Annotated in this window: 74 protein-coding genes (2 of these 74 cut by a window edge); 14 read left to right on the top strand and 60 right to left on the bottom strand. The window is 35.0% G+C overall.

Annotated elements, in window-relative coordinates:
- Positions 1 to 195, bottom strand: the 5' portion of a protein-coding gene (locus R2Q59_RS18715; protein WP_316786870.1) for a type II toxin-antitoxin system RelE/ParE family toxin. The gene continues 99 nt to the left of window position 1, outside the view; only the first 195 of its 294 coding nucleotides appear in the window; it begins with the start codon at positions 193 to 195; its stop codon lies beyond the left edge, outside the window.
- Entirely contained in the window at positions 195 to 431 is a 237-nt protein-coding gene (locus R2Q59_RS18710; RefSeq protein ID WP_316771645.1) for a hypothetical protein, read from the bottom strand. The genes R2Q59_RS18715 and R2Q59_RS18710 overlap by 1 nt, the downstream gene beginning before the upstream one ends.
- A 117-nt stretch (positions 432 to 548) precedes the next feature.
- Here R2Q59_RS18710 and pruA point away from each other — a divergent pair, with 117 nt between their 5' ends.
- On the top strand, positions 549 to 2,180 hold the full coding sequence (pruA, locus tag R2Q59_RS18705) for an L-glutamate gamma-semialdehyde dehydrogenase (protein ID WP_316786868.1): 1,632 nt from the start codon (positions 549 to 551) through the stop codon (positions 2,178 to 2,180).
- A 450-nt stretch (positions 2,181 to 2,630) separates the two neighbouring features.
- On the opposite strand, the gene R2Q59_RS18700 is transcribed toward pruA, so the two are convergent.
- The 4 genes from R2Q59_RS18700 to R2Q59_RS18685 form a co-directional block, all read right to left on the bottom strand.
- Complete coding sequence (locus tag R2Q59_RS18700) at positions 2,631 to 3,290, bottom strand: carbonic anhydrase (RefSeq protein ID WP_316771641.1); 660 nt, start codon at positions 3,288 to 3,290, stop codon at positions 2,631 to 2,633.
- 109 nt (positions 3,291 to 3,399) lie between these two features.
- A complete protein-coding gene (locus R2Q59_RS18695) occupies positions 3,400 to 4,035 on the bottom strand; it encodes a carbonic anhydrase (protein ID WP_316786867.1) in 636 nt (211 codons plus the stop codon).
- Positions 4,036 to 4,039: 4 nt separating this feature from the next.
- Entirely contained in the window at positions 4,040 to 5,644 is a 1,605-nt protein-coding gene (locus tag R2Q59_RS18690; protein ID WP_316786865.1) for a SulP family inorganic anion transporter, read from the bottom strand.
- Positions 5,645 to 5,734: 90 nt separating this feature from the next.
- Positions 5,735 to 6,073, bottom strand: a complete 339-nt coding sequence (locus tag R2Q59_RS18685; protein WP_131555100.1) for a hypothetical protein — start codon at positions 6,071 to 6,073, stop codon at positions 5,735 to 5,737.
- Between the two features lie 294 nt (positions 6,074 to 6,367).
- Here R2Q59_RS18685 and R2Q59_RS18680 point away from each other — a divergent pair, with 294 nt between their 5' ends.
- The 9 genes from R2Q59_RS18680 to R2Q59_RS18640 all read left to right on the top strand — a co-directional run bounded on the left by R2Q59_RS18680 (position 6,368) and on the right by R2Q59_RS18640 (position 15,403).
- On the top strand, positions 6,368 to 7,909 hold the full coding sequence (locus R2Q59_RS18680) for an acyl-CoA carboxylase subunit beta (protein ID WP_316786861.1): 1,542 nt from the start codon (positions 6,368 to 6,370) through the stop codon (positions 7,907 to 7,909).
- 82 nt (positions 7,910 to 7,991) lie between these two features.
- Positions 7,992 to 8,411 (top strand): GNAT family N-acetyltransferase, encoded by a 420-nt coding sequence (locus R2Q59_RS18675; RefSeq protein ID WP_316771630.1) that lies wholly within the window; start codon positions 7,992 to 7,994, stop codon positions 8,409 to 8,411.
- 25 nt (positions 8,412 to 8,436) lie between these two features.
- The gene (locus R2Q59_RS18670) at positions 8,437 to 9,555 is read left to right on the top strand and encodes a M42 family metallopeptidase (RefSeq protein ID WP_316786859.1); all 1,119 of its coding nucleotides are present in this window, start codon (positions 8,437 to 8,439) and stop codon (positions 9,553 to 9,555) included.
- 250 nt (positions 9,556 to 9,805) lie between these two features.
- A complete protein-coding gene (locus tag R2Q59_RS18665; protein ID WP_316771626.1) occupies positions 9,806 to 10,222 on the top strand; it encodes a hypothetical protein in 417 nt (138 codons plus the stop codon).
- 235 nt (positions 10,223 to 10,457) lie between these two features.
- Positions 10,458 to 11,150 (top strand): HAD family hydrolase, encoded by a 693-nt coding sequence (locus R2Q59_RS18660; protein ID WP_316771623.1) that lies wholly within the window; start codon positions 10,458 to 10,460, stop codon positions 11,148 to 11,150.
- Positions 11,147 to 11,773, top strand: coding sequence for a chloramphenicol acetyltransferase (locus R2Q59_RS18655; protein ID WP_316786858.1), 627 nt, complete (start codon positions 11,147 to 11,149; stop codon positions 11,771 to 11,773). The genes R2Q59_RS18660 and R2Q59_RS18655 overlap by 4 nt, the downstream gene beginning before the upstream one ends.
- Before the next feature lie 56 nt (positions 11,774 to 11,829).
- A complete protein-coding gene (locus tag R2Q59_RS18650) occupies positions 11,830 to 13,401 on the top strand; it encodes a helicase HerA-like domain-containing protein (RefSeq protein ID WP_316786856.1) in 1,572 nt (523 codons plus the stop codon).
- A gap of 41 nt (positions 13,402 to 13,442) precedes the next feature.
- Entirely contained in the window at positions 13,443 to 14,342 is a 900-nt protein-coding gene (locus R2Q59_RS18645; RefSeq protein ID WP_316786854.1) for an NDP-sugar synthase, read from the top strand.
- The gene (locus tag R2Q59_RS18640; protein ID WP_316771617.1) at positions 14,333 to 15,403 is read left to right on the top strand and encodes a phosphotransferase enzyme family protein; all 1,071 of its coding nucleotides are present in this window, start codon (positions 14,333 to 14,335) and stop codon (positions 15,401 to 15,403) included. The genes R2Q59_RS18645 and R2Q59_RS18640 overlap by 10 nt, the downstream gene beginning before the upstream one ends.
- A 197-nt stretch (positions 15,404 to 15,600) precedes the next feature.
- On the opposite strand, the gene dnaK is transcribed toward R2Q59_RS18640, so the two are convergent.
- Positions 15,601 to 17,502 (bottom strand): molecular chaperone DnaK, encoded by a 1,902-nt coding sequence (dnaK, locus tag R2Q59_RS18635; RefSeq protein WP_316771615.1) that lies wholly within the window; start codon positions 17,500 to 17,502, stop codon positions 15,601 to 15,603.
- A gap of 472 nt (positions 17,503 to 17,974) precedes the next feature.
- Positions 17,975 to 19,177 (bottom strand): SAM-dependent methyltransferase, encoded by a 1,203-nt coding sequence (locus tag R2Q59_RS18630; protein WP_316786852.1) that lies wholly within the window; start codon positions 19,175 to 19,177, stop codon positions 17,975 to 17,977.
- Positions 19,178 to 19,293: 116 nt separating this feature from the next.
- Here R2Q59_RS18630 and R2Q59_RS18625 point away from each other — a divergent pair, with 116 nt between their 5' ends.
- Both R2Q59_RS18625 and R2Q59_RS18620 read left to right on the top strand, forming a co-directional pair.
- Positions 19,294 to 21,030 (top strand): GMC family oxidoreductase, encoded by a 1,737-nt coding sequence (locus R2Q59_RS18625; protein WP_316786849.1) that lies wholly within the window; start codon positions 19,294 to 19,296, stop codon positions 21,028 to 21,030.
- A 2-nt stretch (positions 21,031 to 21,032) separates the two neighbouring features.
- The gene (locus R2Q59_RS18620) at positions 21,033 to 21,656 is read left to right on the top strand and encodes a gluconate 2-dehydrogenase subunit 3 family protein (RefSeq protein WP_316771608.1); all 624 of its coding nucleotides are present in this window, start codon (positions 21,033 to 21,035) and stop codon (positions 21,654 to 21,656) included.
- 84 nt (positions 21,657 to 21,740) lie between these two features.
- Here R2Q59_RS18620 and rplQ read toward each other — a convergent pair whose 3' ends face one another.
- The 31 genes from rplQ to R2Q59_RS18465 all read right to left on the bottom strand — a co-directional run bounded on the left by rplQ (position 21,741) and on the right by R2Q59_RS18465 (position 38,338).
- Complete coding sequence (gene rplQ, locus R2Q59_RS18615) at positions 21,741 to 22,325, bottom strand: 50S ribosomal protein L17 (RefSeq protein ID WP_316771606.1); 585 nt, start codon at positions 22,323 to 22,325, stop codon at positions 21,741 to 21,743.
- Between the two features lie 136 nt (positions 22,326 to 22,461).
- The gene (locus R2Q59_RS18610) at positions 22,462 to 23,454 is read right to left on the bottom strand and encodes a DNA-directed RNA polymerase subunit alpha (protein ID WP_090992908.1); all 993 of its coding nucleotides are present in this window, start codon (positions 23,452 to 23,454) and stop codon (positions 22,462 to 22,464) included.
- Between the two features lie 78 nt (positions 23,455 to 23,532).
- Entirely contained in the window at positions 23,533 to 24,141 is a 609-nt protein-coding gene (gene rpsD, locus R2Q59_RS18605; protein ID WP_316771603.1) for a 30S ribosomal protein S4, read from the bottom strand.
- A gap of 68 nt (positions 24,142 to 24,209) precedes the next feature.
- Entirely contained in the window at positions 24,210 to 24,599 is a 390-nt protein-coding gene (rpsK, locus tag R2Q59_RS18600) for a 30S ribosomal protein S11 (RefSeq protein ID WP_055910073.1), read from the bottom strand.
- Positions 24,600 to 24,751: 152 nt separating this feature from the next.
- Entirely contained in the window at positions 24,752 to 25,129 is a 378-nt protein-coding gene (gene rpsM, locus R2Q59_RS18595) for a 30S ribosomal protein S13 (RefSeq protein ID WP_131555085.1), read from the bottom strand.
- 70 nt (positions 25,130 to 25,199) lie between these two features.
- Positions 25,200 to 25,316: a type B 50S ribosomal protein L36 gene (gene ykgO, locus R2Q59_RS18590; RefSeq protein WP_082434884.1), complete on the bottom strand. Its 117-nt coding sequence runs from the start codon at positions 25,314 to 25,316 to the stop codon at positions 25,200 to 25,202.
- A 1-nt stretch (position 25,317) separates the two neighbouring features.
- Entirely contained in the window at positions 25,318 to 25,536 is a 219-nt protein-coding gene (gene infA / locus R2Q59_RS18585) for a translation initiation factor IF-1 (protein ID WP_008244555.1), read from the bottom strand.
- 71 nt (positions 25,537 to 25,607) lie between these two features.
- Positions 25,608 to 26,393, bottom strand: a complete 786-nt coding sequence (map, locus tag R2Q59_RS18580) for a type I methionyl aminopeptidase (protein WP_316786847.1) — start codon at positions 26,391 to 26,393, stop codon at positions 25,608 to 25,610.
- A gap of 8 nt (positions 26,394 to 26,401) precedes the next feature.
- A complete protein-coding gene (gene secY, locus R2Q59_RS18575) occupies positions 26,402 to 27,736 on the bottom strand; it encodes a preprotein translocase subunit SecY (protein WP_316771597.1) in 1,335 nt (444 codons plus the stop codon).
- A gap of 3 nt (positions 27,737 to 27,739) precedes the next feature.
- Positions 27,740 to 28,186 carry a 50S ribosomal protein L15 gene (rplO, locus tag R2Q59_RS18570; RefSeq protein WP_131555082.1) on the bottom strand — a complete coding sequence of 149 codons (447 nt, stop codon included), beginning with the start codon at positions 28,184 to 28,186 and terminating at the stop codon, positions 27,740 to 27,742.
- A gap of 103 nt (positions 28,187 to 28,289) precedes the next feature.
- The gene (rpmD, locus tag R2Q59_RS18565) at positions 28,290 to 28,469 is read right to left on the bottom strand and encodes a 50S ribosomal protein L30 (protein ID WP_316771594.1); all 180 of its coding nucleotides are present in this window, start codon (positions 28,467 to 28,469) and stop codon (positions 28,290 to 28,292) included.
- 4 nt (positions 28,470 to 28,473) lie between these two features.
- On the bottom strand, positions 28,474 to 28,992 hold the full coding sequence (gene rpsE / locus R2Q59_RS18560; RefSeq protein WP_055130468.1) for a 30S ribosomal protein S5: 519 nt from the start codon (positions 28,990 to 28,992) through the stop codon (positions 28,474 to 28,476).
- A gap of 18 nt (positions 28,993 to 29,010) precedes the next feature.
- Positions 29,011 to 29,364, bottom strand: coding sequence for a 50S ribosomal protein L18 (gene rplR, locus R2Q59_RS18555; protein WP_131555080.1), 354 nt, complete (start codon positions 29,362 to 29,364; stop codon positions 29,011 to 29,013).
- Positions 29,365 to 29,369: 5 nt separating this feature from the next.
- On the bottom strand, positions 29,370 to 29,927 hold the full coding sequence (gene rplF, locus R2Q59_RS18550) for a 50S ribosomal protein L6 (RefSeq protein WP_316786845.1): 558 nt from the start codon (positions 29,925 to 29,927) through the stop codon (positions 29,370 to 29,372).
- Positions 29,928 to 29,943: 16 nt separating this feature from the next.
- Positions 29,944 to 30,345 carry a 30S ribosomal protein S8 gene (gene rpsH / locus R2Q59_RS18545; RefSeq protein WP_225871112.1) on the bottom strand — a complete coding sequence of 134 codons (402 nt, stop codon included), beginning with the start codon at positions 30,343 to 30,345 and terminating at the stop codon, positions 29,944 to 29,946.
- A 156-nt stretch (positions 30,346 to 30,501) separates the two neighbouring features.
- Positions 30,502 to 30,771, bottom strand: a complete 270-nt coding sequence (gene rpsN, locus R2Q59_RS18540) for a 30S ribosomal protein S14 (RefSeq protein WP_055130472.1) — start codon at positions 30,769 to 30,771, stop codon at positions 30,502 to 30,504.
- On the bottom strand, positions 30,771 to 31,337 hold the full coding sequence (gene rplE / locus R2Q59_RS18535) for a 50S ribosomal protein L5 (RefSeq protein WP_136843384.1): 567 nt from the start codon (positions 31,335 to 31,337) through the stop codon (positions 30,771 to 30,773). Before rplE ends, rpsN begins: the two co-directional genes overlap by 1 nt.
- Positions 31,337 to 31,675 carry a 50S ribosomal protein L24 gene (gene rplX, locus R2Q59_RS18530; RefSeq protein ID WP_131555076.1) on the bottom strand — a complete coding sequence of 113 codons (339 nt, stop codon included), beginning with the start codon at positions 31,673 to 31,675 and terminating at the stop codon, positions 31,337 to 31,339. Before rplX ends, rplE begins: the two co-directional genes overlap by 1 nt.
- Position 31,676: 1 nt before the next feature.
- A complete protein-coding gene (gene rplN, locus R2Q59_RS18525) occupies positions 31,677 to 32,045 on the bottom strand; it encodes a 50S ribosomal protein L14 (RefSeq protein ID WP_199120978.1) in 369 nt (122 codons plus the stop codon).
- Position 32,046: 1 nt separating this feature from the next.
- Positions 32,047 to 32,301, bottom strand: coding sequence for a 30S ribosomal protein S17 (gene rpsQ / locus R2Q59_RS18520; RefSeq protein ID WP_131555075.1), 255 nt, complete (start codon positions 32,299 to 32,301; stop codon positions 32,047 to 32,049).
- Between the two features lie 13 nt (positions 32,302 to 32,314).
- On the bottom strand, positions 32,315 to 32,524 hold the full coding sequence (rpmC, locus tag R2Q59_RS18515) for a 50S ribosomal protein L29 (protein ID WP_131555074.1): 210 nt from the start codon (positions 32,522 to 32,524) through the stop codon (positions 32,315 to 32,317).
- Between the two features lie 72 nt (positions 32,525 to 32,596).
- On the bottom strand, positions 32,597 to 33,019 hold the full coding sequence (gene rplP / locus R2Q59_RS18510) for a 50S ribosomal protein L16 (RefSeq protein ID WP_131555073.1): 423 nt from the start codon (positions 33,017 to 33,019) through the stop codon (positions 32,597 to 32,599).
- A gap of 35 nt (positions 33,020 to 33,054) precedes the next feature.
- Positions 33,055 to 33,894 carry a 30S ribosomal protein S3 gene (gene rpsC, locus R2Q59_RS18505; protein WP_131555072.1) on the bottom strand — a complete coding sequence of 280 codons (840 nt, stop codon included), beginning with the start codon at positions 33,892 to 33,894 and terminating at the stop codon, positions 33,055 to 33,057.
- Positions 33,895 to 33,899: 5 nt separating this feature from the next.
- On the bottom strand, positions 33,900 to 34,262 hold the full coding sequence (gene rplV, locus R2Q59_RS18500; RefSeq protein ID WP_316771573.1) for a 50S ribosomal protein L22: 363 nt from the start codon (positions 34,260 to 34,262) through the stop codon (positions 33,900 to 33,902).
- 7 nt (positions 34,263 to 34,269) lie between these two features.
- Positions 34,270 to 34,536 carry a 30S ribosomal protein S19 gene (rpsS, locus tag R2Q59_RS18495; RefSeq protein WP_131555070.1) on the bottom strand — a complete coding sequence of 89 codons (267 nt, stop codon included), beginning with the start codon at positions 34,534 to 34,536 and terminating at the stop codon, positions 34,270 to 34,272.
- The gene (rplB, locus tag R2Q59_RS18490) at positions 34,536 to 35,360 is read right to left on the bottom strand and encodes a 50S ribosomal protein L2 (protein ID WP_316771570.1); all 825 of its coding nucleotides are present in this window, start codon (positions 35,358 to 35,360) and stop codon (positions 34,536 to 34,538) included. Before rplB ends, rpsS begins: the two co-directional genes overlap by 1 nt.
- A 23-nt stretch (positions 35,361 to 35,383) precedes the next feature.
- Positions 35,384 to 35,674 carry a 50S ribosomal protein L23 gene (gene rplW, locus R2Q59_RS18485; protein ID WP_131555068.1) on the bottom strand — a complete coding sequence of 97 codons (291 nt, stop codon included), beginning with the start codon at positions 35,672 to 35,674 and terminating at the stop codon, positions 35,384 to 35,386.
- Between the two features lies 1 nt (position 35,675).
- A complete protein-coding gene (gene rplD, locus R2Q59_RS18480) occupies positions 35,676 to 36,305 on the bottom strand; it encodes a 50S ribosomal protein L4 (protein ID WP_316786843.1) in 630 nt (209 codons plus the stop codon).
- Positions 36,306 to 36,309: 4 nt separating this feature from the next.
- A complete protein-coding gene (gene rplC, locus R2Q59_RS18475) occupies positions 36,310 to 36,927 on the bottom strand; it encodes a 50S ribosomal protein L3 (protein WP_316771566.1) in 618 nt (205 codons plus the stop codon).
- 182 nt (positions 36,928 to 37,109) lie between these two features.
- Positions 37,110 to 37,505, bottom strand: coding sequence for a DUF1634 domain-containing protein (locus R2Q59_RS18470; protein WP_316771564.1), 396 nt, complete (start codon positions 37,503 to 37,505; stop codon positions 37,110 to 37,112).
- Entirely contained in the window at positions 37,502 to 38,338 is an 837-nt protein-coding gene (locus R2Q59_RS18465) for a sulfite exporter TauE/SafE family protein (RefSeq protein WP_316786841.1), read from the bottom strand. Before R2Q59_RS18465 ends, R2Q59_RS18470 begins: the two co-directional genes overlap by 4 nt.
- Before the next feature lie 189 nt (positions 38,339 to 38,527).
- Here R2Q59_RS18465 and R2Q59_RS18460 point away from each other — a divergent pair, with 189 nt between their 5' ends.
- Entirely contained in the window at positions 38,528 to 39,220 is a 693-nt protein-coding gene (locus R2Q59_RS18460) for a hypothetical protein (RefSeq protein ID WP_316771561.1), read from the top strand.
- Between the two features lie 88 nt (positions 39,221 to 39,308).
- Here the strand turns inward: R2Q59_RS18460 and rpsJ are convergent, their stop codons facing one another.
- The 6 genes from rpsJ to R2Q59_RS18430 all read right to left on the bottom strand — a co-directional run bounded on the left by rpsJ (position 39,309) and on the right by R2Q59_RS18430 (position 45,240).
- Positions 39,309 to 39,614 carry a 30S ribosomal protein S10 gene (gene rpsJ, locus R2Q59_RS18455; protein ID WP_008244591.1) on the bottom strand — a complete coding sequence of 102 codons (306 nt, stop codon included), beginning with the start codon at positions 39,612 to 39,614 and terminating at the stop codon, positions 39,309 to 39,311.
- Between the two features lie 133 nt (positions 39,615 to 39,747).
- Complete coding sequence (gene fusA / locus R2Q59_RS18450; RefSeq protein WP_316771560.1) at positions 39,748 to 41,862, bottom strand: elongation factor G; 2,115 nt, start codon at positions 41,860 to 41,862, stop codon at positions 39,748 to 39,750.
- A 93-nt stretch (positions 41,863 to 41,955) separates the two neighbouring features.
- Positions 41,956 to 42,423 carry a 30S ribosomal protein S7 gene (rpsG, locus tag R2Q59_RS18445; protein WP_182923598.1) on the bottom strand — a complete coding sequence of 156 codons (468 nt, stop codon included), beginning with the start codon at positions 42,421 to 42,423 and terminating at the stop codon, positions 41,956 to 41,958.
- Between the two features lie 16 nt (positions 42,424 to 42,439).
- Positions 42,440 to 42,853 carry a 30S ribosomal protein S12 gene (rpsL, locus tag R2Q59_RS18440; protein ID WP_008244597.1) on the bottom strand — a complete coding sequence of 138 codons (414 nt, stop codon included), beginning with the start codon at positions 42,851 to 42,853 and terminating at the stop codon, positions 42,440 to 42,442.
- A 521-nt stretch (positions 42,854 to 43,374) separates the two neighbouring features.
- Positions 43,375 to 44,976 (bottom strand): DUF4139 domain-containing protein, encoded by a 1,602-nt coding sequence (locus tag R2Q59_RS18435; RefSeq protein WP_316786839.1) that lies wholly within the window; start codon positions 44,974 to 44,976, stop codon positions 43,375 to 43,377.
- Positions 44,977 to 45,057: 81 nt separating this feature from the next.
- Complete coding sequence (locus R2Q59_RS18430; RefSeq protein ID WP_316786838.1) at positions 45,058 to 45,240, bottom strand: hypothetical protein; 183 nt, start codon at positions 45,238 to 45,240, stop codon at positions 45,058 to 45,060.
- 173 nt (positions 45,241 to 45,413) lie between these two features.
- On the opposite strand from R2Q59_RS18430, the gene R2Q59_RS18425 reads away from it, so the two are divergent.
- Entirely contained in the window at positions 45,414 to 45,728 is a 315-nt protein-coding gene (locus tag R2Q59_RS18425; RefSeq protein WP_316786836.1) for an MmcQ/YjbR family DNA-binding protein, read from the top strand.
- 58 nt (positions 45,729 to 45,786) lie between these two features.
- Here the strand turns inward: R2Q59_RS18425 and R2Q59_RS18420 are convergent, their stop codons facing one another.
- The 15 genes from R2Q59_RS18420 to R2Q59_RS18350 all read right to left on the bottom strand — a co-directional run.
- Positions 45,787 to 45,978: a hypothetical protein gene (locus tag R2Q59_RS18420; RefSeq protein ID WP_316786834.1), complete on the bottom strand. Its 192-nt coding sequence runs from the start codon at positions 45,976 to 45,978 to the stop codon at positions 45,787 to 45,789.
- A 123-nt stretch (positions 45,979 to 46,101) separates the two neighbouring features.
- Complete coding sequence (locus tag R2Q59_RS18415) at positions 46,102 to 46,836, bottom strand: ThuA domain-containing protein (protein ID WP_316786832.1); 735 nt, start codon at positions 46,834 to 46,836, stop codon at positions 46,102 to 46,104.
- A gap of 125 nt (positions 46,837 to 46,961) precedes the next feature.
- Positions 46,962 to 47,717 carry a hypothetical protein gene (locus R2Q59_RS18410; protein ID WP_316771552.1) on the bottom strand — a complete coding sequence of 252 codons (756 nt, stop codon included), beginning with the start codon at positions 47,715 to 47,717 and terminating at the stop codon, positions 46,962 to 46,964.
- Between the two features lie 4 nt (positions 47,718 to 47,721).
- Positions 47,722 to 47,943 carry a VF530 family protein gene (locus R2Q59_RS18405; RefSeq protein WP_316771551.1) on the bottom strand — a complete coding sequence of 74 codons (222 nt, stop codon included), beginning with the start codon at positions 47,941 to 47,943 and terminating at the stop codon, positions 47,722 to 47,724.
- A 65-nt stretch (positions 47,944 to 48,008) separates the two neighbouring features.
- The gene (locus R2Q59_RS18400; protein WP_316771550.1) at positions 48,009 to 48,377 is read right to left on the bottom strand and encodes a response regulator transcription factor; all 369 of its coding nucleotides are present in this window, start codon (positions 48,375 to 48,377) and stop codon (positions 48,009 to 48,011) included.
- Between the two features lie 120 nt (positions 48,378 to 48,497).
- Positions 48,498 to 49,139 (bottom strand): OmpA family protein, encoded by a 642-nt coding sequence (locus R2Q59_RS18395; RefSeq protein ID WP_316786831.1) that lies wholly within the window; start codon positions 49,137 to 49,139, stop codon positions 48,498 to 48,500.
- 412 nt (positions 49,140 to 49,551) lie between these two features.
- A complete protein-coding gene (locus R2Q59_RS18390; protein WP_316786830.1) occupies positions 49,552 to 49,896 on the bottom strand; it encodes a hypothetical protein in 345 nt (114 codons plus the stop codon).
- Between the two features lie 127 nt (positions 49,897 to 50,023).
- Positions 50,024 to 50,503, bottom strand: coding sequence for a hypothetical protein (locus R2Q59_RS18385; RefSeq protein WP_316771544.1), 480 nt, complete (start codon positions 50,501 to 50,503; stop codon positions 50,024 to 50,026).
- A gap of 10 nt (positions 50,504 to 50,513) precedes the next feature.
- On the bottom strand, positions 50,514 to 50,978 hold the full coding sequence (locus R2Q59_RS18380; RefSeq protein ID WP_316786829.1) for a hypothetical protein: 465 nt from the start codon (positions 50,976 to 50,978) through the stop codon (positions 50,514 to 50,516).
- A gap of 98 nt (positions 50,979 to 51,076) precedes the next feature.
- Positions 51,077 to 51,727, bottom strand: coding sequence for an Imm26 family immunity protein (locus R2Q59_RS18375; protein WP_316786827.1), 651 nt, complete (start codon positions 51,725 to 51,727; stop codon positions 51,077 to 51,079).
- A 14-nt stretch (positions 51,728 to 51,741) separates the two neighbouring features.
- Entirely contained in the window at positions 51,742 to 52,353 is a 612-nt protein-coding gene (locus R2Q59_RS18370; RefSeq protein ID WP_316786825.1) for a GAD-like domain-containing protein, read from the bottom strand.
- A gap of 60 nt (positions 52,354 to 52,413) precedes the next feature.
- The gene (locus R2Q59_RS18365) at positions 52,414 to 52,803 is read right to left on the bottom strand and encodes a hypothetical protein (protein ID WP_316786823.1); all 390 of its coding nucleotides are present in this window, start codon (positions 52,801 to 52,803) and stop codon (positions 52,414 to 52,416) included.
- A 40-nt stretch (positions 52,804 to 52,843) separates the two neighbouring features.
- Complete coding sequence (locus R2Q59_RS18360) at positions 52,844 to 53,248, bottom strand: hypothetical protein (protein ID WP_316786820.1); 405 nt, start codon at positions 53,246 to 53,248, stop codon at positions 52,844 to 52,846.
- A gap of 142 nt (positions 53,249 to 53,390) precedes the next feature.
- The gene (locus tag R2Q59_RS18355; RefSeq protein WP_316786817.1) at positions 53,391 to 53,918 is read right to left on the bottom strand and encodes a hypothetical protein; all 528 of its coding nucleotides are present in this window, start codon (positions 53,916 to 53,918) and stop codon (positions 53,391 to 53,393) included.
- Between the two features lie 10 nt (positions 53,919 to 53,928).
- Positions 53,929 to 54,106 carry the end of a hypothetical protein gene (locus tag R2Q59_RS18350; protein ID WP_316786815.1) on the bottom strand. 476 nt of this gene lie beyond the right edge of the window, so 178 of the gene's 654 nt are visible here — the last part of the coding sequence; its start codon lies beyond the right edge, outside the window; its stop codon occupies positions 53,929 to 53,931.

Below are 54,106 nucleotides of genomic sequence, written 5' to 3'. Positions count from 1 at the left end.
AGCATAAAAATTTCCGTCATTTGCCTGTTTAAGTCTATCGAGTTGATATATTTCTATTTTTTGAGGTAATGATTTAATTTTTGAGAGAACTTTCTTTTCTAGTTTTTCAGCATAATCGACTGAATCATTCTCTTCCAAATATTGGATAATATCGAATAACTGTTTAATGGCAAGCCTACTCCATTTAATTTCCATTAAATAGCTTTCCTTCTTTGTTCAAAAAGCTTTTCAACATCACTATGGGAAACGTAATTTCCTGCTTCAATTTCAGAATCGGCAACAGCTATTTCCTTATTATATTGACTTAAAAAAGCATTATTAATTTGCTCTTCATTTTCAATATTTGCTTGATAATTATATCTCAAACTTTCTAGAAAAGCTAATAAAACCTTTTCTTCTTGCTCGTTTTGTGTATTTACCAATATGCTCATAAACAAATTTAATAAAATATGTCAACAATTTCATCCCATTTCCGTCACTAATCTTACATAATTATTGACTTGTCTAAATTCAAAAAACCTATCTTTGCGCAAACAAGAATTTAATTTATGCTTAAAGGATTTTTTAACGTACCAGCACCTGTTAACGAGACCATTTTGGGTTATGCACCAGGAAGCAAAGAACGCGAATTATTAAAAGAAGCATTGGCTGATAGTCGCTCAAAAGTGATTGAAATTCCAATGTATATTGGCGGAGAAGAAGTTTTTACTGAAGAAAAAGGAAAAATTACTCCTCCACATGACCACCAACATTTACTAGCTAATTACAGTAAAGGAAACAAAAACCATGTTAGCCAAGCAATTGATGCTGCCTTAGCTGCAAAAGCAGATTGGGAAAATTTAGCATGGGAACATAGAGCTGCGATTTTCTTAAAAGCGGCCGATTTAATTGCTGGTCCTTATCGTTATAAATTAAATGCTGCAACCATGTTGGGGCAAAGCAAAAATGCATATCAGGCAGAAATCGATTCGGCTTGTGAATTGATTGACTTTCTACGTTTCAACGTAGAATACATGTCGCAGATTTACAAACAACAACCTCCAGTTTCACCTCGTGGTAGTTGGAATAGATTAGAGCAACGCCCGTTAGAAGGATTTGTTTTCGCTTTAACTCCATTTAACTTTACTGCAATTGCAGGAAATTTACCTACTTCTGCTGCTATGATGGGCAATGTTGTAGTTTGGAAACCAGCAAACACTCAAATTTTTGCAGCTAATGTTTTAATGCAAATTTTCCGCGAAGCGGGATTACCTGATGGTGTAATTAATTTAGTGTATGTTTCTGGTCCAGATGCTGGAGATGTAATTTTCTCTCACCCAGATTTTGCAGGAATTCACTTTACAGGCTCTACTGGTGTATTTCAAGACATTTGGAAAACAATTGGAAATAACATTCATAAATTTAAAACATACCCTAGAATTGTTGGCGAAACTGGAGGTAAAGATTTTATCTTAATCCACGGCTCTGCAGATGCTGAAGTTTCTAGCACAGCAATTATTCGTGGCGCTTTCGAATATCAAGGTCAAAAATGTTCTGCAGCAAGTAGAGTTTACATTGCAAAAAGTGTTTGGCCAGAAGTTAAGAAATTCATGCAACGCGATTTGGCTACATTCAAAATGGGCGGAACAGAAGATTTCAGTAATTTCATTAATGCAGTTATTGATGAGAAATCATTTAACAGCTTAGCTAAATATATTGATGCTGCCAAACAAGATAAAGGCGTAGAAATTATTGCTGGTGGAAATTACGATAAGACTAAAGGTTATTTCATTGAACCAACTGTTTTAGTAGTTGATGACCCGAAATATACTACCATGTGCGAAGAGCTTTTCGGTCCCGTTTTAACCATTTTTGTATACGATGATAAGGATTTCGATAAAACTTTAGATATTATTGACAGCACTTCTATTTATGCTTTAACTGGTGCCGTAATTGGTCAAGACAGATACGCTTTGGAAAAAGCTACTCAACGTTTACGTAACGCTGCTGGTAATTTTTACATCAACGATAAATGTACAGGAGCAGTCGTTGGTCAACAGCCTTTTGGTGGCGCAAGAGGAAGCGGTACAAATGATAAAGCTGGTTCGATGATTAACCTGTTGCGTTGGGTTTCTCCAAGAACAATTAAGGAAACATTTGACCCACCTAAAGATTATCGCTACCCATTTTTAGCTGAGTAATTAACTTATTATAAAATAAAAAGCCGTCCTGATTCTTGCAATGCCCCCAAAAGTTTAGACACTTTATGGGGGCATTTTTATGCATTTCTTTTTTTTGAAAAGCAAATTCAGTAATTCTATTAAGCAAGTCCTGCCAATGCTACTCCCGATAAATCGGGATTCGCGTATGTCAGCCTGCCTGCCGGCAGGCAGGGTTTAGGAAACTTTGGCAATCTGCAACTATGTACCGTTTACTTGCACTAGCTTTAATTTTAGCCCTGATTGGAACGAAAATCCTTTTTAATTGTCATCCTGAGCGTAGTCGAAGTGCAATTAAAAAGATTGAAGTGGAAAGCAGGAAGAAAGTAAATAAAATGCAGTGTCTCTGTGCTTCAAAACTTTGTCTTGATTTTAGATAGCAAAAAAAAAATCCCAAACCTAAGCTTGGGATTTTAAATTCAATTATTTATCTTAAATACCAACTTTAAAGGCTGGTGAAACATCATCAAGACTGTGACTACTCACTTTTAAGTCTTTAATTTTGCCAGTTTTTAAACTGTAAACCCAAGCATGCACCGATAGCTCTTGCCCGTTTGACCAAGCATTTTGCACAATTGAAGTATTCATCACATTCGCTGCTCCTTCTATTGCATTTAGTTCAACCATTCTATTCGACTTTTGTTCTGGGTCTTTTATGGTAGACATTTCTCTCTCATGCATGCGATAAACATCTCTAATGTTTCTTAACCAATTATCGATAATACCCACTTGTTTGTTCCCTAAAGCAGCATTTACACCACCACAGCCATAATGACCGCAAACAATTACATGTTTTACTTTTAAAACATTAACTGAATAATCAAGTACACTTAGCATGTTCATATCTGTATGTACAACAACGTTTGCTATGTTTCTGTGTACAAAAATATCTCCAGGCATTGTATTGGTAATTTGATTTGCAGGTACACGGCTATCTGAACAACCTATCCATAAAACTGGTGGACTTTGACCAGTAGATAATTTGTCAAAATAAGTGGGGTCTGCTTTTATCATATCTTCTACCCAGTCTACATTGCCTTGTAAAAGGCTATCGTATGTAATATCTTTTGTTTCTATTGTTTTTGCGCACATAATTTTAGTTATTAATTTCTGGATACTTTTATCACAAATAAACAACAAAGCCTCCAAAACATCATGAAGGCTCTGTTATTCTTATCTGTTTTTAAATGGCCTTAAAACACTATAACCAGCTTACAATACCAGTTTCTACATTATAATTTGCACCAACAATTTTTATTTTTCCATCTTTTTCCATTTGGTTTAAAGTGGTACTTTGGTTGCGGATATCAGCCATGGTTTGTTTTACATTTTGCACGTTTAATCTTTCCAACAAATCATTATTTTTAGATGAACGTTCTTCTCCTTCGGTAATAATTTCATCAATAATTGGGTTAAAATGATCTACTAAATGGCTAAGGTTTTTCATTCCTGTCTCACGGATTGCAGCAGCATCCAATCCTCCCTTTAAAGCACCGCATTTAGAGTGCCCTAAAACTACAATCAATTTAGAACCTGCAACGTTACAACCAAACTCCATAGAACCTAAAATGTCTTGATTTACAAAATTTCCAGCAATTCTTACACTAAAAATATCTCCTAGCCCTTGGTCAAAGATTAATTCTGCAGAAGTACGACTGTCTATGCAGCTTAATATTACGGCAAATGGCCATTGTCCTGCCCTGGTATCATTTACTTGTGCTAATAAATCCCTATTCGTTTTTAAATTTTGTACAAATCTTTCATTACCTTCTTTTAGTATTTCAAATGCTTTTTCAGGGGTAATTGATGTTTGTGTTTCTAAAGTATGTGCCTTCATCCTTCTAGTTATTAATTTCTTCTACAATTTTGTTATTTAATTTAGGAACAACATAATTACTCTTTATGTGCTCTAAAGTTACGATAATGCCTTTGGTATATGCATTATGCTTGTAATTAAATATGGTTTCTAAAACATCTGGGTCTATATACCTTGCATTTGAACCATCAATAATTACATTTGTTTCTTTTGGTATTCCTGTTAATAATACCTGAATCGCTGCTTTATTTAAAAAGGAAACTTCTTCCGCTAGTTTAATTCTAATGTTCTTTTTATTACCTTCTTCTTGAACTTTATAGAAGAACGGATTACGCATATTGGTACGCAATAAATAGAAAATAGAGAATGCCATACCAATTGCTACTCCTTTTAATAGGTCTGTTAATACCACTGCCAAAACAGTTACCAAAAACGGAATAAATTGGTCCCAACCTTTTTGATACATATCCTTAAACAAGGAAATTCGTGTTAATTTATATCCAGTAAAGAGTAATATTGCAGCTAAACAGGCTAAAGGAATCATATTTATGATACCTGGAATTAATAAAAGTGATAAAAGCAATAATAACCCATGGTATACAGCAGACATTTTAGTTCTTGCTCCAGCATTTACGTTTGCAGAGCTTCTCACAATTACTGATGTCATTGGTAAACCGCCGAGCATACCACTTGTAATGTTACCAAGGCCTTGCGCTATCAATTCACGATTGGTTGGTGTAACTCGTTTGATAGGATCCATTTTATCTACAGCCTCAATTCCCAATAACGTCTCCAAACTAGCCACCACAGCAATTGTAGCTGCAACAACCCAAACATCCCATCTGCCAACAGCTGAAAAATCTGGACTAGTGAACAATCCTTTAAATTCTTCCCAACCGCTAAATATTGGAATATTTACCATGTGTTCTTGTGCAAGCGCATAATTACTGTTTTTGGATACGATAGCTACAGTAATACCCAACGCAACTACAACAAAAGGCGCAGGAACTACATTTAGCTTTTTAATTTTTGGCCAATAAATAAGAATCAGTAAGGATGCTACACTTATAATTGTTGCAGTTAAGCTTATTGAGTTAAATGCATTTTCGACAGCTGACATAGCATTCTCCGCACCTTTTTGACTAATGCTTTCATCTAGAAAATAGTCTTTGTCGTAACCGACAGCATGAGATAATTGCTTACGGATAAGCAATAGCCCAATACCTGCTAGCATTCCTGTAATTACACTTGACGGAAAATAATTTCCAATGGTGCCGGCCCTAATAAGACCGAGCACCAATTGAAAAACCCCTGCCAAAACCAACGCAAGCAGGAATATCTGGTAACTGCCCAAACTAGCAATTGCACCTAAAACTATAGCCGTTAAACCCGCTGCCGGACCGCTAACACTTAATTGCGACCCACTTAACAAACCAACTACTACACCACCCACAATACCAGCAATTAAGCCAGCAAACAAAGGTGCGCCAGAAGCTAAAGCAATGCCTAAACATAGTGGCAATGCTACCAGAAAGACTACTACACTTGAAGGCAAGTCTTTCTTTAAATTCTTTTTTAATATATATTTTTTTACTTCGAACCTAGAAGAGGTCGAATGCTCATTTCCCATAACTCACGCGTTAAATTTTTTATAAATTTTAAATACAAGGCATCGCTATGCGAAAATTAATTTTGCATAACAAAGCGACAATAATAAAAATTATGAAAAGTTTGGTGGTGGTGTTGGTACAGAAGGGTGATAAGGGTCTACATATCGCCGAGAATGATCTATAAAACTATTTGTGATGCCTTGATTTATCAACAAGGGCACATAAGTTAAATCGTAATGATGAATCATTAATTTATGGTCTGCAAATTTAATATTGCCTTTACCAGAATCTTCGCCATTGTTTTCTGCTTCAAGCTGCATAATAACAGCGTTCATCAAACATTTATCTAGATGGGCGAAAAAAACAGGTGCACCAGAAATTACCATCTTTGCAGTAAAGATGCCCATAAAGGCAATTACTATGAGCACACGGTATTTTCTAAGAAACATAAATCATTTACAATTTTTTGTTCGGTTGCTTCAAAAATAGCTCCAAAAGAATGAGATTATCAAATAAATAAGTAATTAAAATGTAATTTAAAACGAGATTTTTACAAAAATAACTCGCTACCAAATATATAAAAATGAAAATCTCTGCATAAAAGCCAAGCTAATAATTGTAATTTGAGTGCATTAAATTTTATTGAATTTTGAGATGAAACCATCATGAGCATACAGTTCGCAAAAATTTAATTAATATGCTCATGATAGCTTCATTACCGAAAAAAACAAAATTATATTCCAATGAAAAATAAGATTGAAATCTTACAGGATAAAATACAAAAGGCTCACCTTGGCGGTGGTCAGGCTCGTATTGATAGCCAACATAAAAAAGGAAAGTTAACCGCTAGGGAACGTATTCATTTTTTAATGGATGAAGGAAGTTTCGAAGAAATTGGAATGTTGGTTACTCACCGTAGTACCGATTTTGGAATGGAAACAGAGAAATATTTGGGTGATGGGGTGGTTACAGGTTATGGGACTATCAATGGCAGATTAACCTATGTTTTTTCTCAAGACTTCACAGTTTTTGGAGGTTCACTTTCAGAAACGCATGCCGAAAAAATTTGCAAGATAATGGAGATGGCCACTAAAAACGGAGCACCTTTAATTGGTTTAAATGATAGCGGCGGAGCAAGAATTCAAGAAGGCGTTGTTTCTTTAGGTGGTTATGCCGATATTTTTTATCGCAACGTTCAAGCTTCGGGAGTAATTCCACAGCTCTCGGCCATTATGGGCCCTTGTGCTGGTGGGGCTGTTTATTCTCCAGCAATTACAGATTTTATCCTAATGGTAGAAAACACATCTTATATGTTTGTTACTGGGCCAAATGTGGTTAAAACAGTTACACATGAAGAGGTAAATTCTGAAGAATTAGGTGGTGCGGTAACTCATGCAACAAAATCTGGTGTTACACATTTTGCATGTGCAAACGAATTGGAAGCGATAAGTCATGTTAAAAAATTGTTGAGTTATATGCCTCAAAATTGCGAGGAAACCCCAGCAAGTCTAGCTTATGAAGTTGCAGATGAAAGTCTCCCTGCATTAAACGAGTTGTTACCACAGAATGCAACACAACCTTATGATGTTCGTGAAATTATTTCAGCAGTTGCTGATACAGATAGCTTTTTAGAAGTACATAAAGACTACGCAGAAAACATTGTTGTAGGCTTTGCTCGCTTAGCTGGAAAAAGTTTAGGAATCGTGGCCAATCAACCTGCTTATTTAGCTGGAGTTTTAGACAGTAACTCTTCCACTAAAGCAGCTCGTTTTGTTCGCTTCTGCGATTGCTTTAACATTCCTCTATTAGTATTGGAAGATGTTCCTGGATTTTTACCTGGCACCGACCAAGAGTGGAATGGAATTATCACCAATGGTGCAAAATTATTGTATGCTTTTAGCGAAGCTACGGTTCCTCGTATAACTGTGATAACCCGTAAAGCTTATGGTGGCGCTTATGACGTTATGAATAGCAAACACATTGGTGCAGATATGAATTATGCTTGGCCAACTGCAGAAATTGCCGTTATGGGAGCAAAAGGCGCAGCAGAAATCATCTTCAAAAGAGAAATCACAGCTGCCGAAAATCCTCAAGAAAAATGGATTGAGAAGGAAAAATTATATTCAGATATTTTTGCAAATCCTTATCGTGCTGCCGAACGTGGCTTTGTTGATGAAGTTATCGAGCCATCTCAAACTCGCATAAAATTAATTAAAGCATTTAAAATGCTAGAAAATAAAGTAGTTAATAACCCTAGAAAAAAACACGGAAACATTCCATTATAAATGGAGGATGGCAAATGTAAAATGGAAGATGTGTGGTTTTCTACATTTTCCATCTTACCTCTTACATTTCACATAAATAAAAATGGCTGTAGTAGAACAAATATTCCCTGCGTTAACTTGGCGCATTAGGCACATTGCCATGTATCCAGAACATCCCTATGAATTTGTTAAACTGGAAAATGATTTTGAGGGAACCCATTTCGGCATTTATGTAGACTATGAATTGACTGGTGTTGTCTCTTTATTTACAAAGGGAGATGTTGGCCAATTCAGAAAACTAGCTGTTTTGCCAGAAGCGCAAAATCAAGGTTTAGGCAAACAATTGATGGAATATCTAATTGAATTTTGTAAAGTGCAAAAACTGACAAAACTTTGGTGCAATGCAAGGGTAAATGCGAAAGAATTTTATACTAAATTTGGTTTCCACGAAACAGATAAAACTTACACTGCAGATGGGTTCGATTTTGTAATTATGGAATTAATAATTAATTACGAAGACTAACAAAAATCTGTGTAATCACATAAATATGGCAAAGAAGAAAGAAGAAGAAAACAAGAAAAAACACGTTCCTGTAGTAACTAAAAAATCTATACAATTTTTAGAAAAATATATAAACAACCCTGCTCCAACCGGTTATGAGTGGGAAGGTCAAAAACTTTGGTTAGATTATTTAAAACCATACATAGATGAACATTTCATAGACAACTATGGTACAGCTGTTGGCGTAATTAACCCAAAAGCTGCTTATAAAGTTGTGATAGAAGCACATGCTGATGAAATTTCTTGGTATGTTAACTACATTACCAGCGATGGCTTAATTTATGTTATTCGCAATGGTGGTTCAGACCATCAAATTGCACCTTCTAAACGCGTAAACATCCACACCGAAAAAGGTTTAGTTAAAGCTGTATTTGGTTGGCCAGCTATACATACTCGTCACGGTGATAAAGAGCAAGCGCCTGAATTAAAAAACATCTTTTTAGATTGTGGTTGTACAACTAAAGATGAGGTAGAAAAACTAGGAATCCATGTTGGTTGTGTAATAACTTATGAAGATGAATTTATGATTTTAAACGACCGTTATTATGTAGGTAGGGCTTTAGACAATCGTGTTGGTGGTTTCATGATTGCCGAAGTAGCTCGTTTATTAAAAGAAAATAAGAAAAAACTTCCATTTGGCTTATATATTGTTAACTCAGTGCAAGAAGAAATTGGTTTACGTGGAGCAGAAATGATTGCGCAACGCATTAAGCCAAATGTGGCAATTGTAACAGATGTTACGCACGACACCACAACTCCAATGATTAACAAAATTACACAAGGTGATTTATCTGCAGGTAAAGGACCAGTCGTTTCTTATGCACCTGCAGTACAAACCAATTTGAATAAGTTGTTAATTAAAACAGCAGAGAAAAACGAAATTCCTTTCCAACGCCAAGCCTCTTCACGTTCTACTGGAACAGATACCGATGCTTTTGCGTATTCAAATGGTGGCGTTCCATCTGCATTAATTTCATTACCTCTGCGTTATATGCACACCACAGTAGAAATGGTACATAAAGAAGACGTAGATAATGTAATCAGCTTGATTTACGAAAGTTTATTGAACATAAAAGCCGACCAAGATTTTAGGGAGTTCTCTTAAAAAGGTTAAGGGCTTTAAGGTAGAAGGTTGAGGGTTTTCCCCTCGACCTTTTTTTTGTAACATAAACTCCCTCTCCTCAAGGAGAGGGTTAGGGTGAGGTTGAAAAGCAAAACCTTTACAACTATTTAAGTTCTGCCCCGCCAATTCCACATTTGTCAGTCTGAGCGTATTCGAAGACGGCATTCACGTATGTCGCGTTTAGTTAAATAAGACAGCTCAAGAAAACCAAAATTGGATGTATATTAGCTAAATGTTCACCTATTCAACAGTAAAATACTTAATTTACCTAGGCGGGATTTATTCCATCGGCTTTGCCATTTTTCACATTTACTTTTGGAGACTATTCGATTGGAAAAATGATTTGCAGAAATTAAAGGCACCCAATAAAGCCATTATTCAAATCGCCAATCTTAGGTTGATTTATATATTTTTCGGAATTGCGCTAGTCTGTTTTGTTTTTCCTAGAGAGTTATTGAGCAGTAAATTGGGCAATGCATTTTTACTAGGTATTTCTCTTTTTTGGCTGGGCAGAACTATTGAACAATTCATCTTTTTGAGAATTAAAAATAAAATGGTGAATATTTTAACTGCTTTATTTATTCTAGGAACTCTCCTATTTGCTGCCCCAGTTCTGATTAAGATTTTCTTATTCACACCTTGCATTTAACCTTTTTGAAATTTAAGTTCATACTATTTAGCACCCAGCAACCCGTGTTTGCTGCACTACCTTTAAATATTAAACCTGATGGGAACGAACACGAAGCCCAAATCTTCTTTGGGGGAAGTAAAGTGTACAGCAGGGCTATCCTTGCCGATTAAAACTGTCTTTCATTTTCAAAAAATTACCAGCTTAACGTTTAAACAATTTAGCTATTTTTACTTCCTCCAAAACAACATCGAAAATGAATAATATCAAAGTTATCGCATTTGATGCCGATGATACCTTATGGGTAAACGAACCCTATTTCAGAGAAGCAGAAGATAAATTTTGCGCCTTATTAGAAGATTACCTCCCATTACACAGCGTTGCTGCAGAACTCTTTAAAATAGAAATAAGAAATCTTCCTTTATATGGTTACGGCATTAAAGGTTTCATGCTTTCGATGATAGAAACCATTTTAGAAGTTACTGAAGGAACGGCAAGTTTAGAAATGATTAGCAAGGCGATAGAATTTGGCAAAGAACAACTGAATAAACCAATTGAATTATTAGAGGGAGTTGAAACCGTTTTAGAAGCTTTAAAAGGAGAATATCGCTTAGTTGTGGCTACCAAAGGTGATTTATTGGACCAAGAAAGAAAACTACAAAAATCTGGTTTAGAGAAATATTTTCATCATATTGAAATCATGAGCGACAAACAAGAGAAAGATTACCTTAAACTCTTGAAACACTTAGATTGCAAACCCGAAGATTTTTTAATGATTGGTAATTCGTTAAAATCTGATGTTTTACCAGTTCTACAAATCGGCGGAAATGCAGTTCACGTTCCATATCACACCACTTGGGCTCACGAAGTTGTAGAAAACAATGTTGCTCACGAGAATTTTTCTGCTATAACATCGATAGATGAAATTTTAAACATCCTTAAAAAATGAAACAACTGTTTGATTTAGAAAATTGGGCCAGAAAAGAGCACTTCAATTTCTTTAACCAATTTGAAGAACCTTTTTTTGGCGTAGCAGTAGAAATTGATTGTAATATTGCTTATCATAAATGTAAAAAAGAAGGCATCGGATTTTTCTTATATTATTTACATCAAGCTTTAGCATCTGCTAATACTGTAGAAAATTTTAGGCTAAGGATTGAAGACGGCCAAATTTATCTATATGACCAAGTAAATGCTTCAGCAGTTATTAATCGCTCCGATAACACTTTTGGCTTTTCTTACATAGACTACTCATCAGACTTTGAAGAATTTCAATTAGCTGCTAAAGAAGAAATAGAACAAGTTCGAAACGCTACAGGATTAAATCTTGAAGGAAATGGGGCAAACGTGATTCATATTTCGGCTATGCCTTGGTTAAAATTCACATCGCTATCTCACGCTCGTAGTTTTTCATTTAAAGATAGTTGCCCAAAAATCTCTTTTGGCAAAATGACAGAAACTGATGGCAAAAAATCAATGCCAATTTCTATTCACGTAAATCATGCATTGGCTGATGGTTATCATGTCAGTTTATTTGTCGAGGAATTTCAAAGAAGAATGAATCAAATTTAAATACTATTTCAATTCCAATATATCTTTCTTAATTTGAGGTCGAAAAACATCTTACCATGAGTGATAAAAAGACTTTATTTACCGAAAAAATTAAAACTTCGTATGCACCAACAGGCGCATCGATATATTTGGGGGCAGGAATTTTAGATGGTGAAGTATTAGCAGAAGCTGAAGTTAATTTGCCTTTGCGAATGATGAATCGCCACGGTTTAATTGCTGGAGCAACTGGAACGGGAAAAACCAGAACCTTACAACTATTAGCAGAACAACTTTCTGATGCTGGCGTGCCAGTATTTATGTTAGATGTTAAAGGAGATTTATCTGGCTTAAATCAAGCTGGAACTACAAATTCTAAAATTGAAGAGCGAAGTAGGCAACTAAACAAACCTTTCTCTCCTACTGGTTTTCCTATTGAACTTTATTCGTTAAGTGGAAAAACCGGAGCCCAAATGAGAGCAACGGTTACAGAATTCGGACCAGTTTTATTAGCGAAAATTCTAGAGCTAAACGATACCCAAACAGGTGTTTTAGCTGTAATTTTTAAATATGCAGACGACAATAAAATGCCAATCGTCGACCTAAATGATTTAAAAAAATTATTAGGCTATTTATCTGAAGGTGCTGGTGCCGCAGAGATTAAAAGTAGTTATGGCTCTATCTCTGCCTCTACATCAAGTACGATATTAAGAAAAATTGTTGCCATTGAGCAGCAAGGTTTAGGCGGAATGTTCGGTGAAACTTCCTATGATATTGAAGATTTATTTAACCGCATTGATGGTAAAGGAGTCATTTCTCTTTTAAATATTGCCGATGTACAAAATCAGCCTGTTTTATATTCTACTTTTTTATTGAGCTTATTGGCAGAAATTTATCAGGCGATGCCAGAAGCTGGAGATTTAGATAAACCAAAATTGGTTTTCTTTTTTGATGAGGCACATTTACTATTTAACGATGCACCTAAAGCTTTCTTAGAACAAGTAAATACAATCATCAGATTAATTCGCTCTAAAGGAATTGGCGTTTTCTTTTGCACACAATCGCCAATGGATATTCCTGAAACTGTTTTGGCACAATTAGGAAACAGAGTTCAACATGCTTTAAGGGCTTTCACACCAAATGATGTTGATGCATTAAAGAAAACCGTTAATACTTATCCCAAATCAGATTTTTACGAAATCGACAAAATGTTAACTGCATTAGGAACTGGGCAAGCTTTGGTTACTGTTTTAAATGAAAAAGGTATTCCCACAGAAGTTGCCGCTACCATGTTAACTCCTCCAAGAGCTGTTATGGGACCAATGGCGGCCATTGATTGTGAAAAACTAATGCAAAGCAGCCCATTATTTACCAAATACCAAAAAGCTATCGACCCTGTAAGTGCATTCGAAATGTTAACAGATAGAATCAATATCAAATTAGCAGAAGAAAATGAGGTTAAAGCTGCTGCTGAAGAACAAAAAAGAGTTGAAGAAGAAAGCAAACCTAAACCAGGCGAAAAAAGTATAGTAGAACAGGTAATGGGAGCTACTATAACCCGTCAAATTGGTAAAGAAATTGTGAGAGGTCTCTTTGGAATGCTAACTGGTAAAAAACCTAGGTCAAGAAGTGGTGGTATTTTTGGCTTTTAAAACTTATATTTGAAAAAATCCTAATCAAAAAAATTATTTTAATGAAACCTACCTTACTAATTCTGGCTGCAGGTATGGCAAGCCGTTACGGAAGTATGAAACAAATAGATGGCTTTGGCCCAAACGGCGAAACCATTATCGATTATTCAATATATGATGCAATTAAAGCTGGTTTTGGCAAGGTTGTATTTATTATTAAAGAAGAATTTGTAGAAAACTTTAGAAGTATTTTCGATGCTAAACTTAAAGGAAAAATTGAAACTGATTATGTTTTTCAAAACTTCGATTTAAAACAATTCGGCATTGAAGAGGAAATTTATAGAGAAAAACCTTGGGGTACTGCTCATGCTATCTTATCAGGGAGAAAGGTTGTAAAAGAGCCTTTTTGTGTTATTAATGCAGATGATTTTTATGGGTTTGATGCCTATAAAAAAATGGTTGATTTCTTGAATGAAGAAGCAAATGATAGCAATTTCTCAATTATCGGTTATCAAATTGGTAAAACCTTATCAGACTTTGGCGCTGTTTCTCGTGGAGTTTGTAAAGTTGATGATGCTGGTAACTTAACCGAAATTGTAGAACGTACCAAAGTTTTTCAAGATGGTGATAGCATTGTTTATGAAGAAGATGACAAGAAATATCCATTAGCATTTGAAACTCCTGTTTCAATGAATTTCTGGGGCTTTACCCCTGCTGTTTTTAACATAACTGAAGAGTTATTTAAAGAGTTTGCCTTAGCTAATAAAGACAAACCTAAAGCAGAATTTTTTATTCCATTAATAGGAGAAAACCTAGTTAAAAATAATACTGCAGCTTTTAAAGTAGTGCCTACCCCAAATCAATGGTTTGGTGTTACTTATAAAGAAGATAAACCATTTGTTCAAGCGAGTATAGATCAGCTTGTAAAAGATGGAGCTTATCCAGAAAATTTATGGAGCTAAACATTGATGAAAATATATTAAAAGCTTACGGTTATAATTTTGAAGCTGTTGCTTTACACCAAATAGGTTCGGGTCATATAAACCGAACCTATTTGCTTTCTACACATAGTGATGAAAAGTACATCTTACAAAATATCAACACTCAAGTTTTTAAGGACCCATTTACTATAGCAAATAATATTAAATTAGTCGAAGATTATTTAAAATCAAATTTTCCAGATTATTTATTTCCAGCCCCAATTGCTGCTTTGAATGGGGAATTAATGTTTCAATATCAAAATGAATATTGGCGCTTGCTCCCATTTGTAAAAAATACTATTGCATTTGATACTCTATCTGACACTAAACAGGCCTATGAAGCTTCCAAACAATTTGGCAAATTAAGTAGGCTATTGAACAATTTTGATACTTCAACTTTAAAACCAACAATACCCAGTTTCCACGACCTAGGCTGGCGATATGAGCAATTTACTTTTGCCTTAAGCAAGTCTACAAATGAATTAAAAGAGAGAGCAAATCACGAAATTCAAACCGCTCTACATCATCATTTCATTATAGATTACTATTATTCTTATGAGCATAACAGAGATTTCCCAAATCGTGTAATGCATCATGATACAAAAATCAGCAACGTTCTTCTAAAAGAAGAAAATTTTGAAGGTGTCTGTGTTATAGATTTAGACACTTTAATGCCTGGTAAATTTATATCAGATTTAGGAGACATGATGCGAACTTATCTTTGTGCCTTCTCTGAAAACGAAACAGATTTAAATAAAATCAAAATTAGGTTAGATTATTTTAAAGCAACTATTAAGGGCTATTTATCAGAAATGAAAGGCTCTTTAACAGAAACTGAAAAAGGGTTGATCTTATTTTCTGGAAAATACATAGTTTATATGCAAGCATTGAGATTTTTAACAGATTATTTAAGCGGCAACACCTATTATCCAATTTCTTATTCTCTACAAAATCTTGATAGAGCCAAGAACCAATTCAAATTGTTAAATGAATTATTTGAAAATGAAAAGATTCTCCAAGGAATAATTGAAGAGTGTCTTTAATTTCATGATATAGCTCCTAAGACATTTCTCGTTGTTAAATAACCTGACAGCAGTGTAAAACTTTGTCATAATGAGCTCTCATCAAAACTCAAAACTAACAATAGTTTTAATCAAAAAAGCGTCACTGAAATTAATCAGCAACGCTTTTTATATTTTATCTTCGGACTTTCGGACCTCCGACTTTCGGACTAAAAGACTTATTTCTTCTCTTCGTCTTTTACTTCTTCAAAATCAACATCAGTAACCGTATCGCCACCTTGTTGTGCATCAGCTTGTGGTGCATCACCTTGAGGTTGCTCACCAGCTTTGTACATTTCTTCTGACGCTACGTTCCATGCAGCTTGCAATTCTTCTTGAGCCGCATCGATATCTGCAAAGTTACGAGACAAATGAGCTGCTTTTAATTTCTCTAAACCAGCTTCGATTGGCGCTTTTTTATCAGCAGATAATTTATCACCAAACTCTTTTAATTGTTTCTCAGTAGAGAAAATTAAAGCATCAGCACCGTTAATTTTATCTGCTTCTTCTTTTTGCTTAGCATCAGATTCTGCATTTGCTTCAGCTTCTTCTTTCATTTTCTTGATTTCTTCATCAGTTAAACCAGAAGACGCTTCAATACGGATTTTTTGCTCTTTACCAGTAGCTTTATCTTTAGCGCTTACGTGTAAAATACCGTTCGCATCAATGTCAAAAGCAACTTCTACTTGAGGCACACCACGAGGTGCAGGTGGAATTCCGTCTAAAATGAAACGACCAATTGTACGGTTTTGAGCAGCCATAGGACGCTCACCTTGTAAAATATGGATTTCTACCGAAGGCTGATTATCAGCAGCTGTAGAGAAAGTTTCTGCTTTTTTAGAAGGAATAGTTGTATTTGCTTCAATTAATTTAGTCATTACACCACCCATAGTTTCAATTCCTAAAGAAAGTGGAGTAACATCTAATAACAATACATCTTTAACCTCACCAGTTAAAACACCACCTTGAATAGCAGCACCAATTGCCACAACTTCATCAGGATTTACACCTTTAGAAGGCTCTTTACCGAAGAAAGCTTTAACAGCATCCTGAATTGCAGGAATACGAGTTGAACCACCTACTAAGATAATTTCGTCGATATCACCAACTTTTAAACCAGCATTTTTCAAAGCAGATTTACATGGGTCAATAGTACGTTTAATTAAATCTCCAGCCAATTGCTCAAATTTAGCACGGCTTAAAGTTCTAACTAAGTGTTTTGGTCCGCTAGCATCAGCAGTAATATATGGTAAGTTAATTTCTGTTGAAGTAGTGCTAGATAACTCAATTTTAGCTTTTTCAGCAGCTTCTTTTAAACGTTGTAAAGCCATTGGGTCTTTAGCCAAATCCATTCCGTTTTCAGTCAAGAATTCAGAAGCTAACCAATCGATAATTACATGGTCAAAATCATCACCACCTAAGTGTGTATCACCATCAGTAGATTTTACTTCAAAAACGCCATCACCTAATTCTAATACAGAAACATCATGTGTACCACCACCACAGTCAAACACAACAATTTTCATGTCTTTGTGTGCTTTATCTAAACCATAAGCTAAAGCAGCTGCAGTTGGCTCGTTAATGATACGTTTTACCGTTAAACCAGCAATTTCACCAGCCTCTTTTGTAGCCTGACGTTGTGCATCGTTAAAATATGCCGGAACAGTAATAACTGCTTCAGTAACTTCTTGGCCTAAGAAATCTTCAGCCGTTTTTTTCATTTTCTGCAAAATCATTGCAGAAATCTCTTGTGGAGTGTATTTACGGTCGTCAATTTCAACACGTGGCGTGTTGTTATCACCTTTAACTACTTTATAAGGTACTCTACCAACTTCTTTCGAAACTTCAGCAAAGCTAGAACCCATAAAGCGTTTAATAGAATAAATTGTTTTTGTAGGGTTCGTTATCGCCTGACGTTTAGCAGGTTCACCCACTTTACGCTCGCCGTTTTCTGCAAAAGCAACAATAGATGGCGTTGTACGTTTACCCTCACTGTTGGCTATAACTACAGGTTCGTTACCTTCCATTACAGAAACGCAAGAGTTTGTTGTTCCTAAGTCTATACCAATTATTTTTCCCATTTTATTATGTATTTCTTTAAAATTTTATTGTTTACATCGGTAATAACAAGCAATGTGCCAAATGGGTTTTGGCAGAAATAACGTTTAAAAGACTGTTAAAATGTAAAAAAAGCAAGCAATTAGTGCTGACACGTTGTCAGAAATAAGTCAAAAGGCAGAGAAATTTAAGACTTGTGGTTTTTGAAAAAGAATGTCAGTAATTCTTCGGATTTGTAGTCCTGCTGTTCGCTACAATCTTTTTCCCCCTAAATCCCGATAAATCGGGACTTGGTAAAAAGTATTTTCGCTACCATCAGGTTTAAATTACAAAGGTTTGTGCTAAAATGCAAAACCGTGGCTAAAGCATATAACAATACCTACAAAAAACCGTAAGTAATGATTAGACTTTAAAACATTTCTTGAACTTATATTTCATTGCCGTTGGCTTCAGCCAACGGATTTGAGACAAAACATATTGGCTTTAGCCCCTTAATTACAAACCCAACAATCTTTCCAAATGATGGTAATCAATCCCAAAATAAGCTTTAGTCTCTTTTATTTTTTGTAGGATTTCTTTTTTCTTTTCACTTTGGTCTTTAGTCTTTGGGCTTTCGGCTTTCTTCACTCCTACCACCAAAACATTTTTCGGCGTATGCGCATCAGAAATAAATTCGAATACCTTGGTTTTATAACCGTAATACTCTAAAATTAATGCTCTAATGCCATCAGTAACCATTTCGGCTTGGCGTTCTAAGAAAATCCCATATTTAGTTAAAAAAGAAACATCATTTTTAACTTTGTGTTTTTCAATTTCTCGTCTAACCTGTTTATGGCAGCAAGGTGCAACAACAATTAATTCAGCACCTGCATTTATACCTTTAAAAATCGCATCATCCGTTGCCATGTCGCAAGCATGTAAAGCAATCAATAAATTAATTTCTTTTACTTTATAATCTTCAATTGTTCCTTCAACAAAATGCAATTGCTCAAAATTGACTTGCTTGGCAATATCATTACATAAATTCACTAAATCTTCCCTAAACTCAACTCCTGTTACCTTGGCCTTTAATTTCAATTGTTGATGAAGGTAATCATACAAAGCAAAAGTTAAATAACCTTTACCCGAACCCATATCTACAACATTCTTAATAGTTCCTTCAGGTAATTCTTTAATTAATGAGCTTAAAATTTCAATGTATCGATTAATCTGTTTGTATTTATCTTGAGCATTTTTAAATACATTTCCATCAGCATCTGTAATTTTTAAAGAATGAAGATAACTATTAGCCGTTGGCTTAATCAATCTTTTTTTCTCCTTATCGTGAGTAAGTTTTGGCTCTAATTTCACATTCAATTCTCTTTCACGTAACTTAATCAAACCCTTTTTATCGTGTTCAATTATCACCTCCTTGTTTGTAGTGAATAAGGTTGCAATCTTAAAATCATTACTTAGCAGGTTGATGATTAAACCTGAGCCTTCCTCAAGTGCTAAATTTTTAAATATGTCTCTAGTTTTATATCTATAATTAAAAGACAACATATCAACTCTTTTAATTTTAACCAACTTCACATACAGGTTTTTCAAATCCTTGTCATTACCTTGATAATTTCCTAGAGATAATTTCACTAGGTTTTTATCAGCTATGCTAGTTTTTAAAAGGTTTGCAAACTTTAACAGAATATCACTATTGCTCATATAAATAAATCGATTTACCTAACATTAAGGCTACATTATTAAAATTATAGCCTTAACGTTTCCATTTCACAAAATTAACCTTTAAATTAGGATAACAATAATTCTAACCATTTATAATGAGCGACTTTCAAATAAAAAAGTCTTCCACCGTTTATGATGCCATAGTTGTTGGCTCTGGTGCTGGAGGAGGTATGGCGGCCTATGTTCTGGCAAATGCCGGACAAAAAGTACTAATGCTAGAAGCTGGTCAATATTTCGACCCAAGAATAGATGCCCATCAACTAAAGTGGCCTTGGGAATCTCCTCGTCGTGGAGCTGGTACAGTACGCCCTTTTGGCGATTTTGATGCTTCTTATGGAGGTTGGCAATTAGAAGGTGAACCTTATACAACGAAAGACAAAACAGAATTCGAGTGGTTTAGGTCGCGGATGCTTGGTGGTCGTACAAATCATTGGGGAAGGATTTCTTTAAGAATGGGTCCAATAGATTTTAAACCTACTGATGGTTTAACAGACCCATGGCCTATAACTTATGCTGATTTAAAACCATTTTATGACAAAGTGGACAGAATGATTGGTATTTATGGCACTGCAGAAGGTATTGAAAATGAACCAGATGGCATTTTTATGAAGCCTCCAAAACCAAGATTACACGAGCTATTAATTAAAAAAGGTGCTGAAAAAGCTGGTGTACCTGTAATTACTGGTCGTGGTGCAGTAATGACTGAAGAAATTAAAGGAAACAAAGACCGTGCACCTTGCTTTTATTGCGGACAATGTGGAAGAGGTTGTAAAGTTTATGGTGATTTTTCTGCCTCATCATGCTTAGTAATTCCTGCTGTGAGTACGGGTAATTTGACAGTAATAACCGATGCAATGGTTAGAGAAGTAATTACAGATAAAGATGGATTGGCAAAAGGTGTTTCTTATGTAAACAGAAAAGATTTACAAGAATATCAGGTAAATGCAAAACTAGTAATTCTGGGGGCTAGCGCATGCGAATCAGCTAGAATTCTATTGAACTCGAAATCATCTCATCATCAAAATGGTCTAGCCAATAATAGCGGTGTAGTTGGAAAATATTTACATGATTCAACTGGTGCAAGTGTATCTGGCTTCCTTCCTCAGTTAATGGATAGAAAAAGATATAATGAAGACGGTCTTGGAAGTGTCCACATCTACTCGCCTTGGTGGAATGATAATAAAAAATTGGATTTCCCTAGAGGTTATCATATTGAATATGGGGGTGGAATGCGTATGCCATCGTATGGCTTTGGAGGTAATGTACCAACTCAAAATGGATTAGTTCCTGACAGAAATGGCAAAATGAAAGAAGCTGGTGGTTATGGTGTATCGCTAAAGGATGATTATCGTCGTCTGTACGGCACAGGTGTAAGTATGGCAGGGCGTGGAACTGCAATAGCACGAGAAGATAACTATTGTGAAATAGACCCTAATGTAGTTGACAAATACGGAATTCCTGTTTTAAGATTTCATTATAAATGGGCTAAAGAAGAAATTCTTCAGGCTAAACACATGCAAGAAACATTTTTATCTATCATGAAAGAAATGGGTGCTGTTGTTACTTCAAAAATTGAAGGTGCCGAAAGCAATTATGGGCTTGAAGCGCCAGGAAAAATTATTCACGAGGTTGGTACAATTAGAATGGGTGATGACCCAAAAAATTCGGCCTTGAACAAATATTGTCAGGCACATGATTGTAAAAACTTATTTGTAGTAGATGCAGCTCCATTTGTTCAGCAAGGAGATAAAAATGCCACTTGGACAATTTTAGCACTAGCCATGAGAACAGCAGAATATATTTTAGCAGAGAAGAAAAAACAAAATATTTAATCATGAACAGACGTGATTCATTAAAGGCTATTGGCCTTACTGCATTAAGCACAACTGTATTAGTAGGTGCCTGTAGTCCATCAGACGAAAAAAAAGAAGTCGCAGTTTCAGAAAAAGAAGTTGGTCGTGAGCAATGGGAAACAGAAAGAGATGCCAAATTAAAGGCTGAAACTTTTTTTACTAAGCATGAAATGGCAACTATTGCTGTTTTGGTAGACATCATCATTCCTAAAGACGATTTTTCTGGAAGCGCTACGGAAGCTAAAGTTCCAGAATTTATTGAGTTTATTGTAAAAGATATTCCAGAACATCAAGTACCAATGCGTGGTGGACTTAAATGGTTAGATATTCAGTGTTTCAATAGATATGAAAGTTCATTTATAGAAGCTTCTTCTAAAGAACAAATAAGTATTATTGATGAGATTGCCTATCCTAAAAAGGCAAAACCAGAAATGTTAGCAGGAGTTGCATTTTTCAATAGATTAAGAAGTCTTACCGCATCTGGCTTTTATACTACCGAAATGGGCGTAAAAGATTTAGGATATGTTGGCAATGTGCCAAATCAATGGCCTGGAGTTCCAACTGAAGTATTGAAACAATATGGTTTAGAAGGTGCGAATATTTAACCTAGTTATTTAGGTAAACAAAAAGCCCTTTAGGAAAATCCTAAAGGGCTGTGTTATTTAAGTCCCCTTCAGGGGATTTAGGGGTTATGCTTTTGGGGCTTCTTCTTCTGTAGAACTTGCCTCTGGAGCAGCTTCTTCAGTAGCAGGAGTTTCTTCAACAGCTGGTGCTGCTTCTTCAACTACAACAGCCTCTTCAACTTCAGCTTTTGGAGCTTTAGCCTCAGCAGCAGGAGCATCAGCTTTTTTTGCTTTGCTTCTACCTCTACGTGTAGTTTTCTTTTCTTCAGCTGCAGTATCTTTACCGTAAACTTCGTTATAATCAACTAACTCAATTAATGCCATCTCAGCATTATCACCTAAACGATTGTTTAATTTAATAATACGAGTGTAACCACCTGGACGGTTAGCAACTTTAGCAGCTACATCACGGAACAATTCTGTAACTGTTTCTTTGTCTTGTAAGTAAGCAAATACTGTACGACGAGAGTGTGTAGTATCGTTTTTAGATTTTGTAATTAGAGGCTCAACATAAACGCGTAAAGCTTTTGCTTTAGCTAAAGTTGTTGAAATTCTTTTGTGTTTAATCAACGATGAAGCCATGTTTGCTAACATCGCTTTTCTGTGCGATGTAGTTCTGCCTAAATGGTTGTGTTTTTTACCGTGTCTCATTTTTTGTTTTGTAAAGTGTATACCGTCTCTTTGAATTTAATCTGAGGGAATTATACACAGTGAATATTTAATTAATATTATATTCCAAGCCTTGAGCACAATTTCACAACTGCAAACTCAAAACTGAAAACTGTTTTTATTCTTCGTCTAACTTGAATTTAGAAAGGTTCATTCCAAACGATAATTGTTTAGATTTTACCAATTCTTGAATTTCAGTTAAAGATTTTTTACCGAAGTTTCTGAATTTTAACATATCAGCAACATCGTAAGAAACTAAATCAGCTAAAGTGCGGATATCCGCTGCTTTTAAGCAGTTTAAAGCACGAACTGAAAGATCTAAATCAACCAATTCAGTTTTAAGGATTTTACGCATGTGTAAAATTTCTTCATCAACTTCTTTAGTTTCTTCTTTAGCTTGAGATTCTAATACTAGATTCTCATCAGAGAATAACATAAAGTGTTGGATCAAAATTTTAGCTGCTTCTTTTAAAGCTTCTTCTGGGTGGATAGATCCATCAGTAGAAATATCTAAAATTAATTTCTCGTAATCTGTTTTTTGTTCAACACGATAGTTTTCAATCGTGTATTTTACATTTTTCATTGGAGTAAAAATCGAATCGATTGCGATTACACCAACAACTGTATCAGTAATTTTATTCTCTTCTGCAGGAACATAACCACGACCTTTATTGATAGTTAATTCTACCTCTAAAGTTACTGATTTCTCCATGTTACAGATAACAAAGTCAGGGTTTAAAACCTCAAAGTTGTTAGAGAACTTTGTAATGTCTCCAGCTAAGAATTGATCTTGACCGTTTACAATGATGAATACTTTTTCTGAATCTCCAGAATCACCTACTTTTTTAAAACGAACTTGTTTTAAGTTTAAGATGATTTCTGTTAAATCTTCTACAACACCTTTCATTGTAGAGAATTCGTGAGAAACGCCTGAAAAACGAATACTTGTAATAGCAAAACCTTCTAAAGAAGAAAGTAAAATTCTTCTCAAGGCGTTACCAATTGTTACACCGAAACCGGGCTCTAAAGGACGAAATTCGAATTGACCATCGAAATCCGTTGATTTCTGCATGATTACCTTATCTGGTTTCTGAAATGCTAAAATTGCCATTTATAATGTTTTTAGATCGTTATATGAATAATGTGTAACGTAAAAAAGTTAAAGCCACTTGGGCTTTAACAAAATTTATTACTTAGAGTATAACTCTACTATAAGATTCTCTTTAATGTTTTCTGGGATCTCATCACGTTGAGGATAAGCTAAAAACTTACCACTTAACTCGCTTGCATTCCAATCTAACCAATTAAATTTATTGATTACTCTTCCTGCAACTGAATTAGTGATTGCCTCTAATGATTTAGATTTATCACGTACTGCAACTACATCACCAGCTCTTAATTGGTATGATGGAATATTTACAACCTCACCATTTACAGTTACGTGTTTGTGGCTAACCAATTGACGTGCACCTGAACGGGTTGGAGCAATACCTAGTCTGTATACTGTATTATCTAAGCGTGCTTCTAATAATTGCAATAAGTTATCACCAGTGATACCTTCGCGAGATGAAGCTTTAGTGAACAGGTTGCGGAATTGTTTTTCTAATACACCATAAGTGTATTTTACTTTTTGTTTCTCCATTAACTGTACAGCGTACTCAGATTGTTTTCCTCTTCTTTTAGAAGCGCCATGTTGACCTGGAGGATAGTTTTTTCTGTCTAATACTTTGTCAGGGCCGAAAATTGGCTCTCTGAACTTACGGGCTATTTTGGACTTTGGTCCTGTATATCTTGCCATTGTTGTTTTTGATTTTAAAGTATCTTCCCAACTTTAATCGGGAGACTCTTAGCTTTAAAAATGATTAATTAAACTCTTCTTTTCTTAGGAGGACGACATCCATTGTGAGGAAGCGGAGTGATATCTTTAATAGACATTACTTCAATACCTGCAACTTGTAAAGTTCTGATTGCAGACTCACGGCCTGAACCTGGACCTTTAACAAATACTTCTACTTTACGTAGACCTAAGTCAAATGCTACTTTACCGCAATCAGATGCAGCTTGGCCAGCAGCGTATGGAGTATTCTTTTTAGAACCTTTAAATCCCATTTTACCTGCAGAAGACCATGAAATAGTCTGACCATTGTTGTTTGTTAAAGTAACAATGATGTTGTTGAACGTAGCGTTGATGTGCGCCTGACCTACAGACTCAATAACAACTATACGTTTTTTGGTAACTTTTTTACTTTTAGCCATTTTATTTTTTAGATTTTAGATATGAGACTTGAGATATGAGATTTCTCTTAACTCGGCACTCAGTACCCTAATTTTTATCTTTTTAATCCAGATTTGAGTAGAGTAAAAGATATGGTTCTCATATCTAAAATCTCACTTCTCCTATCTATCAATTATTTAGTAGCTTTTTTCTTGTTAGCAACTGTTTTTCTCTTTCCTTTACGAGTACGAGAATTGTTTTTTGTACGTTGACCACGAACAGGTAAACCTTTTCTGTGACGCAAACCACGGTAACAACCGATATCCATTAAACGTTTAATGTTTAATTGAACCTCAGAGCGTAAAGCACCTTCTACTTTAATACCATCGTTAATGATTGTACGGATAGCTGATAATTCATCATCAGACCAGTCTTGTACTTTTTTGTTAAAATCGATACCAGCTTCAGTTAAAATGTTCTGAGCAGTTTGTCTTCCTATACCGTAGATATAAGTTAGTCCGATCTCACCTCTTTTGTTTCTTGGTAAATCAATACCTGAAATCCTTGCCATATTTATTTATAATTTTGAGTAATTCCGAACGGCGGGCCACCGTTGTACGGTACATTACAATATTTTCTAATTACCCTTGACGTTGCTTAAATTTTGGATTTTTTTTGTTAATCACGTAAAGTTTACCTTTACGACGAATAATCTTACAATCAGCGCTACGTTTTTTAATTGATGACCTAACTTTCATTTTATTTATATCTATAAGTAATCCTGCCTTTTGATAAATCGTAAGGCGACATCTCTAATTTAACTTTGTCTCCAGGAAGAATTTTGATGTAATGCATCCTCATCTTACCTGAAATGTGAGCAATAATCTCATGGCCATTTTCAAGTTCTACTCGAAACATAGCATTAGATAATGCTTCTCTTATTACTCCGTCTTGTTCAATTGAGGCTTGTTTAGCCATATAATATTGATTTTTACTTAATTAGCTTGTATTAAACAGGGTTGCAAAATTAAATAAAAATTTTTAATTTTTTACTTTTTTTCTTTTAAAACTTCTTCAATCAGTGAAAAGGTCGATAATACATCTGCTTTCCCCTTTTTGATAGCAACCGTGTGTTCAAAATGCGCTGAAGGTTTGTTGTCTCTGGTAGTAACCGTCCATCCATCAGACCAAAATTTAACACCAGCAGTTCCTGCATTAATCATTGGTTCAATGGCAATAACCATTCCTTCCTCTAGCTTTGCACCATTCCCTCTTTTACCATAATTTGGCACTTCAGGTTTTTCGTGAAGCTTAACTCCAACACCATGTCCTACTAGTTCTCTAACTACTCCAAACCCATTGCTTTCTGCGTGATGTTGTACAGCAAAAGCTATATCTCCAATTCGCATTCCTACAACAGCTTTTTCAATTGCAAAATTTAAGCACTCTTGCGTTACTTTGGTCAGTTTTTGCTTTTCAGCATCAACATCTCCAATAGAAAATGTGTAAGCAGAATCTCCGAAGAAATTATTCTTAATTACACCGCAATCAACTGAGATTAAATCTCCTTCTTTGATTACATATTCATTTGGAAAACCATGTACCACTTGATCATTAGGCGAAATGCATAATGAATTTGGGAAACCACCATAGTTTAAAAAAGCTGGCACTGCGCCATTATCACTAATAAACTCATAAGCTAGCTTATCTAATGCTATAGTGGTTACACCTGGCGCAATAATCTTAGCAACTTCAGCTAAGGTTTTTGAAACAAGTAAAGAACTTTCTCTTATTAATTCTATCTCCTCCGGAGATTTATAATAAATTTTTGACATGTTTTATTTTACAATGCAGCTCCACCGCTTGCAGGAATTCCTGAACGACCAGTAACTCTACCCGTTTTCATTAATCCATCATAGTGACGCATTAATAAATAGCTTTCTACTTGTTGCAAAGTATCTAATACAACACCTACTAAAATTAGTAATGATGTACCTCCAAAGAAATGAGCAAACTCTTGTGCAATACCAACCTTAACAGCAAATGATGGCAAAATTGCGATAATTGCTAAAAATAACGATCCAGGGAAAGTAATCTTAGAAATAACATCATCTATAAAAGATGAAGTGGCTAATCCTGGCTTGATACCTGGGATAAAACCACCATTCTTTTTCATGTCATCAGACATTTGTGTTGGGTTAACTGTAATTGCAGTATAGAAGAAAGTAAATGCAATAATTAAAAAAGCAAATGTTAAGCTGTAAGTTAATGAAGTAATATCAGTATACTGATGCAACCAACTATCAGCTAATTTTTCAGGGAATAAACCAATTAAAGCATTTGGCACAAACATTAATGCTTGAGCAAAGATAATTGGCATTACACCAGCCGCATTAACTTTTAAAGGAATGTATTGTCTAACACCACCAACTTGCTTATTACCAACAATTCTCTTTGCATATTGTACAGGCACTTTACGTACACCTTGAACAATAAGTATTGTGAACATAATGATTGCAAACAAAGCAACAATTTCTAATACAAAACGGATTAAACCACCATCATTACCTGCAAATACAGAAGTAAATTCTTGTGTAATTGCTCCTGGTAAACGAGCAATGATACCCACCATGATAATTAAAGATGTACCGTTACCAATTCCTTTATCAGTTATTTTCTCACCTAACCACATCACAAACAAAGTACCTGCCGTTAATACAAATCCCGACAATATATAAAATAATGTAGGATCAATAATAATTGCTGCTGGCGTAACTTGTGTTTTAACATATCCCACAGCTTGTACTGCAGTGATAGCAACTGTTAGGTAACGAGTAATTTGCGTTAATTTTTTTCTGCCACTCTCTCCTTCTTTTTGCATTTTCTGGAAAGTAGGCACTGCTATACCTAACAACTGAACCACAATAGATGCAGAGATATAAGGCATTACGCCCAAAGCTACAATTGATACTTTAGAAAAAGCACCACCCGCAAACATATCTAATAAACCTAAGATACCAGTTTTTTCGGTATTATCTAATTGAGCTGGGTCTACACCAGGTAGAACCACTTGACAAACAAACCTGTAAATAACAAGAATCATTAACGTAAAAAGAATACGTTCTTTTAATTCTTGTATTTTCCAAATATTACTTAAAGTAGTAAATAGCTTCTTCATTAATTATAATTTTACAATTGAGCCACCAGCAGCTTCAATAGCTTTTTGTGCAGTTGCAGAAAATGCATGAGCTGTAACTTCTAATTTAGCTTTAACTTCACCACGACCTAAGATTTTCACTAGATCATTTTTAGAAGCTAAACCATGCTCTTGTATAGCAGCAAAATCAATTGTAGTTAAGTTAAATCTTTCTGCCAAACCTTGTAAAATATCTAAGTTTACACCTACATATTCAGTACGGTTAATTGGTTTGAAACCAACTTTAGGCACACGACGTTGTAATGGCATCTGACCACCTTCAAAACCAATTTTGGTTTTGTGACCAGAACGTGAACCAGCTCCTTTATGACCACGAGTAGATGTACCACCACGACCAGAACCTTGACCACGACCAATTCTTTTAACTTTTTTTACAGAACCTGCTGCAGGTTTTAAATTACTTAAGTTCATTTTTTAAACTTTTGTGTTGCCCTTCGCTTTCACTAATCAGGGACAACGATAAATAAATAAAGATATGTTGACACAAAAATATTGCGCCAACATATCTTAATAATTAAATAGTCTCTATAGCTACTAAGTGATTAACTTTTCTTACCATCCCAATAATGGCAGCGTTAGCCTCAACTTCTACACTTTGGTTCATTTTCTTTAAACCTAAAGCTTGCATAGTTCTTTTTTGGCGTTCGCTTCTATCGATAATGCTTTTTACTTGGGTAATTTTAATTTTCGCCATGATATTATCCGTTAAAAACTTTATTTAAATCTACACCACGGTGCTGTGCTACTGTATAAGCATCACGCATTTTAGTTAAAGCATCTACTGTTGCTTTTACCACGTTGTGTGGGTTTGATGAACCTTTTGATTTAGCTAGTACATTATGAATACCAGCACTTTCTAATACTGCACGCATTGCACCACCAGCAATTACACCGGTACCTACTGCTGCTGGTTTAATTAAAACAAAACCTCCAGAAAATTTACCGATTTGCTCGTGAGGAACAGTACCATGTAAAATTGGAACTTTAACTAAGTTCTTTTTTGCATCGTCAATTCCTTTAGCAATTGCTTCAGTAACCTCTTTAGCTTTACCTAAACCATAACCAACAACACCTTGCTCATCTCCAACAACCACAATGGCCGAGAAGCTGAAAGTACGACCACCTTTGGTTACTTTGGCAACACGTTGTATGCTAACTAAACGATCTTTCAATTCGATTTCGCTAGTCTTAACTCTTTTTATATTGATAGTTGACATCTTATCCTATTTCTTAGATTAAAATACTAAACCAGCCTCGCGAGCACCTTCTGCCAACGATTTAACACGACCATGGTATAAGTAACCATTTCTGTCGAAAACAACTTCTTTCACACCAGCTGCAATTGCTTTCTCAGCAATTAACTTGCCTACTGCGATCGACTGATCAGATTTGTTTCCTTTACCAGTAAAATCTTTAGATAAAGATGATGCTGAAACTATTGTACTACCAGTTACATCATTAATGATTTGAGCATAAATACCTTTATTGCTTCTATAAACTGATAAACGTGGACGGCTTTCAGATCCAGTAAGTCTTTTTCTGATACCTTTTTTTATACGATCTCTACGAGATAATTTTTTTCCTGCCATTTTAATTATTTTTTAGAAGCTGATTTACCTGCTTTTCTTCTTAATATTTCACCAACAAACTTGATACCTTTACCTTTATATGGCTCTGGAGTACGTAACGAACGGATTTTCGCTGCTACTTGACCTATCAATTGTTTATCAATACTCTCTAAAATGATTTTAGGAGTTTGACCTTTTTCAGATGTGGTGGTTACTTTAATCTCTTCTGGCAACTGGAATACGTAATGGTGAGAATAACCTAAAACTAGATCCAAAGTATTACCTTGGTTAGTAGCACGGTAACCCACACCAACTAATTCTTGTTCTATTTTAAAACCATCTGTTACACCAACAACCATGTTATTGATTAAAGAACGATATAAACCGTGTAAGGCTTTATGTCTTTTTTGCTCAGTTGGACGACTTACTGTGAATACGCCATCTTCTTGAGTTAAAATGATATCAGCATCTACTGCTTGAGTTAATTCTCCTTTTGGACCTTTAACTGTTACTAAATTTTCTTTAGAAACTGTTATTGTTACACCTGAAGGTACATTAATTGGATTTTTTCCTATTCTTGACATTGTGCTATCCTCCTAATTAATAAACGTGACACAATACCTCACCGCCAATGTTTAATTTGGCTGCTTCTTTATCGGTCATTACACCTTTAGAAGTAGATAAGATTGCTATACCTAAACCATTTAATACTCTTGGCATGTTCTCAACACCAGCATATTGTCTTAAACCTGGTTTGCTGATACGAGTTAACGTACGGATTGCCGAGATTTTAGTAATTGCATTGTACTTTAAAGCGATTTTGATAACGCCTTGAGTAGTTGTGTCTTCAAACTTGTAGTTTGCGATGTAACCTTTGTCAAAAAGTACTTTTGTGATTTCCTTTTTAAGGTTTGATGCAGGAATCTCAACGATTCTATGATTTGCCTTGATGGCATTTCTTACCCTTGTCAGGTAATCTGCTATTGGATCTGTATTCATTATTATATAATTGTGATAGTGGTATCCTTTCTGCCACCCGGCTTTGGGACCTGCTATCGGTTAAAATTCTAATCTATGCTATACGCTAAAGAGCTATAAGCTGTAAGGGCTGCAAAAATACAACTTACAACTTATAACTCCAAACTTATAACCTCTTTATTACCAGCTAGCTTTTCTAACTCCAGGAATTTTTCCTGCTAAAGCCATATCGCGGAATAATACCCTTGATATACCGAAAGTACGCATATATCCACGAGGACGACCAGTTAACTTGCAACGGTTGTGCAAGCGCACAGCTGAAGAGTTTTTAGGTAACTTATCTAATCCTTCGTAATCACCTGCAGCTTTTAATTCTGCACGTTTGTCTGCATATTTAGCAACCAATTTTTGGCGCTTAATTTCGCGAGCTTTTACACCTTCTTTTGCCATTATTGCTCTGTTTTTTGATTTTTAAATGGTAATCCAAATTGTTTTAAAAGTTCCAATGCTTCAACATCAGTAGTAGCAGACGTTACAAACGTAATGTCCATACCTAAAATCTTGCTGATTTTATCGATGTTAATCTCTGGGAAAATGATTTGTTCAGTAATACCTAAAGTATAGTTACCTTTTCCATCAAATCCTTTATCATTGATACCTTTGAAATCACGGATACGAGGCAAAGCTACAGAAATTAACCTGTCTAAGAACTCATACATATTGTTATCACGTAAAGTTACTCTTACACCAACTGGCATACCTTTACGTAATTTAAAGTTTGAGATATCTTTTTTAGATTTTGCACCTACAGCTTGTTGACCAGCAATTGTACTCATTTCTAAGATAGAGCTATCCATAACTTTTTTATCAGTTACTGAATAACGGCCAACACCTTGGTTGATGGCAATTTTCTCTAATTTAGGAACTTGCATAATGCTTTTGTAATTGAACTTATCTTTTAGAGCAGTTACAATTTCCTCTTTATATTTGCTTTTTAATCTTGGTACGTATGCCATTATTTGATTTCCTCCCCTGATATTTTAGCAACTCTAACTAATTTTCCGTCAGCGTTTAATTTACGACCAACACGAGTAGTTTTACCAGATTTTGGATCAACTAACTGTACGTTAGAAATATGAAGAGCAGCTTCTTTTTTAATTATACCACCATTTGGTGTAGCAGCATTTGGTTTAGTATGTTTTGATACAAGGTTAATACCTTCTACAATAACTCTACTTTTGGCAACAAGTACTTCTTGTACTTTACCTTGTTGGCCTTTACTATCGCCAGCTATAACCTTTACTAAATCTCCTTTACGGATTTTTACTTTGGCTTGTGTTACTTCTTTTTTCATATTATAATACCTCCGGTGCTAATGATACAATTTTCATGAATTGTTTTTCACGCAGTTCTCTTGCTACCGGGCCAAAAATACGTGTACCACGTGGCTCGTCTTGTGCGTTTAACAATACTGCTGCATTGTCATCAAAACGAATATAAGAACCATCCTTACGTCTGATTTCTTTTTTGGTTCTTACTACAACTGCTTTAGAAACTGTTCCTTTTTTAATGTTACCAGATGGCAAAGCGCTTTTTACAGTAACAACAACTTTGTCACCTATAGAAGCATATCTTTTGCCAGTTCCACCAAGTACACGGATAACCAGTACTTGTTTTGCGCCGCTATTATCGGCTACGTTTAATCGTGATTCCTGTTGTACCATCTTATTTAGCTCTTTCTAAAATTTGTACCAATCTCCAGTTCTTGTTTTTACTCAGCGGACGAGTTTCTTGAATTAATACAGTATCACCGATACCACATTCGTTTTTCTCGTCATGAGCCATAAATTTGGTAGTTTTCTTAACAAACTTACCATAGATCGGGTGTTTCACTTTACGCTCAACCGCCACAACAATAGATTTTTCCATTTTGTTGCTTACCACCAACCCGGTTCTTGTTTTTCTTAATTGTCTTTCCATTTCGACTCTAAAGTTATTTAGTTTCAGTTGCAGACTGAGCTTTAAGCTTAGTCAATTCAGTGTTTAATCGGGCAATATCTTTTCTTACCTTATTGATACGGGTAGGATTTTCAATAGCCGAAATTGTATGTGCAAATTTTAACTTTACCAAGTTTTCTCTTTCTTCTGCAATCTTAGCTACTAGTTCTTCTTGTGAAAGCCCTATGATTTCTGAGTTCTTCATTTTATTAATTTTTATGTTCGGGTCTAGCGGTTATAACAACAAGTTATTTACAACATTGATCCCTAAACTTTTTTATGCTTCTACGTAATCTCTACGTACTACAAATTTTGTTTGAATTGGTAATTTTTGAGCTGCAAGTCTTAATGCTTCTTTGGCAACTTCCATTGGAACACCTTCTGCCTCAAAAATTATACGTCCTGGTCTAACTACAGCTACCCAATATTCTGGAGCACCTTTACCTTTACCCATACGTACCTCAGCTGGTTTTTTAGTTACCGGTTTATCCGGGAATATTCTAATCCAAACTTGACCTTCACGTTTCATGAAACGAGTTACCGCAATACGGGCTGCTTCTATCTGGCGACTTGTGATCCAAGTTGCCTCTAAAGATTTAATCCCGAAAGAACCGAATGACAATTCAGCACCACGAGTTGCTAAACCTTTCATTCTGCCTTTTTGCATCTTTCTGAACTTCGTTCTTTTTGGCTGTAACATTTTATTTTAATATTATCGTTAAACGATCTTGTTAACTATTTGCGTGGACCTCTGTTGGCACCACCACCTTTATTATCTCTTCCTGCACCAGCACCGCCTTGACCTGGACGACCGCCACCTGGACGTTTGTCATTCCTTCTATCTCCGCCAGCACCTCTGTTATCTCTACCGCCGAAAGCACCTTGAGGTCTGTCGCCACCTTTACCTGGAGCATTGCTCGCAGCACCGATGTTGGGAGAAAGATCACGTTTACCGTAAACTTCACCTTTACAGATCCATACTTTAACACCTATTTTACCGTAAGTAGTTAAAGCTTCTGCCAACGCATAGTCAATATCAGCACGGAAAGTATGCAAAGGAATTCTTCCTTCTTTATACTGTTCGCTACGAGCCATCTCAGCACCACCTAAACGACCTGAAGTCATTATTTTGATACCTTCTGCACCCATACGCATTGTTGATGCGATAGTTGTTTTCATTGCTCTACGGAAAGAAATTCTAGCTTCTAACTGTTTTGCAACACCTTCTGCCACTAATTGTGCATCAAGTTCTGGGCGTTTAATCTCGAAAATGTTAATTTGAATTTCCTTTTTAGTCAATTTCTTTAACTCTTCTTTGATTTTATCTACCTCAGCACCTGCTTTACCGATTACAATACCTGGACGAGCTGTGTGAATAGTAACAGTGATACGTTTTAACGTACGCTCAATTACTACTTTAGCTACACCGCCTTTTGCAATACGTGCAGAAAGATATTTTCTTATTTTTTCGTCTTCAACTAATTTATCAGCATAGTTGTTGCCTCCGAACCAATTAGAATCCCATCCTCTGATGATTCCTAACCTGTTACCTATTGGATGTGCTTTTTGTCCCATTTCTGTTAATTAGTTTTAGTTTCAACGTTTTTACTATCTACTATCAAAGTAACGTGGTTTGAACGCTTACGTATTCTATAACCGCGACCTTGAGGAGCTGGTCTCAATCTTTTTAATTGACGACCACCGCCTACCATTATCGTTTTCACAAATAATTGGTTTTCTTCAGGGCGAGAACCTTCATTTTTAGCTTCCCAATTTTTGATAGCTGACAATAAAAGTTTCTCAACTCTTATTGCTGCTTCTTTATTAGTAAACTTTAAAATGCTTAATGCTTTCTCTACACGCTCACCTCTGATTAGATCTACAACCAAACGCATTTTACGTGGTGAGGTTGGACAATTGTTTAATTTCGCTAATGCTTCCATCTCTTAATTATTTTCTTTTATCAGAGTGACCCCTAAATGTTCTGGTTGGAGCAAACTCTCCCAGCTTGTGACCAACCATGTTTTCTGTTACGTATACCGGTATAAATTTATTACCGTTATGTACTGCAAATGTATGACCAACAAAATCTGGTGATATCATTGATCTACGAGACCAAGTTTTGATCACAGACTTCTTGCCTGAATCATTCATAGAGACTACTTTTTTCTCTACGTTATGGTCAATATAAGGTCCTTTTTTTATCGAACGAGCCATTATTTCTTCCTTTTCTCTATGATGAAACGATTTGAGTATTTTTTAAGTGAGCGGGTTTTGAAGCCTTTAGAGTAAACTCCGTTTCTTGAACGAGGTTGACCTCCTGAAGAGCGACCTTCACCACCACCCATTGGGTGATCCACTGGATTCATCGCTACTGGACGAGTTCTAGGTCGACGACCTAACCAACGGCTACGTCCTGCTTTACCTAATACTTCATTAGCGTGATCAGAGTTAGAAACTGCACCAATTGTTGCTAAACAAGTAACTAAGATTGATCTTACCTCACCTGATGGCATTTTAATAGTAGCATATTTACCATCTCTAGCTGCAAGTTGTGCATACGCACCAGCGCTACGTGCCAATTGGGCACCTCTACCTGGTTGAATTTCTAAATTGTGGATAATAGATCCCAAAGGGATATTTGCCAACGTTAAAGTGTTACCTACTTCTGGAGTAGCTTTTTCACCCGAAAGCACAGTTTGTCCTACTTGCAATCCCTCAGGTGCAATAATGTAGCGCTTCTCTCCATCTACGTAGTGCAATAATGCAATACGAGCGGTACGGTTTGGATCGTACTCAACAGTAGCAACTGTTGCAGGGATATCAAACTTATCACGTTTAAAATCAATTAAACGGTAAGATTTTTTGTGACCACCGCCCATGTAGCGCATAGTCATCTTTCCTGTATTGTTACGACCTCCCGATTTCTTAGAAGATACAACCAATGATTTTTCGGGCTTGGTTGCTGTAATCTCCGTGAAGCTTGCGCCTACCCTAAAACGGGTTCCCGGAGTGACTGGTTTAAATTTTCTTAAGCCCATAGTTATAAATTATTCAATTCTTATTAAATATTCGCGTAATAATCTATTGTTTCGCCATCTTTCAATGTTACAATAGCTTTTTTATATTTCGGGCTACGACCCGATACGATACCACCTTTAGTGTTTCTAGATTTTAACTTACCTACAACAACCATTGTGTTTAAAGCAATAATGTTAACTCCATACATTTTTTCGATGGCCGATTTAATCTGCAACTTATTAGCTCTGTGATCTACTCTGAAAGTAAAACGGTTTGCTTTTTCAGTTAATGCAGAAGCTTTTTCGGTTAATATTGGTTTTTGTAAAATTTCCATATTACTTGGCAAATGCCTCCTCCAATGTTTTAAGCGAATCTGCAGTGAACAAAAGTTTACCTGCGTTTAATACATCATAAGTATTTAACTGATCTGCAGTAGTAACTTTAGCTTTCTGAATATTTCTGCTTGATAAATAGATATTATTATTTTGTGCAGGCAAAACTAACAATGTTTTCTCTCCAGCTAAATCTAATGCATTAACTAAATTGATATAGTTTTTAGTTTTAACGTTGTCAAAAGTAAAATCTTCTAATACTACCACATTGTTATCAATTGCTTTATATGATAAAGCTGATTTACGTGCTAATGATTTTAATTTTTTGTTCAATTTAAAACTATAGTCTCTTGGCTGTGGACCAAAAACACGACCACCACCATTAAACAATGGAGATTTAATGCTTCCGGCACGAGCACCGCCTGTACCTTTTTGTTTATATAACTTGCGGGTTGAACCAGCAATTTCGTTACGTTGTTTAGATTTGTGAGTTCCTTGACGTTGGTTAGCCAAATACTGTTTTACATCTAAATAAATCGCGTGGTCGCTTGGTGTAATACCAAATACCGACTCAGGAAGTTGCACCTTGGCACCTGTCTCTTTTCCTGAAATGTTTTTTACTTTAACTTCCATCTGCTTACTTATCTAAGATTACGTAAGAACCTTTAGCTCCTGGAATGGAACCACTAACTACAATAAGGTTTTGCTCAGCATAAACTTTCAATACTTGTAAGTTTTGAACTTTTACTCTGTCTCCACCAGTTCTACCTGCCATGCGCATTCCTTTGAATACACGAGCTGGATAAGATGCAGCACCCAATGAACCTGGTGCACGTAACCTGTTGTGCTGACCGTGAGTTTGACCACCCACACCACCAAAACCGTGACGTTTTACAACACCTTGAAATCCTTTACCTTTTGAGGTACCTACAACATCAACAAAATCGCCTTCAGCGAATACATCAACAGTTACAGTATCACCTAAACTAAGTGATTGTGGGAACTGAGGGAATTCTACCAACTTGCGTTTCGGAGTTGTACTTGCTTTCGCAAAGTGACCTTTTAAGGGCTGAGTAGTGTTTTTTTCTTTGGCTTCATCATATCCCAGTTGAACTGAAACATAGCCATCTTTCTCTTCGGTCTTAACTTGTGTAACAACACAAGGTCCAGCTTCGATCACCGTACAAGGAATGTTCTTTCCTTCGGCGTCAAAAATGCTGGTCATTCCTACTTTTTTTCCAATAATACCTGACATTTTCTATTTTTAATTTAACACCCATCGAAGCAGTAGGGCTTCGTTCAAGGTGGATACACATCCCCGCTAAGGGACGGCAAAAATAGGAAAGAATTCTTAATATTCAAATAGTTAGCTCATTATTTTTTCAAATAATTGCATTTATTTTTCTATGCGTCAGCGAGATAGGCGAAAAACTGTGCCTAATGAGCTATATCGAGGTATAAACTGGTGATAATCACACATAATACGATTATGCCAATAACAACATACATATAATCTTTTTCCATCAGGAAACTAAAAATAGAAAAAACGACCCTAGCAATTGGAGTGAAGATTAACAGCAGTACTCCAAATTGGATAATCGCTAGTCCATCCATTGCCTTCAACCCTGTAAATATTTTCGCAACTGAAGAAAAATTTGCTTGCTCGGGATTGAAATTTTGAAATGAAACCGTCTGATTTTTTTGAGTCGATAAAAAAACAACACCACCAATTATAACTATCGCTGTTGAGACCAAAACTCCAATACGAAGTAAAGTTCCAAGTATGAGCTGAACATCCTTATCTCCTAAATAGTGTTTAATCTTATTGCTCATGCCGCTCCTGTTAAACCTTTATAAATCATCTGTAAGGCTAAAAACACTACAACAACCGCAAACACTAATTTTAATTTATCAGTTTTCGTTCTAATTAAAATCTTTGCACCAATGGTTGCCCCACTTATTACGCCGATGGTTACAGGCATTGCAATGGCTGGATCGATTTGGCCCTTATGTAAATAAACTAATGCACTAGCGGCTGCTGTTACGCCCATCATAAAGTTACTGGTTGTGGTAGACACCTTAAAAGGAATCTTCATGATATTATCCATGCCAATTACTTTTAAAGCTCCAGAGCCTATACCTAGCAAGCCAGATAAGGTGCCAGCGACGAACATCATTGCAAAACCACCAACTACGTGATGAACGGCATACTGCTTTTGTACACCATCAACCGGATAACTCCCGTTTAATTTAAAGTAATTAGCAAGAACGCTGGTTTTTTCATTATTTGAGTGGTCAATCTTTTTTCTGAGCATCATAAATGCTGAAAACAATAAGATTAATCCAAAAATAACGATGATATAATCTGCCTTAATATATGTTGCTATAATCACTCCAACAATGGCGCTGATGGTTGTTGCTATCTCCAAGAACATTCCAATCCTGATATTGGTTATACCTTCCTTAACATAAGCTGCTGCAGAACCAGATGATGTGGCGATTACTGAAATGATTGAGGCCCCAATTGCATAGTGAATATCAACCCCTAAACCTAAAGTTAATAGCGGTATAATGATTACGCCACCACCCAATCCTGTTAAGGAACCCAATAGCCCAGCAACAAAAGCACCTAGTAAAACAATAATGGTGAATAGTAAGACCGTCATCGTTGCAAATATACCTCCTTACTTTGCTTAACCTAAATAAATTTGTATTTAGTAAACTACCAAAAAGGTGTATTTAATAGATTTAAGAGCGATTTCTACCATCAAAATCATTCCTACTACAACATCAAATATTATGAAAACACAATATTTTTTCATTATAATTGTTAAATTAACAACGTAACAATTGCTATGAAACAAAGGTTAATTACCATTACAAGTATTTTAATTTTGAGTTTATTCACTCAGAATATTTTCTCGCAGCCCCCTGTCACTTCGCCTAAAAGTGCAGTGAAAACGCAACAAGTTCCAGTAAAAAAATACATATTACAACGCAGGTATGCGGACACTGTTAAGAACACGGATTTTAGCTTAAATGGACAATACCAATTTATGCTTTCAAGGTCAAAATCTTTAAATGGGTACAAATTAATTAATCCTGCAAGGTTATCAACTGTTTGGAAAAGTGTTAGTGATACCTTAAAAAAAGAAAGAATTGAGCTAAATAAAGCAAAAGCAAAGGTTGCTGAACAAGGCAAAACAATTGCTTCCCTACAAACTGAGGTTGACGGTAAGGAAACCAGCTTAAATAACACAAATGCTAAGATAGACGAAATTAACTTTTTAGGCATATCGTTTACAAAAGGAACCTATAATATCATTGTTTGGTCCATAATCCTTGTACTTGCCATTGCATTATTTATAGTTATAGCTAGATCTGCTAAAAACATATTGGAAGCTAAACATAGAACACAACTTTACGACGAAATTTCAGCAGAATATCAAGCCTACAAAGTTAAATCAAATGAGCAGCAAAGAAAGTTAGCTAGAGAGCTCCAAGATGAACGCAATATTATTGAAGAAATAAAAAGTAGAGGGAAATAGTTGGGAGTTGGGAGTAACAAAAATTCATTTTGCATAAAAAAAGGTCCTTGAAAATTTCAAGGACCTTTTTTGTTTAACTATAAAATCATTAAACTTTGATTTCTACTTCAACACCGCTAGGTAATTCAAGTTTCATCAATGCATCAACAGTTTTAGAGTTAGAGCTATAAATATCTAAAAGACGTTTATAAGCACACAATTGAAATTGCTCACGTGCTTTTTTGTTTACGTGTGGTGAACGCAAAACAGTGAAGATTTTCTTTTCTGTTGGCAACGGGATTGGTCCGCTAACTACTGCACCCGTAGGCTTAACAGTTTTAACGATTTTCTCAGCAGATTTATCTACTAAGTTGTAATCGTAAGATTTTAATTTAATTCTGATTCTTTGGCTCATGTTCTATTTTAATTATGATTACCTGTTAGAGCTATTAATAACAAGCAATCGGATTTATCTTTAAGATGTGAGATTTGAGACGTTAGAAGTGAGACAAATCTCAATACTCATATCTCAATACTCACATCTAATATTAGTCTTCAGATTTTACTTTTCCTTTAGATTTAGCAATTACCTCATCTTGTACGTTTTTAGGCGCTGCTTCATAATGGTCAAATTCCATTGTTGAAGTTGCACGTCCAGAAGTGATTGTACGTAACTGAGTTACATAACCAAACATTTCTGATAAAGGCACAGTTGCTTTAATTACTTGAGACCCGTTACGAGTATCCATACCTAAAAGTTGACCACGACGACGGTTCATGTCACCGATAACATCACCCATATTTTCTTCTGGGGTTAAGATTTCGATTTTCATGATTGGCTCCATCAAAGTAGGTTTACATTTTGGCAATGCTTCACGATATGCCATTCTAGCTGCAAGTTCAAATGATAAAGCATCAGAATCGACCGCGTGGAATGAACCATCAATTAAACGAACTTTCATATCAGGAAGTGGGTAACCAGCTAATACACCATTCGCCATTGCAGCTGCAAATCCTTTTTCTACTGAAGGGATAAATTCACGTGGGATTGAACCACCTGTAATTTCGTTTACAAACTGTAAACCACCTTTTTCGTAATCAGCATCAATTGGTGAAATAACAACTTGGATATCCGCGAATTTACCACGACCACCAGATTGTTTTTTATAAGTTTCACGGTGTTGAGTTGTACCAAAGATAGCTTCTTTGTAAGCTACTTGTGGTGCACCTTGATTAACCTCTACTTTAAATTCACGTCTTAAACGGTCAATTAAAATATCTAAGTGAAGCTCACCCATACCTGAAATTACTGTTTGACCAGTTTCTTCGTCAGTTTGAACTCTAAATGTTGGATCTTCTTCAGCTAATTTACCTAAAGCCATACCTAATTTATCAACGTCTGCTTGAGTTTTAGGCTCAATTGCTAAACCAATTACTGGTTCAGGGAAGTTCATTGATTCAAGGATGATTGGATTTTTCTCTTCACAAAGTGTATCTCCAGTTTTAATATCTTTAAAGCCTACAACAGCAGCAATATCACCAGCACCTACGTTAGGAATTGGGTTTTGCTTGTTTGCATGCATTTGGAAGATACGAGAAATACGCTCTTTGTTCTCAGAACGAGCATTGTAAACGTAAGAACCAGCTTCTAAGTTACCCGAATAAACACGGATAAAACATAAACGACCTACGAATGGATCTGTTGCAATTTTAAATGCTAAAGCTGCAAAAGGCTCTTTTTCAGATGGTTTACGTAAAACTTCTTCGCCAGTATCTGGGTTGGTTCCAATTACACCTTCGCTATCCATTGGAGATGGCAATAATTCCATCACGTAGTCTAGCATAGTTTGTACACCTTTGTTTTTGAAAGATGAACCACAAACCATAGGAACAATTTTAGCATCTAATACAGCCGCACGTAATGCATCTAATATTTCACGCTCAGTAATTGAGTTCGGATCTTCGAAGAATTTCTCCATCAAAGTCTCATCATAATCTGCAACAGATTCTAATAATTTTTCTCTCCACTCAGCAACCTCATCTAACATATCTTCTGGGATAGGCACTTCGGTAAAGGTCATACCTTTATCATGCTCATTCCATACAATACCACGGTTGTTAATTAAATCAACCACACCTTTAAATGAATCTTCAGCACCGATAGGTAATTGCAATGGAACTGCATTACTACCCAACATGTCTTTAACTTGTTTAACAACTTTTAAGAAGTCTGCTCCAGAACGGTCCATTTTGTTAACGAAACCGATACGCGCAACACTATAGTTGTTAGCTAAACGCCAGTTAGTTTCAGATTGAGGCTCAACACCATCAACCGCCGAAAACAAAAACACCAAACCATCTAATACACGTAACGAACGGTTTACCTCAACGGTAAAATCCACGTGTCCTGGAGTATCGATAATGTTGATATGATAATTTTGGTTTCTGTATTTCCAACCAACAGTTGTAGCAGCAGAAGTAATGGTAATACCACGCTCTTGCTCTTGTGCCATCCAGTCCATTGTTGCAGCACCTTCGTGCACCTCACCAATTTTATGACTAACACCAGCATAATAAAGAATACGCTCAGTTGTTGTGGTTTTACCCGCATCAATGTGAGCAGCAATTCCGATATTTCTTGTAAATCTTAAATCTCTTGACATATTTTTGAATTAATGAATGATGAAAATGAGAGAATGATTGAATAACACTTAGCCAATCAATCATTCAAAATTCACTCATTCAATCATTTTATCTTAGAATCTGAAGTGTGAGAACGCTTTGTTAGCCTCAGCCATTTTATGCGTATCTTCTTTTTTCTTAACTGCTGCGCCTTCACCTTTAGCTGCTGAAACGATTTCACCTGCTAATTTTTCTTTCATGGTTTTTTCGCCACGTTTACGAGCGTAAGTAATTAACCATTTCATGCCTAAAGCAATTTTACGGTCTGGTCTTACCTCTGTAGGTACTTGGAAGTTTGCACCACCAACTCTACGAGATTTAACCTCTACAGCAGGACTGATATTTACTAAAGCACGTTTAAATACTTCTAATCCATTCTCGCTAGTTTTTTTCTCAGCTATTTCAACTGCATCATAAAAAATAGAGTAAGCGATAGATTTTTTACCGTCAAACATCATATTGTTTACAAATCTTGTAACCTGAACATCGTTAAATTTAGGATCAGGAAGAATAATTCTCTTTTTTGGTTTTGATTTTCTCATTTCTGTTTCCTCCTAATTATTTTTTCTTTCCTTTAGTTGGTGCTGCAGCTACTTGCCCTGGTTTAGGACGCTTAGTACCATATTTACTACGACGTTGGTTACGACCAGCTACACCTGATGTATCTAACGCACCACGAATGATGTGGTAACGTACACCTGGTAAATCTTTAACACGACCACCACGAATTAACACGATCGAGTGCTCTTGTAAGTTGTGACCTTCTCCAGGAATATAGGCATTCACCTCTTTTCCATTGGTTAAACGTACACGGGCAACTTTACGCATTGCTGAGTTTGGTTTTTTAGGGGTAGTAGTATATACACGTGTACATACACCTCTTCGCTGTGGACAGCTGTCCAACGCTGGAGACTTACTCTTGAACTCCAGTGCTACTCTACCTTTTCTAACTAATTGTTGAATGGTTGGCATTTCTTGCTTTTTGTTTTTTCTATTTTATTTAAAAACTTCCCGTAATGGCCAGCCTACAACGAGGCCACATTAAGGGACTGCAAAAGTAGGAACTTAATTTGTGATAATCAAGGCTTTGTGAGAGATTTTTTTCTTTTTTCCTTTTGCGTCTTTACGAGGAGAAACGACGAAGCAATCTCCTTTGTTAATACTAAGTAAATCATTGATTGTAAATGCGCTAAAAAATCAATGTTATTTCTAGAAAACGATTGTCAGTAATTAATGGCTAAATCAGCCCTGCTAATGTTACTGCCGATGAAAAATCGGCATCCACGTATATCGGGTTTAGAGAACAAAAACCAGTGCAAGAAACGTAAGTTGCATTTCGCCTAATTGACAAACTTTCACTCAAACTGCAAGTAGTTGTCAAAGTTCAATCCATTAGCCTAATTAGTGTTCTGTGTGCCACAGGCCACGGGATTGGAGAACAGAGCTTGTGCAAGAAAACTGTTCCAGCAGCCTAAATCTAACTATATTAACCTTTACAAATTCTCTATCGTTTGCTCCTTAGGATATTTAACTGAATAGCTAATCCTTACTTTCTCTGTAACTCCTGGCTTTAAGGTTAATTTCCATGTTAAAACTCCTGTTTCAGTATTTATAATGGCTCCATCAGCACTTATCAATTCTATTTCAATACTCTTATCTGTAGAAACTGGATATTGATCTTTAAGTAATAAATTAACAGCTTCGCTTTTGCCATTTCTCAACCTAATTTCATAAGTAAAGGTTTGTTTTTTACTAGATCCTAATAACTTCGTTCCACTCTGTTCAGCAACCTTTTCACGTTTAACTACTATTTTCTTATCTCTACCCATGCTTAAATTTAAAGTATCAGTAGTTGCATTAGGATTAATAAAAGATTTGCCCACATAGGTATTCTCAAAAATGATGTTTGCATCACCAGGCAATAAATTAAGTTTTTCATAATTAGCCATTTCCGCTAGTAAAAAGGCATCGCTTTCTAACTTAGGCACACTATAGTATTTATAATTTACTGGCTGATTATAAGTGGTTAAAGTAACGCTATGCGCCTTGCTGTTTGATAAAATATCATAAGGAATATCTAAATCGAATGAGGTATTTAATATGTTGTTATTAGCAGTTGCTAAGTTTCTATCTACTACATCCGCGGTTTGTTTATTACTCCCATTTTGCATTGGAGCTCTGCTTTCCATTGTTTGAACGGTATTTTGCACACTTTGAGTTCTGTAAGCATTTGGAGAACCAAATCTTAAAAACCAGGCAGAAAGCAAAGGCGCCGTTCCGTTTTGTGATGGTGTAGCTGTTGATAGGCTAAGCTTAACTTTTTTCCAATCTACCCCTGTGTATTGAACCACATTAGCTTTGTAAACAATTTTTAAAGGAGCTGAAGTGTTTTCAGCCCTCAAATCATAAAATGGAACCCATGATGCACTTGGAGAAAGATAGCTTAAGTTAAAAACCGCAGCAGTTGCTTCTTTAGTTATGATTTGCAATAACAATTGCCCCTTTGTTCCAGATTTATCTGTACTTAATTCATTTAACTGTTGTTGAAGCTTGTTTATTTTTGTTTGCTGTTTGTTTTCTAAAACCTGATAAGCATAAATACTATTTTTTAACTCTAACTGTTTCGTCTTATAATAATCGGCCATTTTAATTAATTCGGCTACACTTAAGCCGCTACTAACACCACCAACAGTTTGATTTTTATCTAATAAAACTAGTAGGTTTTCATCAACAGATTTTTTGTTTTGAATAGCATTTAAATCCTTTTTGGCAATATTCAAACTGTCTTCTACTTTAATATAAGCGACACTTTTATTTTCAGATTTTAAATAATCTCTAACAAAAGTTGTAGAAAGAATAGTCACATTTGCTGGTGCACTTAGCTGAATACTATTTTGATCAATCGTATTGGCAATATTTCCTAAAATAATTTCGCTTGAACCTGCAGGCAAATTAACCTTAACTGTATGATTTAGCTCAGCTCCAGATCGGTAAACCGTTACAGTCTCTAAGGAAGTATTAAATAAAACTTGATTTTGAGCATTTGCCGCAGCAACAACAAATAGAAGGAGAATAAATAAGATGGGCTTTTTCATAGCAAAAAATAATAAAGTTTAGCTAAGCTAACATCTATTTATAACAATTTCACTACCTATAAATTGGTATTTTTAAGAACCTTACCTTCTTGTAGTAATTACTCTTCCAGTATTTAAGTAGAACTCGTAAATTTTGTATAAACCATCATCTGTAGTCTCTATACTTTCCACTAAACCAGTTTTACTAAATCCATCGGTAACTAAATTTCCAACATTAATATCTTGCAACACCTCAATTGGTGTTTCATCATTTACTCTAATCATTCCATGTTTTTAACAAATGTAAAGATTGGCATATAGATTTGCGTTATTTATTTGCGTTAGGGATTGAAAGGGTTTAGTGCCGATTTTTTATCGGCACCGCAGCGAAGCGAAGCCCGACAAAGCCCGACCCTTGCGCAGCTTGGGGAACGCCCAAAATTTTATTAGCTTTAAAAATGGTAACTCTTGAATTATTTAGAAGATTAGCTTTGTCTTTTACCGAAGTAAATGAGCAGCCTCATTTTGAAAAGATATCTTTTAGAGTTGGCAAAAGGATCTTTGCGACTTATGACGCAAAGAAAAATCAGGCTTGCTTAAAATTAAATGAGATAGATCAATCTGTTTTCTCGGCTTTCGATTCCAGTATTATTATTCCTGTACCTAATAAATGGGGCAAACAAGGATGGACATTCTTCGATTTAGATAAAGTTAGAGAAGATATGTTTGAGGATGCCATAACAACAGCTTACCACAATGTTGTTAAAAAATAGTTAAAAAAAAAACGCCAGCGTAAAATGCCAGCGTTTTCAATCTAACCAAATTACTTAATTATTTTTTGCCTTTTTTTGCAACTTTCTTAGCTACTTTTTTAGCAGTTGTATCTGCTTTTTTCTCAATTCTAGCCGCTTTCTTAGCTGCTTTTTCTGTTTTTGGAGCTTTAGCCGGTGCAGTTTGTGCGCTAACTGTGTTTACTGTAAATGCGGCTACTAGAGCGATCATTAAAACTTTAATTGCTTTCATTTTTTTATGGATTTAGTGATTATTAAAATCGTTTAACAATACTAAAGTCTATAATCAGTATGAAGATTTAATGAAGCTAAGAAAGGCAAATGAGAATTGTAAATCGTAAACTGTAAAACGGGGCTACTTCATTGTCCATTTTAAACCAGCAAGCAAATGCTTTAAGAACAATGGATCTGCATAACATTCTTTTGTATGTCCTAATGCTGTATAAAATGCTTTTCCACCATCGTAATCATGACACCAACTAATAGGGTGTTCATTTTTCATTGTTCCTCCAGTATATGAAGTTTCATCAACCTTAATTAGCACTTTTACCGTGGGGTTAAAATCTTTAAAGTTATACCATTCATCTTTATGCAACCAAAGATTGGGCAAACCTTTAACAATTTTATTTTTTGGTAAAACTATGTTCAATTTAGCATCTTGAATTTTTGGATGACTAGCAAAATAACCACCCACCATTTTCCCATACCATTCCCACTCGTAGCTGAAATCACTCGCGGCATGAATACCTACAAAACCGCCACCATTATTAATGTATTGCTTTAAAGCTGTTTTTTGTGCATCGTTAAAAACATTAGAACCTGTTGGATTTAAAAAAATAAGCGCCTTGTATTTTTTTAGATTCTCTATATCAAATGCCTTTACATCAGTAGTGGTGTCAACTTCAAATCCATTTTCAGCTCCTAATTTTTTAATGGCTATAATTCCATCATCTATTGAAGCATGATGAAATCCCTTGGTTAATGAAAAGACAAGTACTGTTTGTTTTTTAGATTTCTCTACTTTAGGTATAAAACCAAAAGACAAAGCAATACCTAAAAAGAGGGAAAGATAAATTAAAACACGTTTCATTCATTCATATTTGAATGACCAATTTACAAAAAGTATTTAATGTTTAGTTACTTTACTCATTTTTAATGAAGACTTATAAATTAGAACGATTGGATGTTGATTTAAATTACGGTAAATAAGAAGAGTTATTTAGGACTTTTAAGCCTTGGTAATGTTTTCTGGTCTGGGGGCAATGCCTTAAATCTCTCGTAGGCCTCCAACAAATAAAACTTGAAATCATCAGCATCTGCATTAACTGCAAACTTAACATCTGGACGATAAAGCATTAAAAAAGCATCAAGATCTGGCTGCTTTAGTGGCAATAGACTTGTAACAGTTACAGCATTAAATCTTTTATCAATCTCTTTTTCTACTTGGTCACTTTCAATTAACTTCTTCAGTCGACGGGCATTTTTACCTTCCTTACCAAAAAAGCTAGAAGGATAAAAACGTAACCCTCTACCGGGCGTTAGCAAGACAGGATTTGCCTTATTATAAATATCGGCGTATTGTTTTTTACTATCTACTTGACCAGAAATAGTTACTGTATTTAAGGTATTAGCTAAAGGATGTAGAAATCTTCTAATCTGTTTCAAATCTATAACCAAAGCCGTATCCGCATCGTAACCCGCTAAACGATAAACAATCACGTCGCCAACTTTAGCTTTAATAACAAAATCACCCTTAGCATCGGTTTGTGAAGTTGTGCGCCTTGATGAATTAAGTATCTCAACTTTTTCTAATCCTTTTCTAGTTACCTGATCTAAAACCTGCCCCTTGAATTGGATTTGCGCAGTCGCACTAAATTGAAATAATAGGAAAAATGAAAATATACCAACAACCAGTTTCATAGGCTTAAGGAATGATGTTAAAGTATTTAAATAACTTAATTTAACAGGCAATGTTTTAATGAAATGTATTTAAATACAATTTTTCTACTTTCTTTCTAGCCCAATCTGTTTTGCGTAAAAATTTAAGACTCGATTTTAAGGATGGCTCGTTCTTAAAGCAGGCAATTTTAACCAGATTACCCAATTCTTCCCATCCATAATGAAAAAACAATTGCTTTAGAATAAACTCTAGGGTTAAACCATGTAAAGGGTTGTTCTTTTGTTCTGGAGTTTGCATGCTACAAAGCTAAACATTGAATGGAGATAATCAAAAAAGCAGTATGGGATTGAAAAGAATAAATTTTATAATTCTCTTTCGCTAAATACAAATTCCAATGTGCTAATTACTGTTGCTTGCTGCGACATTTTAGGAAGAAAGGCATCTGCTCCAATTTTGATTAGGTTTTCTACTCTAGGGTCATCATTATCCATATCTGAGAATATAATAATCTTTGTATATTTAATTGCCTGCGCTACAAAACCCTCCAATAATTCGCTCCCAGGCATATTTATATCTAATATTAATAAATCAAATTCAACATCAAATACATCTTCAACCACTTCATGCATGGTACTCGCTTCATAAACCACAGCCTCTGGCCAATGTTTATGTATATACAATTTGAGGGCGAGTCTGTATATTTTTAAATCGTCAGCAATTAAAATATTCATGCTTTCTAAAATTTAATCTCTTGATTATTTGGCTTAATACTTAAGTTTATAGAAGTCATGATGAAGAAGGTCATTAACATCCCTATTTGATTCCCTTCTTCAAACACAACCAATATTTTATTATTGCTTTACAATTGTAAATTCAGTTCTTCTATTTAATTGATGATCTGCTTCAGAACATTTTACACCATTTGTGCATTCATTTACAGGAACACTTTCTCCATATCCCTTGGCTGTAATTCTACTTTTAGCAATTCCCCTATCAATGATATATTGTACTGCAGAGTTTGCCCTACTTTGAGATAGCCACCTGTTATATTGGTCATTACCTCTACTATCTGTATGCGAACCAAGCTCTATCCAAATGGTAGGATTTTCCCTTAAAATAGTTACCAATTTATCTAGCTCTTTTGCGGCATCTGGCCTGATGTTAGATTTATCGAAATCCCAATAATAGATACCTGTACCATTACCAGTCGCTATAGGGTAGACAGTTGTACCTGTAAATCCCATTGCTGTAGTTTTGGTATTATAAACCATCATACCAGCAACTGGCGTGCTTGACGCTGCCAAACTCCAAGTTGTTGTATTAGTTAAGCTAACTCTTGGAAACAATAAACCCTTGTTTGCACTTTCGAGCTCAAGGATAGATCCTTTATTAATCTCTGTTGGATTATCTCCAACCTTTACTTGTGCTTGCACAAATTGCGCAAATGCAACAAGTAAACAGATCAAGGCAATTTTTTTTGTAGAAGTTATCATATTGTAATGTGTTTAATGCGATCCTTTGATTGATAAATGATTATCAATGGGATTTATTCCCATCACACGATAGTCAAAGGATGTACCACCACACAAAAACAAGCTTTTTAACGTTTTTTAGGGGATATGATATAAAGCATATATAATGAACTAGGGCGAAAATTCCACACTATGAGCAATGATAGGTAGAATAAGTATTTAAGATTCTGATAACTCGACGGGAAATTAGACCAACGCATAAACTAGCACAATAAACGAAACTTATTTACACTGTTAATCAAGAAGATGATTAAAGAAAATAGAGTGTGACTTAATTTTTAAGGTGATTAATTTAAAGGCACCCATAGCAAGGGTCTTATACCAATATTTTATATTGGACAAATAGTTTGGCAATTAGTAGCCTGATGATATTTTATATCTCCGTTTCTTTGACAGCCGTAATTTTGAATTTTAATGTGTTCATATATTCACAATCAATTTTGCAAAGCATATTTGCTGAACCATAATTTTCGGTTTGGATGCTGATGTTATTTATTCGTGCACCCAATTCATCTTCTCCATCATCAACCTCACTTATTAATTCAATAACCCATTTATTACAACGATTGCAATGTGTACCAATACTAAACTGCAATTTTATTTTTGGTTTTGCTGGATAAAAAATAGAATAAAGACCTATATAAAGAGAAAATACAGTCTCGGTAAGCTCTACTTTTTCAATAACTGCATCGTGGTAATTGTATTTAAGAATTTGCATAGCATATATTATATGGTTATTGACTACAAGTTTTCAGCATCTGAAAAAACTGAATTGTCTATATATTGGAACTCTTGTTTTATTTTTCCTATTAGCTCAAATATCGAATCTTCGGAACAATTAGTTATTACCAATTCTCTCTTCTTATTCCACTTATACAATTTCCATTAAAAGTCACAAACCACCTTCCATATCCGTCAATATTTTCTAAACTGTCTTTTTTGTTATTCGTTGAAAAATCAAGTTCAAACTCCCATCGATTTGTAACTGTAAAAGAGTTGTCTTTAAAAATTATGCAATGTCCAAAACCAAAGTCCAAAAAACTTTGTTCTTCTTCGTTAAAATACCCTGTCATTTTTGCAAATTTTGTTAATGTGTCTATTGCTTTGTTAAAATAATGATTTAGATTTTCGTTTAAAAATTCAATAAAGTCTGGAAGTTTTGTCCAACTTTCTTCACTAAAATAATGATCAAGATTGATTGAAAATTCAATATGTTCAAAACCACCCAAATTTGAAATTTTAGCGTACCATTCATCTTTGTCCGCTGTTAGCCTAAATGTTATTTCAAAATTTTCCGATTTTATACTTTTGATTATTTCATTCATAATTTGTATTTTATATTTTACTGAATAAGAAAGCAGGATAATGCCTTTCTTTATTTTTATCATTTATTATTTCTATTTCCTGTGTATCAGTTTTTTGTTGTAAAGCCATATAAACATTGTTTGTGGTAATACTATTGCTAAAATTATTTGTGCCACATTTATCAGTTACACAAACTACTAGAAGCGGATATTCTTGCTTAAAAAAATAAAATTGGCTTTCAGAAACTTCATTCGTTGGTAACAAATTAGTTCCCCCTTCTTTTTCAACTATTTCTAAATTAGCATAAACTTTATAGCTTTCGCCTCTGTTAGTTTCAGGAAGAAGTAAGCGTAAATTATTGTCTGCTAAAATGTATATACCTTGTAATTTTCTAATCCATTTTATACCCATATCAGAACCTGTTTCCAATGTATATATATTGTTTAAACCAAGTGTTAGACGATTGTTGTTGGGACCTTCTTTTTGATTAATCAAATAGCTTCCAAACAATTGATACAGCTCATTAGAAAAAGCGCCAAAATTCGTAGTTGGATAAACTGATTATATTAATTCAGTGAATTGTTTCATTGGTTTTATTTATAAAATCTCCCTAAATCAAAACCATATTTAAGTGCCAAATCGTAATAACTTATGTTTGGGTCTTCTCCTATTGATTGATATATTTCTGCTCTTTTCTCCGGTAAACTTCTTAAATCTGAAAACCTGAAATAATTATCCATTATATCTTGCTTATCTACTATCAGATCTCTTCTGCCCGAAAAATCTAAGGTGGCCAATTGTATATAATACATTTTGCCTGAGGTTGGAAACACTTTAATACTGTCATAAGCATACGCTGTAGAGAGATTGGTCTTTATGGCTAATTCGCCAACAGTGAAAAAACAGGTATTTTCTACATTTTTTAAAGTTTCGGGAAAAGATACTTTTGTTGGATTAACAGGGACATTGCCAATGACTGTGATACTTTGTTTTAATAATTCTTTTTTTGGAATAAATACAGCATCTATCGCTACATCATATTTATCAATTTTAGGTTCATTAGCAATATGTTTATACGTTTCAATTAAAACACTGTTGCTGTGCCAATCCAAATAATTTGATGTTTCTGTACTGTTTTTATATTGTTGCTGTACATCAAACAATATTCTTCCGAAATAATAATTTGATGATTGCTCAATTTGAATGGCGAAAATATCGCCTGCCTTAAATGTTTTGTTTTTCATACGTTTTTTTCTAATCAATCTGTCAAATCTATTATCTTACCTACTGCCATACCAATGATATTGAGGTAGGACTTAGTATCAACTATTTTTAAATTTTTACTGCTTTTGCTTCCTCCCAATGCTAAGGCAGGAGTATAACCATAACATTGGCTATATTGTAATTTTGACATTTTATTTTTTATTTCTAAAAAGGGTTTAGCATTAAAATAGCTTTTATCTGATATTCCATACTCATCGCCTAAAACCCTATTTAATACAAAATCCATCTTACCTAATACCATACTACTACAATTTCTTACGTTTACCAGCTTTACCCTGTTTCCTTCATCAGGGGCAATTGTCCAATTTTCATTGCCTTCCCATAATAATAAATCTCCTAAAGCTGTTATTGCCCAAACTATAGAAGGCTCTAATAACTTATCAATATATTGAAATACAAAATCGTATTCGTTAGGGTTTACCAATTGAAGAAAACTATCTTCAAATATGCCAAAACCCATATTTTCCCAGATATGAATTAATTCTTCGGGCAGTATATTTTTATATTTATTGATGATAGCTATCGAAACATCTTCCTGCTTCAGATAATTATCCTTATTTCTTTCTTCAAAGGTTAATGCTCTCATTTTTAAATGCTTTTATTGTATCTGTTATTATTTGTCTTATGCGGTTATAAATTTCTGTTGCTATACTCTTTTTAATGCTACTATTTTCTCTTTTAAACGTAGCAAGGGTTGCCAATTTTCATCTACATCATCGCCCCACCAGTTGAAACTAAATTTATTCCAAAGACTATAAACACTCAGTTCAAAAAAAGTTCCGTCAACTCCCATTGCTGGTTTAGGTGGCACAGAAAGGTCAATGCCTTTTAGTAATTGAAGCAATTCATTCTTTAATTGAATGTTCAATTCAATTTTTTGGTCTGCATATTCAAAAAACAAACAACCTTGCTTTTTTTCTATCAACCGCATTAAGTCATTTGCTCCAAAACTTGGTCTGATTTCTAGTTGTATGCAAAAAAAAGCTGTTTCATCTTTTGCAAATAAATTTTGAGGTTGGTTCATCCAGTTTGTCATATTTGTCGTTTATTTTTTAAATAGGCTATCAAAGCTTTCCTCATTTTATTTCATTTAAAATGTCAATAATATGTTTGTCGGTTATGCTACCATCAGCAAGCAGGCAAAATTCAATGCAATAATCTAATGGGAATAGTAAATCATTATCTTCATTTTCTTGTAGTGGTTTTTTGATGCTGCTGAGTAGAACTTTTATCGCATTATAGTTTGCATTTTGATAGTCGCCGATTTCATTTAGCTTATTGTACAATTCTGCAATGTCCTTATCTATTATAGGGTAGCCTGATTTTGCAGATTTGAATATTTCCTTGGTCTGGCTGTCGAACAAATGTTCAACTAAACCACATAATTTTAACATCACAAGTCGTACTTGTTGCTCATTCCCAAATTCTAATTTTCCCTCACGGTCTAGTTGGTCTAATAGGTCTTGATATTTATAAGTCATTCTTTAGTTTTGGAGGGTGTAAAATATCTTGGAGCTTTGGGTTTTGGCAAAAAATCGAAGCATTCTGCTCGTTTTACTAACATTATCCGTACTTCGATTTTTCACCTTTTAAAGCATCTTCAGCGATTATACAGGATAGTGTTTAATTTTCGTTTGTTAAGGCATCAATAATTCTTTCTGCAAAGCATACGATAACTTCATCTTTATGCTTCGTAAAATCTTCAAACAGTTGTTTATCATTTGCTAATTTTTCACGTAGTTGTAATTCCCAAGGTTCTCTTAGGGCATTGCTGAAGGTTGGGCTGGAACAATATGCAAATCCCTGAAAAATATCCAGCAGTTCTACTTTCAATAAATCATCCAGCTCTAACAACCCGATTTTTAAAATATCATAAGACGGTAAGGAAGCCGAAGAAATAAAAGCGTGTTGATGACATAACGAACACCACAATTGATGGGTTGCATCCATCGCTATTTCCATATCCTTACAAAAAAGGTTTTTAAGGTAAAACGGAGTTGTTTTTTCTGCATTTCCGTAAGCCGTTTCAAATGTTGACCAATTGATGTTGTCGATTTGCTTTGTAATAGCAACGGGAATTTCTGTTAAACATAATTTTGGGGTATGAAAATCTACCGTTTTTTTCTTTTTGAAAAAGTTAAATATCGACATTGTTGAATTTTTACTGTATTAATTGATATCCTCTTTTTATAATGACGCTTTCGATTTCCTGCCACAATTCCCCGTCTTTATTTAGTGTGATGATATGGCAATTTGGTGTCATAAACTTTGAGGTAACCTTTATTTCATCTTCTTCCTCTGCTAAATCGACCATAAATTGATGTGCCAAAATCATTTTT

The sequence above is a fragment of the Pedobacter frigiditerrae genome, assembly GCF_032678705.1.
Lineage (GTDB): Bacteria > Bacteroidota > Bacteroidia > Sphingobacteriales > Sphingobacteriaceae > Pedobacter > Pedobacter frigiditerrae_A.
Note: the sequence above shows the minus strand (reverse complement) of the source record. Positions and strands in the feature narration are given on the sequence as shown.

Excerpts from the sequence above, each read along its gene's own strand:
- R2Q59_RS18710 (WP_316771645.1), bottom strand. The coding sequence starts at position 431 with ATGAGCATATTGGTAAATACACAAAACGAGCAAGAAGAAAAGGTTTTA.
- pruA (WP_316786868.1), top strand. The coding sequence starts at position 549 with ATGCTTAAAGGATTTTTTAACGTACCAGCACCTGTTAACGAGACCATT.
- R2Q59_RS18700 (WP_316771641.1), bottom strand. The coding sequence starts at position 3,290 with ATGTGCGCAAAAACAATAGAAACAAAAGATATTACATACGATAGCCTT.
- R2Q59_RS18695 (WP_316786867.1), bottom strand. The coding sequence starts at position 4,035 with ATGAAGGCACATACTTTAGAAACACAAACATCAATTACCCCTGAAAAA.
- R2Q59_RS18690 (WP_316786865.1), bottom strand. The coding sequence starts at position 5,644 with ATGGGAAATGAGCATTCGACCTCTTCTAGGTTCGAAGTAAAAAAATAT.
- R2Q59_RS18685 (WP_131555100.1), bottom strand. The coding sequence starts at position 6,073 with ATGTTTCTTAGAAAATACCGTGTGCTCATAGTAATTGCCTTTATGGGC.
- R2Q59_RS18680 (WP_316786861.1), top strand. The coding sequence starts at position 6,368 with ATGAAAAATAAGATTGAAATCTTACAGGATAAAATACAAAAGGCTCAC.
- R2Q59_RS18675 (WP_316771630.1), top strand. The coding sequence starts at position 7,992 with ATGGCTGTAGTAGAACAAATATTCCCTGCGTTAACTTGGCGCATTAGG.
- R2Q59_RS18670 (WP_316786859.1), top strand. The coding sequence starts at position 8,437 with ATGGCAAAGAAGAAAGAAGAAGAAAACAAGAAAAAACACGTTCCTGTA.
- R2Q59_RS18665 (WP_316771626.1), top strand. The coding sequence starts at position 9,806 with ATGTTCACCTATTCAACAGTAAAATACTTAATTTACCTAGGCGGGATT.
- R2Q59_RS18660 (WP_316771623.1), top strand. The coding sequence starts at position 10,458 with ATGAATAATATCAAAGTTATCGCATTTGATGCCGATGATACCTTATGG.
- R2Q59_RS18655 (WP_316786858.1), top strand. The coding sequence starts at position 11,147 with ATGAAACAACTGTTTGATTTAGAAAATTGGGCCAGAAAAGAGCACTTC.
- R2Q59_RS18650 (WP_316786856.1), top strand. The coding sequence starts at position 11,830 with ATGAGTGATAAAAAGACTTTATTTACCGAAAAAATTAAAACTTCGTAT.
- R2Q59_RS18645 (WP_316786854.1), top strand. The coding sequence starts at position 13,443 with ATGAAACCTACCTTACTAATTCTGGCTGCAGGTATGGCAAGCCGTTAC.
- R2Q59_RS18640 (WP_316771617.1), top strand. The coding sequence starts at position 14,333 with ATGGAGCTAAACATTGATGAAAATATATTAAAAGCTTACGGTTATAAT.
- dnaK (WP_316771615.1), bottom strand. The coding sequence starts at position 17,502 with ATGGGAAAAATAATTGGTATAGACTTAGGAACAACAAACTCTTGCGTT.
- R2Q59_RS18630 (WP_316786852.1), bottom strand. The coding sequence starts at position 19,177 with ATGAGCAATAGTGATATTCTGTTAAAGTTTGCAAACCTTTTAAAAACT.
- R2Q59_RS18625 (WP_316786849.1), top strand. The coding sequence starts at position 19,294 with ATGAGCGACTTTCAAATAAAAAAGTCTTCCACCGTTTATGATGCCATA.
- R2Q59_RS18620 (WP_316771608.1), top strand. The coding sequence starts at position 21,033 with ATGAACAGACGTGATTCATTAAAGGCTATTGGCCTTACTGCATTAAGC.
- rplQ (WP_316771606.1), bottom strand. The coding sequence starts at position 22,325 with ATGAGACACGGTAAAAAACACAACCATTTAGGCAGAACTACATCGCAC.
- R2Q59_RS18610 (WP_090992908.1), bottom strand. The coding sequence starts at position 23,454 with ATGGCAATTTTAGCATTTCAGAAACCAGATAAGGTAATCATGCAGAAA.
- rpsD (WP_316771603.1), bottom strand. The coding sequence starts at position 24,141 with ATGGCAAGATATACAGGACCAAAGTCCAAAATAGCCCGTAAGTTCAGA.
- rpsK (WP_055910073.1), bottom strand. The coding sequence starts at position 24,599 with ATGGCTAAAAGTAAAAAAGTTACCAAAAAACGTATAGTTGTTATTGAG.
- rpsM (WP_131555085.1), bottom strand. The coding sequence starts at position 25,129 with ATGGCAAGGATTTCAGGTATTGATTTACCAAGAAACAAAAGAGGTGAG.
- ykgO (WP_082434884.1), bottom strand. The coding sequence starts at position 25,316 with ATGAAAGTTAGGTCATCAATTAAAAAACGTAGCGCTGATTGTAAGATT.
- infA (WP_008244555.1), bottom strand. The coding sequence starts at position 25,536 with ATGGCTAAACAAGCCTCAATTGAACAAGACGGAGTAATAAGAGAAGCA.
- map (WP_316786847.1), bottom strand. The coding sequence starts at position 26,393 with ATGTCAAAAATTTATTATAAATCTCCGGAGGAGATAGAATTAATAAGA.
- secY (WP_316771597.1), bottom strand. The coding sequence starts at position 27,736 with ATGAAGAAGCTATTTACTACTTTAAGTAATATTTGGAAAATACAAGAA.
- rplO (WP_131555082.1), bottom strand. The coding sequence starts at position 28,186 with ATGAACTTAAGTAATTTAAAACCTGCAGCAGGTTCTGTAAAAAAAGTT.
- rpmD (WP_316771594.1), bottom strand. The coding sequence starts at position 28,469 with ATGGCGAAAATTAAAATTACCCAAGTAAAAAGCATTATCGATAGAAGC.
- rpsE (WP_055130468.1), bottom strand. The coding sequence starts at position 28,992 with ATGTCAACTATCAATATAAAAAGAGTTAAGACTAGCGAAATCGAATTG.
- rplR (WP_131555080.1), bottom strand. The coding sequence starts at position 29,364 with ATGGCAGGAAAAAAATTATCTCGTAGAGATCGTATAAAAAAAGGTATC.
- rplF (WP_316786845.1), bottom strand. The coding sequence starts at position 29,927 with ATGTCAAGAATAGGAAAAAATCCAATTAATGTACCTTCAGGTGTAACA.
- rpsN (WP_055130472.1), bottom strand. The coding sequence starts at position 30,771 with ATGGCAAAAGAAGGTGTAAAAGCTCGCGAAATTAAGCGCCAAAAATTG.
- rplE (WP_136843384.1), bottom strand. The coding sequence starts at position 31,337 with ATGGCATACGTACCAAGATTAAAAAGCAAATATAAAGAGGAAATTGTA.
- rplX (WP_131555076.1), bottom strand. The coding sequence starts at position 31,675 with ATGAAAAAAGAAGTAACACAAGCCAAAGTAAAAATCCGTAAAGGAGAT.
- rplN (WP_199120978.1), bottom strand. The coding sequence starts at position 32,045 with ATGGTACAACAGGAATCACGATTAAACGTAGCCGATAATAGCGGCGCA.
- rpsQ (WP_131555075.1), bottom strand. The coding sequence starts at position 32,301 with ATGGAAAGACAATTAAGAAAAACAAGAACCGGGTTGGTGGTAAGCAAC.
- rpmC (WP_131555074.1), bottom strand. The coding sequence starts at position 32,524 with ATGAAGAACTCAGAAATCATAGGGCTTTCACAAGAAGAACTAGTAGCT.
- rplP (WP_131555073.1), bottom strand. The coding sequence starts at position 33,019 with ATGTTACAGCCAAAAAGAACGAAGTTCAGAAAGATGCAAAAAGGCAGA.
- rpsC (WP_131555072.1), bottom strand. The coding sequence starts at position 33,894 with ATGGGACAAAAAGCACATCCAATAGGTAACAGGTTAGGAATCATCAGA.
- rplV (WP_316771573.1), bottom strand. The coding sequence starts at position 34,262 with ATGGAAGCATTAGCGAAATTAAACAATTGTCCAACCTCACCACGTAAA.
- rpsS (WP_131555070.1), bottom strand. The coding sequence starts at position 34,536 with ATGGCTCGTTCGATAAAAAAAGGACCTTATATTGACCATAACGTAGAG.
- rplB (WP_316771570.1), bottom strand. The coding sequence starts at position 35,360 with ATGGGCTTAAGAAAATTTAAACCAGTCACTCCGGGAACCCGTTTTAGG.
- rplW (WP_131555068.1), bottom strand. The coding sequence starts at position 35,674 with ATGGAAATTTTACAAAAACCAATATTAACCGAAAAAGCTTCTGCATTA.
- rplD (WP_316786843.1), bottom strand. The coding sequence starts at position 36,305 with ATGGAAGTTAAAGTAAAAAACATTTCAGGAAAAGAGACAGGTGCCAAG.
- rplC (WP_316771566.1), bottom strand. The coding sequence starts at position 36,927 with ATGTCAGGTATTATTGGAAAAAAAGTAGGAATGACCAGCATTTTTGAC.
- R2Q59_RS18470 (WP_316771564.1), bottom strand. The coding sequence starts at position 37,505 with ATGAGCAATAAGATTAAACACTATTTAGGAGATAAGGATGTTCAGCTC.
- R2Q59_RS18465 (WP_316786841.1), bottom strand. The coding sequence starts at position 38,338 with ATGACGGTCTTACTATTCACCATTATTGTTTTACTAGGTGCTTTTGTT.
- R2Q59_RS18460 (WP_316771561.1), top strand. The coding sequence starts at position 38,528 with ATGAAACAAAGGTTAATTACCATTACAAGTATTTTAATTTTGAGTTTA.
- rpsJ (WP_008244591.1), bottom strand. The coding sequence starts at position 39,614 with ATGAGCCAAAGAATCAGAATTAAATTAAAATCTTACGATTACAACTTA.
- fusA (WP_316771560.1), bottom strand. The coding sequence starts at position 41,862 with ATGTCAAGAGATTTAAGATTTACAAGAAATATCGGAATTGCTGCTCAC.
- rpsG (WP_182923598.1), bottom strand. The coding sequence starts at position 42,423 with ATGAGAAAATCAAAACCAAAAAAGAGAATTATTCTTCCTGATCCTAAA.
- rpsL (WP_008244597.1), bottom strand. The coding sequence starts at position 42,853 with ATGCCAACCATTCAACAATTAGTTAGAAAAGGTAGAGTAGCACTGGAG.
- R2Q59_RS18435 (WP_316786839.1), bottom strand. The coding sequence starts at position 44,976 with ATGAAAAAGCCCATCTTATTTATTCTCCTTCTATTTGTTGTTGCTGCG.
- R2Q59_RS18430 (WP_316786838.1), bottom strand. The coding sequence starts at position 45,240 with ATGATTAGAGTAAATGATGAAACACCAATTGAGGTGTTGCAAGATATT.
- R2Q59_RS18425 (WP_316786836.1), top strand. The coding sequence starts at position 45,414 with ATGGTAACTCTTGAATTATTTAGAAGATTAGCTTTGTCTTTTACCGAA.
- R2Q59_RS18420 (WP_316786834.1), bottom strand. The coding sequence starts at position 45,978 with ATGAAAGCAATTAAAGTTTTAATGATCGCTCTAGTAGCCGCATTTACA.
- R2Q59_RS18415 (WP_316786832.1), bottom strand. The coding sequence starts at position 46,836 with ATGAAACGTGTTTTAATTTATCTTTCCCTCTTTTTAGGTATTGCTTTG.
- R2Q59_RS18405 (WP_316771551.1), bottom strand. The coding sequence starts at position 47,943 with ATGCAAACTCCAGAACAAAAGAACAACCCTTTACATGGTTTAACCCTA.
- R2Q59_RS18400 (WP_316771550.1), bottom strand. The coding sequence starts at position 48,377 with ATGAATATTTTAATTGCTGACGATTTAAAAATATACAGACTCGCCCTC.
- R2Q59_RS18395 (WP_316786831.1), bottom strand. The coding sequence starts at position 49,139 with ATGATAACTTCTACAAAAAAAATTGCCTTGATCTGTTTACTTGTTGCA.
- R2Q59_RS18390 (WP_316786830.1), bottom strand. The coding sequence starts at position 49,896 with ATGCAAATTCTTAAATACAATTACCACGATGCAGTTATTGAAAAAGTA.
- R2Q59_RS18385 (WP_316771544.1), bottom strand. The coding sequence starts at position 50,503 with ATGAATGAAATAATCAAAAGTATAAAATCGGAAAATTTTGAAATAACA.
- R2Q59_RS18375 (WP_316786827.1), bottom strand. The coding sequence starts at position 51,727 with ATGAAAAACAAAACATTTAAGGCAGGCGATATTTTCGCCATTCAAATT.
- R2Q59_RS18370 (WP_316786825.1), bottom strand. The coding sequence starts at position 52,353 with ATGAGAGCATTAACCTTTGAAGAAAGAAATAAGGATAATTATCTGAAG.
- R2Q59_RS18365 (WP_316786823.1), bottom strand. The coding sequence starts at position 52,803 with ATGACAAACTGGATGAACCAACCTCAAAATTTATTTGCAAAAGATGAA.
- R2Q59_RS18360 (WP_316786820.1), bottom strand. The coding sequence starts at position 53,248 with ATGACTTATAAATATCAAGACCTATTAGACCAACTAGACCGTGAGGGA.
- R2Q59_RS18355 (WP_316786817.1), bottom strand. The coding sequence starts at position 53,918 with ATGTCGATATTTAACTTTTTCAAAAAGAAAAAAACGGTAGATTTTCAT.